The organism is Ktedonobacter robiniae (assembly GCF_016587375.1).
Lineage (GTDB): Bacteria > Chloroflexota > Ktedonobacteria > Ktedonobacterales > Ktedonobacteraceae > Ktedonobacter > Ktedonobacter robiniae.
The window spans coordinates 1-57,671 of sequence record NZ_BNJG01000005.1 but is presented as its reverse complement, the minus strand read 5'-3'; the positions used below and the strand labels follow the sequence as shown (position 1 = coordinate 57,671).

Annotated in this window: 46 protein-coding genes and 9 pseudogenes (1 of these 55 running past the window's edge); 31 read left to right on the top strand and 24 right to left on the bottom strand. The window is 53.6% G+C overall.

Features of this window, described 5'->3' with window-relative positions:
• Both JMJ04_RS42735 and JMJ04_RS42730 read right to left on the bottom strand, forming a co-directional pair.
• Positions 1 to 393 carry the start of an ISAs1 family transposase gene (locus tag JMJ04_RS42735; protein WP_201376496.1) on the bottom strand. Its footprint begins 735 nt before the window's first position, so 393 of the gene's 1,128 nt are visible here — the first part of the coding sequence; the start codon lies at positions 391 to 393; the stop codon falls past the left edge of the window.
• 769 nt (positions 394 to 1,162) lie between these two features.
• Positions 1,163 to 2,332, bottom strand: coding sequence for a potassium channel family protein (locus JMJ04_RS42730; protein WP_201376495.1), 1,170 nt, complete (start codon positions 2,330 to 2,332; stop codon positions 1,163 to 1,165).
• Between the two features lie 537 nt (positions 2,333 to 2,869).
• On the opposite strand from JMJ04_RS42730, the gene JMJ04_RS42725 reads away from it, so the two are divergent.
• The 3 genes from JMJ04_RS42725 to JMJ04_RS42715 all read left to right on the top strand — a co-directional run bounded on the left by JMJ04_RS42725 (position 2,870) and on the right by JMJ04_RS42715 (position 6,054).
• Positions 2,870 to 3,877: a LacI family DNA-binding transcriptional regulator gene (locus JMJ04_RS42725; RefSeq protein WP_201376494.1), complete on the top strand. Its 1,008-nt coding sequence runs from the start codon at positions 2,870 to 2,872 to the stop codon at positions 3,875 to 3,877.
• 238 nt (positions 3,878 to 4,115) lie between these two features.
• The gene (locus tag JMJ04_RS42720; RefSeq protein WP_201376493.1) at positions 4,116 to 5,159 is read left to right on the top strand and encodes an aldo/keto reductase; all 1,044 of its coding nucleotides are present in this window, start codon (positions 4,116 to 4,118) and stop codon (positions 5,157 to 5,159) included.
• A gap of 160 nt (positions 5,160 to 5,319) precedes the next feature.
• On the top strand, positions 5,320 to 6,054 hold the full coding sequence (locus JMJ04_RS42715; protein WP_201376492.1) for an SDR family oxidoreductase: 735 nt from the start codon (positions 5,320 to 5,322) through the stop codon (positions 6,052 to 6,054).
• Between the two features lie 314 nt (positions 6,055 to 6,368).
• On the opposite strand, the gene JMJ04_RS42710 is transcribed toward JMJ04_RS42715, so the two are convergent.
• Entirely contained in the window at positions 6,369 to 6,722 is a 354-nt protein-coding gene (locus JMJ04_RS42710) for a winged helix-turn-helix transcriptional regulator (protein WP_201376491.1), read from the bottom strand.
• A 580-nt stretch (positions 6,723 to 7,302) separates the two neighbouring features.
• Here JMJ04_RS42710 and JMJ04_RS42705 point away from each other — a divergent pair.
• Together JMJ04_RS42705 and JMJ04_RS42700 are read left to right on the top strand one after the other, a co-directional pair.
• Complete coding sequence (locus tag JMJ04_RS42705) at positions 7,303 to 8,277, top strand: aldo/keto reductase (protein ID WP_201376490.1); 975 nt, start codon at positions 7,303 to 7,305, stop codon at positions 8,275 to 8,277.
• A gap of 29 nt (positions 8,278 to 8,306) precedes the next feature.
• A pseudogene (locus JMJ04_RS42700) lies at positions 8,307 to 9,131 on the top strand (aldo/keto reductase); the annotation flags it as partial.
• 557 nt (positions 9,132 to 9,688) lie between these two features.
• Here the strand turns inward: JMJ04_RS42700 and JMJ04_RS42690 are convergent.
• The 3 genes and pseudogenes from JMJ04_RS42690 to JMJ04_RS42680 all read right to left on the bottom strand — a co-directional run bounded on the left by JMJ04_RS42690 (position 9,689) and on the right by JMJ04_RS42680 (position 12,616).
• Complete coding sequence (locus JMJ04_RS42690; protein WP_201376489.1) at positions 9,689 to 10,108, bottom strand: cupin domain-containing protein; 420 nt, start codon at positions 10,106 to 10,108, stop codon at positions 9,689 to 9,691.
• A 47-nt stretch (positions 10,109 to 10,155) separates the two neighbouring features.
• Positions 10,156 to 11,462: pseudogene (locus JMJ04_RS42685) on the bottom strand (RNA-guided endonuclease InsQ/TnpB family protein).
• 248 nt (positions 11,463 to 11,710) lie between these two features.
• Positions 11,711 to 12,616, bottom strand: coding sequence for an NAD(P)-dependent oxidoreductase (locus tag JMJ04_RS42680; RefSeq protein WP_201376488.1), 906 nt, complete (start codon positions 12,614 to 12,616; stop codon positions 11,711 to 11,713).
• A gap of 415 nt (positions 12,617 to 13,031) precedes the next feature.
• Between JMJ04_RS42680 and JMJ04_RS49545 the strand changes: the two genes are divergently transcribed.
• The 3 genes from JMJ04_RS49545 (at position 13,032) to JMJ04_RS42670 (ending at position 14,610) form a co-directional block, all read left to right on the top strand.
• Entirely contained in the window at positions 13,032 to 13,220 is a 189-nt protein-coding gene (locus JMJ04_RS49545) for a hypothetical protein (RefSeq protein WP_236039112.1), read from the top strand.
• Between the two features lie 256 nt (positions 13,221 to 13,476).
• Positions 13,477 to 13,863: a hypothetical protein gene (locus JMJ04_RS47620; RefSeq protein ID WP_236039111.1), complete on the top strand. Its 387-nt coding sequence runs from the start codon at positions 13,477 to 13,479 to the stop codon at positions 13,861 to 13,863.
• 6 nt (positions 13,864 to 13,869) lie between these two features.
• Positions 13,870 to 14,610, top strand: coding sequence for a transposase (locus tag JMJ04_RS42670; RefSeq protein WP_236039110.1), 741 nt, complete (start codon positions 13,870 to 13,872; stop codon positions 14,608 to 14,610).
• 603 nt (positions 14,611 to 15,213) lie between these two features.
• Here the strand turns inward: JMJ04_RS42670 and JMJ04_RS49290 are convergent.
• The 3 genes and pseudogenes from JMJ04_RS49290 to JMJ04_RS42660 all read right to left on the bottom strand — a co-directional run bounded on the left by JMJ04_RS49290 (position 15,214) and on the right by JMJ04_RS42660 (position 17,512).
• Positions 15,214 to 16,050 carry a sulfite exporter TauE/SafE family protein gene (locus tag JMJ04_RS49290; RefSeq protein ID WP_374226815.1) on the bottom strand — a complete coding sequence of 279 codons (837 nt, stop codon included), beginning with the start codon at positions 16,048 to 16,050 and terminating at the stop codon, positions 15,214 to 15,216.
• A 75-nt stretch (positions 16,051 to 16,125) separates the two neighbouring features.
• A pseudogene (locus JMJ04_RS49285) lies at positions 16,126 to 16,551 on the bottom strand (DUF1634 domain-containing protein); the annotation flags it as partial.
• 535 nt (positions 16,552 to 17,086) lie between these two features.
• Positions 17,087 to 17,512, bottom strand: coding sequence for a hypothetical protein (locus JMJ04_RS42660; RefSeq protein ID WP_201376486.1), 426 nt, complete (start codon positions 17,510 to 17,512; stop codon positions 17,087 to 17,089).
• A 635-nt stretch (positions 17,513 to 18,147) separates the two neighbouring features.
• On the opposite strand from JMJ04_RS42660, the gene JMJ04_RS42655 reads away from it, so the two are divergent.
• From JMJ04_RS42655 to JMJ04_RS42640, 4 genes are all read left to right on the top strand, one after another.
• On the top strand, positions 18,148 to 18,786 hold the full coding sequence (locus JMJ04_RS42655; protein WP_201376485.1) for a DUF305 domain-containing protein: 639 nt from the start codon (positions 18,148 to 18,150) through the stop codon (positions 18,784 to 18,786).
• Between the two features lie 107 nt (positions 18,787 to 18,893).
• Positions 18,894 to 20,402, top strand: a complete 1,509-nt coding sequence (locus JMJ04_RS42650) for a YncE family protein (protein WP_201376484.1) — start codon at positions 18,894 to 18,896, stop codon at positions 20,400 to 20,402.
• Positions 20,403 to 20,780: 378 nt separating this feature from the next.
• Entirely contained in the window at positions 20,781 to 21,365 is a 585-nt protein-coding gene (locus JMJ04_RS42645; protein ID WP_201376483.1) for a TetR/AcrR family transcriptional regulator, read from the top strand.
• A 100-nt stretch (positions 21,366 to 21,465) separates the two neighbouring features.
• On the top strand, positions 21,466 to 22,134 hold the full coding sequence (locus JMJ04_RS42640) for a peroxiredoxin-like family protein (protein ID WP_201376482.1): 669 nt from the start codon (positions 21,466 to 21,468) through the stop codon (positions 22,132 to 22,134).
• A 373-nt stretch (positions 22,135 to 22,507) separates the two neighbouring features.
• Here JMJ04_RS42640 and JMJ04_RS42635 read toward each other — a convergent pair whose 3' ends face one another.
• Complete coding sequence (locus JMJ04_RS42635; RefSeq protein ID WP_201376481.1) at positions 22,508 to 23,749, bottom strand: IS110 family RNA-guided transposase; 1,242 nt, start codon at positions 23,747 to 23,749, stop codon at positions 22,508 to 22,510.
• A 435-nt stretch (positions 23,750 to 24,184) separates the two neighbouring features.
• The gene (locus tag JMJ04_RS42630; RefSeq protein ID WP_201376480.1) at positions 24,185 to 27,058 is read right to left on the bottom strand and encodes a tetratricopeptide repeat protein; all 2,874 of its coding nucleotides are present in this window, start codon (positions 27,056 to 27,058) and stop codon (positions 24,185 to 24,187) included.
• Positions 27,059 to 27,544: 486 nt separating this feature from the next.
• On the opposite strand from JMJ04_RS42630, the pseudogene JMJ04_RS49280 reads away from it, so the two are divergent.
• Positions 27,545 to 28,260, top strand: a pseudogene (locus JMJ04_RS49280) (alpha/beta hydrolase).
• A gap of 121 nt (positions 28,261 to 28,381) precedes the next feature.
• Here the strand turns inward: JMJ04_RS49280 and JMJ04_RS42615 are convergent.
• From JMJ04_RS42615 to JMJ04_RS47605, 3 genes and pseudogenes are all read right to left on the bottom strand, one after another.
• Positions 28,382 to 28,978, bottom strand: a pseudogene (locus JMJ04_RS42615) (zinc ribbon domain-containing protein); the annotation flags it as partial.
• 48 nt (positions 28,979 to 29,026) lie between these two features.
• On the bottom strand, positions 29,027 to 29,692 hold the full coding sequence (locus tag JMJ04_RS47610) for a LuxR C-terminal-related transcriptional regulator (RefSeq protein ID WP_236039109.1): 666 nt from the start codon (positions 29,690 to 29,692) through the stop codon (positions 29,027 to 29,029).
• Positions 29,693 to 29,709: 17 nt separating this feature from the next.
• Entirely contained in the window at positions 29,710 to 31,098 is a 1,389-nt protein-coding gene (locus JMJ04_RS47605; RefSeq protein ID WP_236039108.1) for a winged helix-turn-helix domain-containing protein, read from the bottom strand.
• 158 nt (positions 31,099 to 31,256) lie between these two features.
• Here JMJ04_RS47605 and JMJ04_RS42605 point away from each other — a divergent pair.
• The 4 genes and pseudogenes from JMJ04_RS42605 to JMJ04_RS42595 all read left to right on the top strand — a co-directional run bounded on the left by JMJ04_RS42605 (position 31,257) and on the right by JMJ04_RS42595 (position 36,861).
• Positions 31,257 to 32,851 (top strand): annotated as a pseudogene (locus tag JMJ04_RS42605) (ATP-binding protein).
• 9 nt (positions 32,852 to 32,860) lie between these two features.
• Positions 32,861 to 33,259, top strand: coding sequence for a response regulator (locus tag JMJ04_RS42600; protein ID WP_201376477.1), 399 nt, complete (start codon positions 32,861 to 32,863; stop codon positions 33,257 to 33,259).
• A 256-nt stretch (positions 33,260 to 33,515) separates the two neighbouring features.
• Positions 33,516 to 34,298, top strand: a complete 783-nt coding sequence (locus tag JMJ04_RS49275; protein WP_420799591.1) for a PAS domain-containing protein — start codon at positions 33,516 to 33,518, stop codon at positions 34,296 to 34,298.
• Positions 34,192 to 36,861, top strand: coding sequence for a PAS domain-containing protein (locus JMJ04_RS42595; RefSeq protein ID WP_420799596.1), 2,670 nt, complete (start codon positions 34,192 to 34,194; stop codon positions 36,859 to 36,861). The genes JMJ04_RS49275 and JMJ04_RS42595 overlap by 107 nt, the downstream gene beginning before the upstream one ends.
• Positions 36,862 to 36,980: 119 nt before the next feature.
• Here JMJ04_RS42595 and JMJ04_RS42590 read toward each other — a convergent pair whose 3' ends face one another.
• Positions 36,981 to 37,358, bottom strand: coding sequence for a transposase (locus JMJ04_RS42590; protein WP_268887439.1), 378 nt, complete (start codon positions 37,356 to 37,358; stop codon positions 36,981 to 36,983).
• An 81-nt stretch (positions 37,359 to 37,439) separates the two neighbouring features.
• On the opposite strand from JMJ04_RS42590, the gene JMJ04_RS42585 reads away from it, so the two are divergent.
• Together JMJ04_RS42585 and JMJ04_RS42580 are read left to right on the top strand one after the other, a co-directional pair.
• The gene (locus tag JMJ04_RS42585; protein WP_201376475.1) at positions 37,440 to 37,877 is read left to right on the top strand and encodes a MerR family transcriptional regulator; all 438 of its coding nucleotides are present in this window, start codon (positions 37,440 to 37,442) and stop codon (positions 37,875 to 37,877) included.
• Positions 37,878 to 37,895: 18 nt separating this feature from the next.
• Complete coding sequence (locus tag JMJ04_RS42580; protein WP_201376474.1) at positions 37,896 to 38,807, top strand: SDR family NAD(P)-dependent oxidoreductase; 912 nt, start codon at positions 37,896 to 37,898, stop codon at positions 38,805 to 38,807.
• Between the two features lie 225 nt (positions 38,808 to 39,032).
• On the opposite strand, the pseudogene JMJ04_RS42575 reads toward JMJ04_RS42580, so the two are convergent.
• A pseudogene (locus JMJ04_RS42575) lies at positions 39,033 to 39,404 on the bottom strand (MmyB family transcriptional regulator); the annotation flags it as partial.
• 192 nt (positions 39,405 to 39,596) lie between these two features.
• Here JMJ04_RS42575 and JMJ04_RS42570 point away from each other — a divergent pair.
• From JMJ04_RS42570 to JMJ04_RS42545, 6 genes and pseudogenes are all read left to right on the top strand, one after another.
• A complete protein-coding gene (locus JMJ04_RS42570; protein ID WP_236039104.1) occupies positions 39,597 to 39,917 on the top strand; it encodes a hypothetical protein in 321 nt (106 codons plus the stop codon).
• 339 nt (positions 39,918 to 40,256) lie between these two features.
• Positions 40,257 to 40,649 (top strand): hypothetical protein, encoded by a 393-nt coding sequence (locus tag JMJ04_RS42565; protein WP_201376472.1) that lies wholly within the window; start codon positions 40,257 to 40,259, stop codon positions 40,647 to 40,649.
• A 14-nt stretch (positions 40,650 to 40,663) separates the two neighbouring features.
• Positions 40,664 to 41,482: an NACHT domain-containing protein gene (locus JMJ04_RS42560; protein ID WP_201376471.1), complete on the top strand. Its 819-nt coding sequence runs from the start codon at positions 40,664 to 40,666 to the stop codon at positions 41,480 to 41,482.
• 69 nt (positions 41,483 to 41,551) lie between these two features.
• On the top strand, positions 41,552 to 42,604 hold the full coding sequence (locus tag JMJ04_RS42555; protein ID WP_201376470.1) for a pentapeptide repeat-containing protein: 1,053 nt from the start codon (positions 41,552 to 41,554) through the stop codon (positions 42,602 to 42,604).
• An 822-nt stretch (positions 42,605 to 43,426) separates the two neighbouring features.
• On the top strand, positions 43,427 to 44,107 hold the full coding sequence (locus JMJ04_RS42550; RefSeq protein ID WP_201376469.1) for a dienelactone hydrolase family protein: 681 nt from the start codon (positions 43,427 to 43,429) through the stop codon (positions 44,105 to 44,107).
• A gap of 62 nt (positions 44,108 to 44,169) precedes the next feature.
• Positions 44,170 to 44,325 (top strand): annotated as a pseudogene (locus tag JMJ04_RS42545) (transposase); the annotation flags it as partial.
• Positions 44,326 to 44,474: 149 nt separating this feature from the next.
• On the opposite strand, the pseudogene JMJ04_RS42540 reads toward JMJ04_RS42545, so the two are convergent.
• Positions 44,475 to 44,951: pseudogene (locus tag JMJ04_RS42540) on the bottom strand (ester cyclase); the annotation flags it as partial.
• 175 nt (positions 44,952 to 45,126) lie between these two features.
• Here JMJ04_RS42540 and JMJ04_RS42535 point away from each other — a divergent pair.
• Positions 45,127 to 45,720, top strand: coding sequence for a TetR/AcrR family transcriptional regulator (locus JMJ04_RS42535; RefSeq protein WP_201376467.1), 594 nt, complete (start codon positions 45,127 to 45,129; stop codon positions 45,718 to 45,720).
• On the opposite strand, the gene JMJ04_RS42530 is transcribed toward JMJ04_RS42535, so the two are convergent.
• Positions 45,714 to 46,028, bottom strand: coding sequence for a hypothetical protein (locus JMJ04_RS42530; RefSeq protein WP_201376466.1), 315 nt, complete (start codon positions 46,026 to 46,028; stop codon positions 45,714 to 45,716). The genes JMJ04_RS42535 and JMJ04_RS42530 overlap by 7 nt on opposite strands.
• On the opposite strand from JMJ04_RS42530, the gene JMJ04_RS42525 reads away from it, so the two are divergent.
• From JMJ04_RS42525 to JMJ04_RS42515, 3 genes are all read left to right on the top strand, one after another.
• On the top strand, positions 46,022 to 46,762 hold the full coding sequence (locus tag JMJ04_RS42525; RefSeq protein WP_201376465.1) for an NADP-dependent oxidoreductase: 741 nt from the start codon (positions 46,022 to 46,024) through the stop codon (positions 46,760 to 46,762). The genes JMJ04_RS42530 and JMJ04_RS42525 overlap by 7 nt on opposite strands.
• Before the next feature lie 860 nt (positions 46,763 to 47,622).
• Complete coding sequence (locus JMJ04_RS42520) at positions 47,623 to 48,261, top strand: HD domain-containing protein (RefSeq protein WP_201376464.1); 639 nt, start codon at positions 47,623 to 47,625, stop codon at positions 48,259 to 48,261.
• Between the two features lie 212 nt (positions 48,262 to 48,473).
• The gene (locus JMJ04_RS42515; RefSeq protein ID WP_201370539.1) at positions 48,474 to 50,375 is read left to right on the top strand and encodes a hypothetical protein; all 1,902 of its coding nucleotides are present in this window, start codon (positions 48,474 to 48,476) and stop codon (positions 50,373 to 50,375) included.
• A gap of 103 nt (positions 50,376 to 50,478) precedes the next feature.
• On the opposite strand, the gene JMJ04_RS42510 is transcribed toward JMJ04_RS42515, so the two are convergent.
• Both JMJ04_RS42510 and JMJ04_RS42505 read right to left on the bottom strand, forming a co-directional pair.
• Positions 50,479 to 50,922 (bottom strand): hypothetical protein, encoded by a 444-nt coding sequence (locus tag JMJ04_RS42510; protein WP_201370538.1) that lies wholly within the window; start codon positions 50,920 to 50,922, stop codon positions 50,479 to 50,481.
• Between the two features lie 305 nt (positions 50,923 to 51,227).
• Complete coding sequence (locus JMJ04_RS42505; protein WP_201376463.1) at positions 51,228 to 51,923, bottom strand: HAD family hydrolase; 696 nt, start codon at positions 51,921 to 51,923, stop codon at positions 51,228 to 51,230.
• A 153-nt stretch (positions 51,924 to 52,076) separates the two neighbouring features.
• Between JMJ04_RS42505 and JMJ04_RS42500 the strand changes: the two genes are divergently transcribed.
• Positions 52,077 to 52,838 (top strand): DeoR/GlpR family DNA-binding transcription regulator, encoded by a 762-nt coding sequence (locus JMJ04_RS42500; protein ID WP_201376462.1) that lies wholly within the window; start codon positions 52,077 to 52,079, stop codon positions 52,836 to 52,838.
• 51 nt (positions 52,839 to 52,889) lie between these two features.
• Positions 52,890 to 53,048 carry a hypothetical protein gene (locus JMJ04_RS42495; protein ID WP_201376461.1) on the top strand — a complete coding sequence of 53 codons (159 nt, stop codon included), beginning with the start codon at positions 52,890 to 52,892 and terminating at the stop codon, positions 53,046 to 53,048.
• A gap of 776 nt (positions 53,049 to 53,824) precedes the next feature.
• Here JMJ04_RS42495 and JMJ04_RS42490 read toward each other — a convergent pair.
• The 4 genes from JMJ04_RS42490 to JMJ04_RS48455 all read right to left on the bottom strand — a co-directional run.
• The gene (locus JMJ04_RS42490) at positions 53,825 to 54,454 is read right to left on the bottom strand and encodes an LUD domain-containing protein (RefSeq protein ID WP_201376460.1); all 630 of its coding nucleotides are present in this window, start codon (positions 54,452 to 54,454) and stop codon (positions 53,825 to 53,827) included.
• Positions 54,455 to 54,662: 208 nt separating this feature from the next.
• The gene (locus JMJ04_RS42485; protein WP_201376459.1) at positions 54,663 to 55,151 is read right to left on the bottom strand and encodes a nuclear transport factor 2 family protein; all 489 of its coding nucleotides are present in this window, start codon (positions 55,149 to 55,151) and stop codon (positions 54,663 to 54,665) included.
• A 120-nt stretch (positions 55,152 to 55,271) separates the two neighbouring features.
• Positions 55,272 to 55,718: a YybH family protein gene (locus tag JMJ04_RS42480; RefSeq protein ID WP_201376458.1), complete on the bottom strand. Its 447-nt coding sequence runs from the start codon at positions 55,716 to 55,718 to the stop codon at positions 55,272 to 55,274.
• Between the two features lie 544 nt (positions 55,719 to 56,262).
• Positions 56,263 to 57,671: LuxR C-terminal-related transcriptional regulator (locus JMJ04_RS48455; RefSeq protein WP_307811817.1), on the bottom strand; the 1,409-nt coding region annotated here is incomplete at its 5' end.

The window sequence follows — 57,671 nt, the reverse complement described above, 5'->3', positions numbered from 1 at the left end:
CACCAGGTGCAGTGCTTTTTTGCCTGCTGCTTGATCGTGCGAGCGGCGCAGCGTTTTGCCATCAATCGCGATCACTCCTTTGACTGTTTGGCTGATCCCTTGCGCCCATCGGATGAAACTTGCTTCAAACTGTTTGGGATCAATGAGGGCAAACACTCGCCCGAACGTATCGTGGGACGGAATTCCATTGGGCAAGTCCAGCCAATCCGTAAAAAAGGCCTTTTTGGCGTTCCCAAATTCCTCGATCTCACCCCAACCTTCTGCTCCACATAAGACTCCACAGATCACCAGAATGATGATATCTCGTAATCGATGCAGCTTGGTTCGCTCCATCCGAGGGTCTTCTACTTGCGCAAACAGGCTTTCCAGATCTCGTCGATCGTTCTCCTCCATCTCGTGGTCTCCCGCTTTTTTTGCTTATTTTATCACCTCCGCTTCTTTTCTTTTCTTGTCGTTGAGCTTATTTAGATGCGATTGCCCTGTATTATTCATCAACTTCGCGGGAGAGCCAGTATCATATGGTGAGGTGTCGAGTGGCCCCCTTCTCATATTTCTTGTCGCGTGAACACTCCGCCATGACACCTCCTCTCACCAGAGATGCACGTCAATCTCCTCTGACATCAAAAACAGGAAAAAAGAAGGTCCCCTGGTAGGACAAGGAAACAACAATTTGTGCGATTTCTGGAGGCTAGCGCACGCACTTCGTGAGGAAGCAACAACGCCTCTTCTTCGATCCTACAAAGCACAGATTGCTGTGAAGGATTTTCAAGAGTGGGACTCTCTCCACGCTGATGGTATCGTTGGAAGATAGACCTGGTACGCCCTCTACTTCTGCTAGCGCACTCAAAGGGAGGAGCATACCATATGGGCTTAGACTCATGTCCGGTCGTAACCTCACTCACGCGCATAAAAGCGCGTGCCTCGACAGCAACAACCTGGAGGCCTGCGTGGGACACACCCAGGTCACTGCCTCCTCCCCTTCTACCGCCCCTCACCCCAACAGCTCTAACTCGTCGCCTAGACATCGCCTCACGCTCACGCCAAGGGCATTGAGGATGTTCGTCATAGAGTGACGGTATTCAATATTGGGCAACCTGTCTTCGGTCGGACCAACAATGGAGCCTGCAACAGTGGAAAATACGAGGCAAATCGATTCCCTTCGCTAGCGTTGGTAGGGCAACTTGCGTTTATGTTCGATGACAAGATGGGTTATTTCCTCTAATTTTGCCTGTGACCAGACCGCGAAATGGTCCCAGGGGCTTGTTTGCCAGTCATCAACTGGGTGGGAGCCTGGCAACCAAGAGGGAATATCGATGAGCAGGTAGTCTGCCAGACCTAATACAAATGGTTCATAGAGCTTGCGCATCTCCGAGAGTTGTTGTTCCGCATCCTCCCGGCGAAACGTGAGGTTGAGTGCTCCCAGAGCATCTCCTAGGCGCAGGAAGTCTTCTGAGGAGAGGCGATTGTATGCAGACCGTCTTGGCGATGTGTGGTAAATTTGTGCCAGATCGACTGCTGTATGGCGAGCAATAGCGAAAAGGAAGCGAGCTGTGGGAATAGTGATCCCATCAAGGCCAACGAGGAGGAGCGCACAAATATCGAGCATAGTGGTGAGAGCTGCCAGCCAGGACTGCCGTTCATGCTGGGAGCGATAGTGGAGCAGAGCCGGGTAAGAGAGGTGGCTCTCCAGGATATCGGCACACCAGAGTTCCCATGTGTGGAGCACGTCGCCCATCTCTTCCTCGTTTGCCTGCATGTTGTGCTGGCGGTGGAGCCACTCTATGGCGTGAGGGGGTGAGCCAGCATGGGCATCCAGCAGGGTGATCTGGGCTTCGCGCCGTGAAAATGCCTGGTAGACGACGGGAACATAGCCAATGATGAGTGCCAGGAAACCGAAGCCTATTCCAGCCTCGGTCACCGCGAGAAAGCGGGTGAATACTGTAGCCGGCTTGACATCACCCAGGCCGAGGGTAAAAAAGGTGGACCCACTCATGTAAAGGTAGGTTTCGAACGTGGCAATTTTCTCTGGTGCGATAATAGGTGATGAGAAACCCCATTGAATCAGCGCAAATGACACGATTAATCCTACCGCCCAGGAAGCAAGCATAAACAGCAGTAACAGCGGACCAAAATAGCTGAGGTAGACCTCGCGCATGCCGGGAGAGCGCAGCAAGCGTGCAACCGGGACCCATCCTCTCCAGAGACCATTGTGGATGAAGAGCGAGAGCTTGAGTCTACGTTTGATTCTGCGTGGCAGAACCATCGTTTCAAAACTATCGAACAAAATACTCAACAGCAAGAACAGCCCAAGAAGAACTGCCAAGATACGCATTGCCTGTTCCTTTCTCGCCTGCGACTTTTGCTTCCGAGCGCCTGGAAACTTGCTTGTCTTCTCTCTCTAGTCTAGCAAATGGGCAGTTTTTTGGGGTATTCCACTATTTTCATTTGAACTTTGAGTCAAATTCCCTGAACCGTGCCCAACCGTTACTCAGTGATGAAGGACTTGACAACCGACCTATGAACTAGGTATAGTTGTGGTAGCGCTTCCACATCGTGATCATAGAATGCGAGATAACGTCCAGGTGGTTGCGTGAAAATAAAAACATGCGTCGGGCTCTGGAATGTGTCCAGCGCATAGTGAGAGGTGAGAGAAAAAGAAGATATTTCGTGGATGACGCTCATAGGGTTCCTTTTCTCTGACAAAAGTGGGTGCAATTCATTTTTGTGGGAATCGTAGGCTAGAGAATGAGAGGGAATATGGGAATATTTGGAGCAATTGAACAGAGGCTCTTTTTCACACGGGGTATCCTCTTTTTTTGCATGGTGTGGTAGCGCTTCCATCTACTTCGGAGAATTGCAGGTGAAATATATGGCCACGATCAAAGATGTGGCACAACGGGCTGGTCTGGGTGTGGGAACGGTCTCGCGTGTCCTAAATGGCTCAGGGTATGTGAGTGATGAGGCGCGGCAAAGGGTACTGGATGCGGTTCGCGACCTGAATTATGTGCCGAATGCTCAGGCGCGCGCGTTGATGACCAGGCGCACAATGACCCTGGGAGTGGCGTTACCAGATTTAACCAATCCCTACTTTCCTCGCCTGGTTCGCGGGATCGAGGATGAGGCCCAGCGCCATGGCTACACGGTGATTTTGCTGGAGACCGACTGGCAACCTGCCAATGAGCGGCGGGCGATAGATATTCTTCGGCGGCAATCGGTGGACGGTGCCATTCTTGTAGATGTCACACTTAGCGATCTCCTGACCAATATATTGATAGCAGCAAATACTCCTGTGGTGCTTATCGGTAGGGGGGCCGAGCGGCAGGATGTACCGCAAATTACCGTCAATAACTATAAAGGTGCGACGGAAGCGATGCAGTGGATGTTTAGCAAGGGGCATCGCCGAATTGGCTTTCTTGCTGGGCCGGAGCATGCGGTGTCCGCGAAGCAACGCTTGCGTGCATACCTGGATTTTATGGGATGGGAAGCTGTTTTAGTAGATGATTGGGAGAAGCATCCCGAATTACCCATTGCTCAAGCTGATTACTCTTTTGAAAGGGGCCGCGAGGCAACAGAACAGCTTTTACAAAAGTATCCCGATCTCACCTGTATCTTTGGCGTCAATGATATGGCTGCGCTCGGTGCTTTGGCTTATCTCGCAGCTCAGAGCATCAGTGTTCCTGATACGTTAGCAGTGATCGGCTTCGATGATGTTTTAATGGCTTCCCTGGTACATCCACCGCTCACCACGATGCACCAGCCAGTCTACGACATGGGCGTCGCGGGGGCACGCCTACTCATCGAACGTATCAAAAATGCTGAGTGTGAAGGTCAACGACTCGTGTTTGACCCTGTTCTTGTCGTGCGTCAGTCCTGTTAGCCTGTTTTCTCTTTGGGAAAGGTTTTGCTTATGCAACCACATATAAAACCAGTGTTCAGTCAGAGATTGTCCTGAATGGGTCAGAGGGAGGCATTGCCATACAGATATATGTAGATAACAAACATGATCTGGTCACAGGCAAGAAGCTTTTATCTCTCGCAAAGAGCAACAACGATGGATCTGCCCATCCTCTGCTCAACTATCATGTTTGCATTTAAAAGAAAAAAGGATCAACTTGATGGAATATAGACAACTTGGCGGTTCCGGTCTGAAGGTTTCTGCACTGAGCTTTGGGACGGCTACCTTTGGTGGCGGAAACGCTTTCTTTAGCGCCTGGGGGAATACCGATGTGGCTGAGGCAAGCCGTATGGTTGACATCTGCCTGGAGGCGGGTGTTAACCTGTTTGATACGGCAGATGTTTACTCTGGAGGACTCTCAGAAGAAACTCTCGGCAAAGCGATTGCAGGACGACGAGATCAGCTCCTTCTCTCAACGAAGGCAACATTCCGCATGGGCAATGGGCCAAACGAGCTTGGTTCCTCACGCTATCATCTGATCCAGGCCTGTGAGGAGAGTCTGCGCAGACTGAATACCGATCATATCGATATCTACACGCTGCATGGCTTCGATGCGCTCACCCCTGTTGAGGAGACGCTGCGGACCCTCGATACCCTGGTCCAGAGCGGCAAGGTACGCTACGTCGCCTGTTCCAACTTCTCCGGCTGGCACCTGATGAAGTCCCTTGCCACTGCGCAGACCTACGGCTGGACGCGTTATGTCGCCCACCAGGCTTTTTACTCCCTGGTCGGACGTGAGTACGAATGGGAACTTATGCCGCTCGCCCTTGACCAGAAGGTTGGGACCATTGTCTGGAGTCCTCTGGCCGCAGGGGTGCTCTCGGGAAAGATCCGCCGCAACCAGCCAGCCCCTGAGGGCAGTCGAGTGCAGCAGATTGGCTCAGAGGGATCGCGTCTCTCTGATGAGAAGGTGTACGAGATCGTGGACGCACTCGACGCCATAGCCGAAGAGACGGGCAAATCAGTAGCTCAGATCGCCCTGAACTGGTTGTTGCAGCGTCCCACTGTAGCAAGCGTCATCGTTGGTGCTCGCAACGAGGAGCAGCTCACACACAATCTTGGCGCCGTTGGCTGGAATCTCACTGCTGAGCAGGTTGAGAAGCTCGATAAGGCCAGCGAGATCCCTACCATCTATCCTTACTGGCATCAACGGCCTTTCGCTGAACGCAATCCTTTAGCTGTCCCCGCTTATAAAGAGCGATAAGAAAAGAGTGCCGGGAGATTGCGTTCTTTTTCCAGTTGTGTTGCAAAATGTTGAAAACACATCAAAGTCAAAACACTGAATTACAGCGTAAAGAAGCGTCTTGTAAGAAAATGCGCGGCTTTTGAGCGTTTTCCTTTCATAAGATTGAGGAACGAAATATATGAGTCAGAGATTAAACGGATCTGTTTGCTTGATTACAGGAGCCAGCGCAGGTATTGGCAAAGCATGTGCCCTGGCCCTGGCCAAAGAAGGAGCCAGTCTTGTGCTGATTGCACGTCGCAAGCAGCGACTCGACGAGCTTGTGGAGATGATCCAATCCTCAGGGGGGCAAGCCGTAGCGGTGGTCGGGGATGTTCGAGAAGAGGAAACGGCTCGGCGTGCCATTCTGGCGGCAAAAGAGCACTTCGGGGCGGCCCATATCCTGATCAACAATGCCGGGATGGGAAACTACAAACAACTGATCGACACCAGCGCTGAAGAATACGACGAGATGATGGATGTCAATGTGCGTTCTACATTTCTCTTTACCCGCCACATCGTCCCTCTGATGATCGAACAACGGTCAGGCACCATTCTGATGATCTCGTCGATGGCTGGCATTTATGGCTTCGCGGGTGAAGCGGTGTACTGTGCAACAAAATTTGCGCAGGTTGGGTTCGCACAGGCTCTGGACAAAGAATTACGTCCTCATGGCATCAAGGTAGGGGTGATTTGCCCTGGTGGAGTCAAGACGGAATTTGCACTGGGGAAGGGACGTACACCAGAAGGGGTCGCACAATCAGGCATGCTTGACCCGGAGGATGTTGCTTCGGCAGTTCTCCTGGCCTGCACGCAGCCTGCTCACTCACGCGTCATCGAAATTCAGATGCGCACCATGGCTGAACCCCTTACCTGAAATGAGAATCAGTCGCTATTCGCTAGATCAAACTGAACAAGCTCTCCTGGCGGCGAAAAACGACCCGTGCACCATCAAGCCATTAGTCATACCAGACTACATTGACGATAAATAAGCCTGGAGCACTTCTTGCGGATTCTTTTGGGTATTGTCAACTTAAAAAATTTTGTTGATGAGCTTTCACCACTTCAATGCCACATCAGCCAGACTTCTCTAGCAATCAAGGCAAGAAAAAGGGTGCAATCCTCACTTTGAAGTCTGTTTCTCTTCTATAGGCTCTACAATTTCAATTAAGTTGACAGTACCCTTTTTTCTCAGTTACTTTTGCTTTCCCAATGTTGACCCCAGGCTTTCATCGCATAAATAGCTGGGCGGAGTTCATTTCCTTTTTCAGTCAAGGCATATTCAACCATTGGAGGGGTTGTAGGGTAAACGGTGCGCTGAATAATACCATTGTCTTCAAGATGGCGAAGCGTTGCCGCTAACGACTTCGGACTAATTCGTTGAATCGAACGTTTGAGTTCGCCATATCTTTTTGCTTCATGGAACAGTTCTCGTATTACCAGAAAAGACCATTTACCACCAATAGCGTCCAGTGCCTTTTCAATCGAACAGACTTCACATTCGTTTTCCTGAATGACCCACGTGCTCTTTTCTTTTAAGACCATCTGCTTTCCTCTCCCTATCTAGTAACCATGAGATACTACATTTCCAGAAGTAACTCGCTCTATTTTACAGGGTATGGCATGAACGAGCAAGATATCTTATTTCCATTGATGGGAATGCGCACCTCTCTCCAACATCTGCTCGTGGACGACTACTTCAGCTGTCAGATTGCCGCCTACAGTGGCAAGTGGGGAAGCGAGTGGGATGCAGCACTAGAACCGGGTCAAGGAGCCTTGCCCTTTCGTCCCCGCTTGATGGTGACATCCCTCACTTCTGCACATACAAGAGAGAAAATTTCCTTACGATCGCACCTATGGTGCCGTCTGTGGCAGGGGGAGAAATGGGGGAGCATCGTCTCTCCCCTGCCACAGGCGGCAGCGTTTCAGATGAAGTGTGTCAATTCACTGGTAACCTTGAGGTAAGTATGTGCAACGAAAGTGCGTACTGTTCAATTACTCAATAGTCGTTTATCATTTCCTCACTGCTTACAGGAAGACAAGAGCACCTCAGGTCCATCATAGCCGATGAACCTCTCATGTATCATCGTGTCACGACAAGAAATAGTGTGAAGAAGGTACACTCATGCAAAAAAAACGCTTCGGAAAAACTGATATACAGATTACGCCTATTGGCCTGGGAGCTTGGGCAATTGGTGGCCCATGGAAAGCTGGCTGGGGCCCACAAGATGACCATGAATCAGAGGATACCATCAAGCGTGCACTGGATCTGGGCATCAACTGGATTGACACCGCTGCCGCTTATGGTCTAGGCCATTCCGAAGAGGTTGTAGGGAGAGCGATTAAGGGACGTTCACGTCCCTATATCTTCACCAAGTGCTCTCTGGTTTGGGGAGAAAACAATGAAGAGAGAGGAGTGACCAATAGCCTCAAAGCAGCGTCGATCAAACGTGAGGTTGAGGACAGCTTGCGACGACTCGACATTGATGTGATCGACCTTTACCAGATTCACTGGCCTATTCCTGATCCCGACATTGAAGAGGGCTGGAGCACACTCGCCGAACTAAAAAAAGAAGGCAAAGTACGCCATATTGGTGTTTCCAACTTCTCCGTCGAGCAGATGCAACGCGCTGAGAAAATCGCACCTGTCGAAACGCTTCAGCCACGTTACTCTCTAGTCCACCCTGATGTGGAGAAAGAAATTTTACCTTATTGTGGACAACATGATATTGGAGTCATCGTCTATTCACCAATGGCTTCTGGTTTGCTGACGGGGGCAATGAGCAAGAAGCGCATGAATCAGCTGGCAGAGGATGACTGGCGCAAAACACATCCTGACTTCACGGGCACAAATCTTGAGCATAATCTCCAGATAGCTGCGTTACTGGACCTCATTGGTAAAGAGCACAATGTCACAGCCGGTACCGTTGCTATAGCCTGGACGCTAAGCAATCCCACCGTTACCGCCGCCATTGTTGGTGCACGCCGCCCTCAGCAGATTGCAGAACTGGCTGCAGCCGCCGGCTTCCATTTGAGCGAGAATGAGCTTCAGCTGATCACCAGTTTTGTTACTGCACATCCTAAGGATGTAAACGCCTAATAATACTCGCCTCTAGCTGTTAGCGGCCTGCGATTGCAGGACGACGAGATCAGCTCCTTCTCTCAACGAAGGCAACATTCCGCATGGGCAATGGGCCAAACGAGCTTGGTTCCTCACGCTATCATCTGATCCGGGCCTGTGAGGAGAGTCTGCGCAGACTGAATACCGATCATATCGATATCTACACGCTGCATGGCTTCGATGCGCTCACCCCTGTTGAGGAGACGCTGCGGACCCTCGATACCCTGGTCCAGAGCGGCAAGGTACGCTACGTCGCCTGTTCCAATTTCTCCGGCTGGCACCTGATGAAGTCTCTTGCCACTGCGCAGACCTACGGCTGGACGCGTTATGTCGCTCACCAGGCTTTTTACTCCCTGGTCGGACGTGAGTACGAATGGGAACTTATGCCGCTCGCCCTTGACCAGAAGGTTGGGACCATTGTCTGGAGTCCTCTGGCCGCAGGGGTGCTCTCGGGAAAGATCCGCCGCAACCAGCCAGCCCCTGAGAGCAGTCGAGTGCAGCAGATTGGCTCAGAGGGGTCGCGTCTCTCTAATGAGAAGGTGTACGAGATCGTGGACGCACTCGACGCCATAGCCGAAGAGACGGGCAAATCAGTAGCTCAGATCGCCCTGAACTGGTTGTTGCAGCGTCCCACTGTAGCAAGCGTCATCGTTGGTGCTCGCAACGAGGAGCAGCTCACACACAATCTTGGCGCGGTCGGCTGGAATCTCACTGCTGAGCAGGTTGAGAAGCTCGACAAGGCCAGCGAGATCCCTACAATCTATCCTTACTGGCATCAACGGCCTTTCGCTGAGCGCAATCCTTTAGCTGTCCCCGCTTATCAAGAGCGATAAGAAAAGAGCGCCGGAGATTGCGTTCTTTTTCCAGTTGTGTTGCAAAATGTTGAAAACACATCAAAGCCAAGCGCTGAATTGCAGCGTAAAGAAACGCCTTGGAGGAATGCCATAGGAACTATGCTCGCGCTCGTTCCAGCCCACGCCAATACCAAAGTCCAGGCGTCCATTAGAGATGATATCCATAGTAGGGATAGTACAAGGATTCGTACAAAAATGGGCCATTTCGCTGGAGCATTTGGTGAAGGTCTATGAAGCCCGCTGGTAATTGCGCTGAATGATCGACGCGATGGTCCTCAGCTCGTAAGTAGGGATCACAACATTTTTCCGCACCATTTTCCTCAGCAATTCATGGTGCGGAAATCCCTCATTTCATGATCTTCTTTACAGATTGGCATCGGTTGTTTCCAGATGAGCGACCATTGGTTCCTGGCCAGTGCGCACAATAACCCGTTGTGAAGGAATGCCTCTAGCGTTCACTTCTTTGTGCGGCACAAAGGGGTGGCACATAGATGAAATCGCCCGGTGGGAAGAGCACGGGCACTTTTCGTCCTCCTTTATTTTATGCCATGTAGGTTATCATTGATAGCCTGCTGCGCGCTATCCGCCGGTTCTAGGTTGACGACAATCGGCTCCTGGCCGGTACGTGCAATAACCCACTGCGAGGGGATGTCTCCAACATTCATCTCTTTGTGCGGCACAAAGGGCGGCACGTAAATGAAATCGCCCGCTTCGGCATCGGCCTGGAACTCCAGATTATCGCCCCAGACCATCTGAATGCCCCCAGTGGCGACATAAATGACGGTCTCCTGCTCACCATGATGGTGTTTGCCAGTTCCGACGTGGGCCTGTACATTTGTGACGCCTGCCCATATTCCCTTGGTATCAGCTAACTGCTTGGAAACCGCTGAGATGCGCCGCATTCCGGCTGTCTGTGGTGTATCGCTATCAAACTGGTCGGGCTTGATTACACGCACTGCCTTTTCCCAGGATGGTTGTTCGGTATACTGTCAGTACCCTACGGCTAAAGCCGAGGGCTTGGAGTTGTGTCTGAACTCCACCTCAATCCAGCATACCGTTTCAGGCGTGCTGCTTTGGCTTCAACGTCCGACACATCAGGGCGTACTGACAAGAGGCCCGTTCCTATCCAGTCTTGCCGGAGAAGAAGCGTTCGCATCGCAATGTTTCTTGCACCAACCAGATCGGCATGGAGCGTGTACTGACAATTCTGACAGACGAAGAGCAATCCTTTGTTGGGTCTATTCTCTTTGCAGGTGTGCCCACATTTGGGGCACGCTTGCGAGGTGTAGTTGGCATCGACCTTGATTGCCATACTTCGATGTAAGAGCGCTTTATAGGCAATCATGCTATGCAACTCAGCGAAGGACCATTTGGAGAAGGCACGATTGGCTTTTCGCTGTTTTGCATTTTTGCCTTTGCGTCGTTTGGTCCGTTCTCGAATGTCTGTCAGATGCTCCAGTCCAATCAAGCTTTGAGGGTGCTGTAGGACAATCCGTTTACTCACGACATGATTGGTATTCTGCTTCAACCGTCTCTCTCGTCCACTGATGGCAACGAGCCTTCTTGTCGCTGAACGAGTGCCTTTCTTTTGCAGACGTTTTCTCAGTCGTGCGTAGTGGTTTGCCTTGGGACAATCTGTTTGCCTGAATGGAAGGTGCAATCGCCTTGCATCGTCGCCGTGACGGCAAGGTATCGCATCCCCACATCCACGCCAACGACTTGCTTGTGCGTTTCAGGTGTAGGATCAGCCGTCTCAATTTCAAGAGAGACAAGGAGGTAAAATTGTTTCTTGGGCTTGTCATACCAGAGTTTCGATGCACCAATCTCCGCTCCACGCTGGATTAATGCCACATGCTTATTGTAGCCAGTATAGGGCACGATAACACGCCCCTCAAGGGTCAGGATGCTCACCTGCTGCTCTTTCTTGAAGGTGTAGTCTTTCTTGTACTGATAGGTCAACGTGGGGGAGATGAACTTGGGAGCCTTATCAAGCCCTTTGTAGCGTTTCTTGGTCTTACCTTCCTTACGATGAACAGCATTGTGCTTCACCTTTGTCCAGAGGGTTTTATACGAGGCTGCAACTTGGCGAGGAACAGAACAGGCCATTTGCGAAGGCAGATGAAAACGGAGGCGGATCTCTTCGTAGGTGGCATCTTGCAAACGAACAGCATTGCTCATCTTGCCATGCGCAAAGGCGTACTGGCTCACATAGTTGAGAGCATCACGATACGCCAGTTGCGTTGTACGTAATGCCTTGAATTGCTCGGGCGTTGTATTCAATTTGAGTTTCGCTGTTAATACCGTTTTCATACGCTAAATTATACCATAGTTTTCATCTGCCTGTCAACAATACATGAGCAGATGAGAGAATGTCTACGGCGTATTCCACCCAAGCCACCGACAAAGGAACGCCGCATTCCTCCCCATGCCTGAAAGGGCAGGGGCATCCTGCGGCGTTTTGGGTGAACTCATATCTCAACTTCTTCTCCTTTGCTGATTTCACACGCCGTCTGATATGAAACGATTACTGCCTGCTCGATGGGTATGGGGGCGTATTCTCAGGGTGCGTAAGAGATATCAGCGAAGGCTTCCATAAACTGGATGATGGCTGAAGCATCTTCTTCACCATAGCCTGGCATCGCAGCCGCGGCTATTTGCTGTGCGACTGCCGTCATTGGCAGCGGCGCGGATACCTCAAAGGCCTCATTGAGCATGAGCTGAAGGTCCTTGGACATCAAGGCCAGGGCAAAATCGGCTCCATACTCCCGCTGCCGTGCGTGCTCCAGGTCGGCTTGTTGACGAGGAGAGACCACCGCTGTCTGCTTGAGAACATCGATGAGTTGTTCTCTTTCAAGTCCGGCCTTTTCTCCGAGCACGAGCGCTTCCGCCAGCGCCTGCCTGCCCAGGCCCAGCAGCAGATTGACCACCAGCTTCATGGTTGTCCCTTTTCCGCTTGAGCCCAGATAGATGCTCTGCTTTCCCAGCACATCAAGGATGGGTTTGCAGCGCTCATACGTCTGCCGCTCGCCACCCACAAAGATGACCAGGCTTCCTTGCTCGACTTGAGGCACGCTACCAGAGACAGCCGCGTCGATCATCGGCACACCCACAACTTTCGCGGCCTGGAAAAGATGGCGCGAAGTCTGCGGGGCAACGGTGCTCATATCGATGATCGCTGACAAGGCATGCGCTCCCGCCAGCGCTCCATCTGGCGCCAGCATGACGGCTTCCAGAGCGCAGTCATTCGTGACACAGGAGATGATGACGTCGCAACTGGCAGCCAGCTCTCTGGGTGTCTGGGCCACCAGCGCCCCGAGTTGGCCCATGGCTTGTGCCCGCTCCGCTGTACGATCATAGACCGTCAGGTGATAGCCCGCATGTAGCAGCCTGGGCACCATATGACTGCCCATATGCCCTATGCCGATAAAGCCGATGTTCTGCCTGGAATGCTTCGTTCCCGCCATTGTTCAGTTCCTCCATTTCTTCTGTTTGCACGAGAAAACCTATTCATATCCTCTGGTCTACACTACTTTACCCTAAAAGTGTACCTGACCTATGGAACAGAGCCTTCTAACCACGGCCTGACAAGAGCGGGGTTCTAACATTTTTCTCAGCATTTTTCTTGAAGGTCCTTTTTTATTTTCAAGGTTCAACTATATCCTAGATGGAGAGCGGTTTTGCAGGCAGTCAATGGTTGTGCTGCTCAGGCCATTTACCACAATAGCTCCTAATGGAGGGTCATTCCATGGTTTCGTGCAAGGATTCTTGCACGAAACCATGGAATGACCCTAAGATATGCCTCAGACGAGAGACACAATTGCGCCTGATGCCAGGCGTTATTGGCGTAGCCCTTGAAGTTCCAGAGGGGGCGTGCGTCCTGTGACTGGTTCGGTCTGCGGCATCTCAGGCGCGGACAAGAAGCTGGTACTTTCCAGAAGGCAGAGAAAGGCGGGCTGCCCAGAAACACCAGATCCAGCGATCCGTCTTTTCCCGGATCGTCGCAGGTATCCAGGTGGCTCCTCGATCAATAGAAAGCTCGACGCGCTCGACTGGCGCCTCTTACACTGAAGCGGTCTTCATTTTGCATCTTTTTCTCCTTTCACGACGCGGTACACTAGGGAGCAACCCCTGATCTCTCCTTCTCTCCCTGACACTTTTTTTGAAAGGGGAAGAGAGGTAACAAGATAACCAAGAGGGGAAAGAGGCAACAATAGAGGCATCATCAGATCAGATCGCAGCGATCGTAGAGAAAGAAGGATGACGAATGTCTCACGAGATCGTTCTCACAAGCAGAACAAAAATGATGCGAAGGAGAACGATCTCAATGAGGGCATTTACTCCATTATGTCGAGCCTGGTATGAGCAAGTCAAGGCATTTTTTATAAGGTTGCATGGACATCAAAGTAAGACCTTAGCGCTTTTTGTGTTAGGAGCCATCAGGGCAGAAAGCATCGTGATCCAGCGCGTGGCAGAAGCATTATTGGCGGAAAGTCATGCCAAAGCAAGCAGCATTGAGCGAAGATTGGAGCGGTTTTTGAGTAATGACCGTATCAAAACAGAAGAAACGTGGAATGACCTTTTAGAGGAAGTGATGCCCTTTTTTCGGGAGAAGCCGATCCATTTGGTGATTGATCTGACCTCGTATGAAGAGCATGCGCAGGTCATTTATATCGGCCTGTTGCAGCAATCACGTGTTTTGCCGCTTGTCTGAAAAGTCATGCCAGGCCAACAGCAATGGGAGCAAAGACTCTGGGATGGTGTTGAGGAACTCTTCAAACGACTGGCTCCTCACATTGGCCACGCCGACTGTACCATCATCGGAGATAGTGCCTTTGGCTGCTTTCCAATGGTGAGCTTGTGTCAGAAATATGGCTGGCATTATCTCTTTCGGATCTGTGCCGATCATACCTGTGAGCATTGGTCAGCGCAAGGGCGACTCTTACCCACCTGCCCGGTGGCAGATCTCGTGGATCGGCCCGGAAAGCGGTTTTATGGGCCTGCTCGTTTATGGCAAGAGGATCACATTGAGACGAATCTGAGCGCGTGTTGGGCCCAAGGAGAAGAAGAAGCACTCCTGATCATTTCTGATCTGCCCGCATGTCGCAAGCGGATTACGCACTATCGATGGCGCTGGAGAGTCGAGTCAACGTTTCAAGATCTCAAAAGCCGCGGATGGGATTGGGAAGAGAGCCATGTCCGTCGTCTGGATCGGCTAGATCGCATGCTATTCGTGCTCTTTTTGCTGGTCTGGTGGTTGGCGCATCTCGCGGCCTCGTGTCTTCATCATGGGAGGCGAGATCGGTATGATCGTCATGGGAGGCGTGACAAAGGCATGTTTCGTCTTGGAAGACTCTACCTCTTAGATATTGAGCGCAGAAACCCTTCTGGTGGAAATCTTAGACAGTGTTTACTCTTTCGGAAATGCGATGATGAATGGCTGTTTTCTCTTCGATTTTAACCTATGCATCTCAAGGTGTCTCTGCTCTTGAATGTATTATATGCTCATCAAAAGGTGTCAGGGAGAGAAGTGGCTGGCCCTATAGGTATCCATTCACCTCCCCGATACCGAAAATGATGACACACAGGCCCTCTAGCTGGTGAGCCTACAGGGCCTTTCTTTTATTCATTGAACACCTCTGAACATAGCATCAGTTGTGTATATTGGTTGCATCCTCTTCGTGTTTTTTCTCATCATTTCCCTAGCGATTGTGGATTTCTTTACAGCGAGACATCACTTCCGTCAAGGAGTTCGCCTGCGTGTGCTCATAGTGCTGGTATCCTTTGGCTTTCTAGCAGTCCTTTACTTTCTCACTGCGCCTCCCCCAGGCTTTATCTGCCTTTAAGAGGCCATTGAAGAAATTGAGGAGCGAAAGAGCGCCTTCATCAACTCTAGATACTCGTTTTTCATTTTCATATTACTTCATGCACGACAGGAAAAGCGTCAGTGAGAGAACTGATCTCTCCCTGCAAGGGCAGGGCTGGCCTGAGAAGAGGGTTTCACCATGCTTCTCGCTTGGGAGGATCAGCTGGTTTTGTGAGACACGTTTGTCCCGTTTTTTCGCTAAAATGCTCCCCACCCGACTCCATGCAAGATCATCTCGATGGCGCTGACGAGCAACACCAACAAGAAGATCAGCCGAAGCAGTTTGTTGCTGATGCTCGCGAGCAGGCGTGCTCCGACCAGCGCGCCAACGAGAATGCCCAGCGCGACCGGAGCCGCGATCAGCGGGGGAATGTCCCCACGCGAGAAATAGATGCCCGCACTGGCCGCCGCCGTGACCCCAATCATAAAATTGGAGGTCGTCGTACTGACCTTGATCGGCAACCGCATCAAGGAGTCCAGCGCGATGACCTTAAAGGTTCCGCTGCCAATGCCCAGGAGCCCTGAGATCAGGCCAGCAACGTACATCATAGCCAGTCCCCAGGGAGTGCGGGTTACCTGATACGCCATATCCTTCCCCAGTTTGTGGTCAGGGTAGATACTGGAAAGATGCAACCAGGTTGCCAGGTGATCGTTTTTCACCCCCTGAGGAGTGTCTTCGCCGATTTCGACCACCAACGGCGCGGCAGAAAGCAAGAGAATGACTCCAAAGATGATGTTCAGCAAATTGGGAGCTAGCACACCGGCGAGAAACGCCCCACTGATCGCTCCGATCGTGGTGGCAATCTCCAGAAACATCCCAATGCGCAGATTGGTGAGGCGATCGCGTACATAGGCTGCTGCCGCGCCGCTGGAGGTCGCGATGACCGAGATGATGCTCGCGCCAATGGCAAACGTGACGGGCAGTTTAAAGATCAGGATGAGCAGCGGCACGATTAGCACGCCACCGCCGAGACCCACCAGCGAGCCGAGTAAACCTGCGGCGATCGACGCCAGGAAAATCAGCACGGGAGCCAGCGCGGAAAACTGTATCCCTCCAGTCAGCGCGGCGTGTTGCCCGGAACTCCAGGTGCCCACACCAAAGATACTGAACAGCAAAATAGCCAGCACTAGACAGGTAATGACCACATAGGTGCGATCACGTTCTACCGCAAACATCACGATCGAGACCGCTACGCGTAAAACAGGTGTGGCAATCAACAACAGTAAGCCCAGCGTGATAATCCCCTGGGGATGCCATTGAGCCAGGCTGGCTACCAGCGCGGAACCGGTGAACGGAAAGACCAGTAAACGCTCTGGAGAAAGCCCCCCTGGTCGAGTGGGAAGCAGAATAATCCCAACCAGCATCACCGCAGCGCTGATCAACACACCGCCTTGCAGAACCCAGCCAATTAGAGCAGTCGCCCAGGCATATGGGTAAGGTATTGGCTCCTGCTGGTGTTCAGATGGGTCTGAGCCCTGCTGATTCCCACCAGAAATCTGGTGCGCCGAGAAAAAGGAACGCAGGTGTTGTATCACTCGAACCTCCCCAAAAACCTTCCGATTCTTCCATTTTTGACCAGGGGATCTTCTTGAGACACGTTTGTGTATGACTCGGATGATCCTGTTCTTCTTCAAGAGAGATTATTACCGCACATAATGACAATTTATGATTTGCATTGAATCATAGCCTGTTGGAATAATACAAGAGCAAGCTGTAAATTTTTGCACATATGGCTGCCTCCTTCTCTTTTCAGTGTGAGCGTGTAGACAACCTGTACATTGCAGATAAAGCGCGAGATGTGTGACCTCCTGACCACCAGAATTACCAATGAAGGCGTACAATCATTCGCTTCTAGAGCCATATTTCCACACTGCAATGGTTGAGCTTCTCAACATTTGGCTCTGCCCATGGGATGTGAAACGAGCTTACAGTAAGCAGGCGATATTGTTTGAGTCGGCTTTACAAGCCACTTCGGTCTTATCGCTTGCTTGTTGGAGAGGTGCGTGGAAATTACGCTTCATCGCCGAAGCGCGATGGCGACGAAGGGCGGTCCAAGCCACTTTATTTTGTTTAAACGTACATCTCGTTGCACATCCCGTGGGCAGAACCACATGGTAGATCATTTACCATTTCTGCCTGTCGTTTCGCCTGGCGCTCGCGTTCATAAACCTCCAGGCGCTCTTGCCGCTCACGTTCCTCCTGTAATTGTGCCTCGCGTTCGCGGCGTCGACGTTCCCATTCCTCATGTTCGCGTCGTTGGCGTTCCTCTTTATTCTCCTTGAAACATTGGATGCACATTTTCATCCGCCCATCAGCCCCGTTTTTTGTGCGATAAAATTCAATGAGGTTTTTCTCTTTGCTGCACTGCGCACATGCCTTCTTGCCTTGTAGCTCCTCAACTTGCTCCATGCCCTTCTCCCGTGTTTTCACCGTCCAGGTCGAAATGAGAGGAGGGGGCTGCTGACGGGGAGACGTTACCAGTTTGCTGGCTCCCATTCTCTCTCAATCCATAAGATACACAAACAGATCGTAGGATTTGGCTGCAGGATTATGGTAAATCTCGTGACCAGAGAAGCGAAAAACCTGAAAACCATTTCACTGTAATATTCTATCCCTCGCTCTATCGTTCGAGAATAAAGCTCTACATGAGTAAGGCGGAAACCCTTGAATGACAAAGCCAGGAAGAGAAAAAGGACATGGAAGCAAAATCGTTACCTCCCACCAGCAGAATGGTTTATGCGTTTCATGGCTCGATTGGTCTGGCAGATGATTCGCGTAAATCGGGTGGCACGTCTCTTGCTCTCATCAACTATTCTTCTTGTTGGAACACTCGCAGATTAGCAGGGATGGCCATAGAGAGGAAAATCAAGGCCATGCGAAGAGCCTTCTAGCGTTTTGTCGTATTCCTGCGCCGATGGGGAGAGTTCAAGGATGAGGACGCTCCTGCTTACAGACAATGTCGAGGATCTGTACGTTCCCGAAGGAGACAAGAGGAGGATGTGATGGGAAGAAGGCGATCAATAGACGTCCTTGGAACTCGCGGGCAGCGACGAGCGGAAGCGCGTCTACATGCAGCCGAGCAGCGTGATGAACCTTCACGAGCAACGACTATGGACAGGCTGAGAGGCAGTATGCCTCTCTTTCACTGTATGCTGTTCGGTTTAGGGGTGTTACTCCTTGCCACCGCTCTCATCATTGGCATCGCCCTTAGCAACACGACACCCTCTTCGAATGCTGAGGAAATGTCGTTCTTCGCCAAGAATAATGCGGCAATGGCCAAAATGATGGTAGAGATGAAGATCAAACCATCTGGTGACGTGGATAGAGACTTCGTCGCCATGATGGTGCCGCATCATCAGGGCGCCATCGATATGGCAAAAGCCGAACTGAGCTATGGGCATAACGAGAAACTCCGCGCCATTGCTCAGGAAATCATCGTCACTCAGCAAGAGGATATTGCTACGATGCGGCTCGCGCTCGTTGATATTCCTACATCTTCCTCCCAGTTCACCAGCCAGGATGAGGGGCCGTTCTTCGCCAAGAATAATGCGGCAATGGCCAAAATGATGGTAGGGATGAAGATCAAACCATCCGGTGACGTGGATAGAGATTTCGTCGCCATGATGGTGCCGCATCATCAGGGCGCCATCGATATGGCAAAAGCCGAACTGAGCTATGGGCATGATGAGCCTCTTCGCGGCCTTGCTCAGGAAATCATCGCCACCCAGCAGCAGGAGATCGTCGCGATGCAACTCGGCGAGCGTGGGTGACCTCCTTCGTCTGAGTCGTTGTCCCATGAGCTATCTTTGATCAGCATATAACGGCTATCTTCGTATTGTACATTTATGCGGTATCTGTAACAAATAGGAGTATCCGCATGAAACGCAGCTTTTTTAGTATTGTGCTGATTACCATGACCCTGGTTATGGCATCGCTTATTCCCACGGCCTCCGTCTCTCCCCCAATCGCCTGGGCGGGGCAGGTTCCGTTTGGGACACCAACCTCTCCAGATATAGCCCTCAGCCACCGAGACCGCGTCTATACTGCGGACCAATGGTCAAACACCGTCACCGTCACCGATCCGGTCGACAACAAGCTCCTGGGTGCCATTAATCTGGGAGCCCCAACCCCAGCCAATCTCAACCCACTGTATACAGGGCAGTTGCTCGTGCATGGCATGGGCTTCTCACCCGATCATCGCACCCTCCTGGTCGTTTCGATCGCCTCGAATTCCGTTGCCTTCATCGACACGGCAACCAATACCGTGAAACACGTCACCTATGTCGGACGCTCGCCTCATGAAGCGTTCTACACGCCAGATGGGAAGGAGGCCTGGGTGACCGTCCGTGGCGAGAACTACGTCTCCGTTCTTGATGGCGCCACGTATCAGGAGAAGACCCGCATCACCGTGGCGAATGGACCGGGCATGACGATTTTTTCCCCCGATGACAAATACGGCTATGTCTGCTCCTCCTTCACTCCTGAGACCGACGTGATCACGGTCACCGATCACAAGGTTATCAAGCGGATCCCCCAGGCAAGCCCGTTCTGCCCAAATATTGCGGCGACGCCGGACGGTAAACAGGTCTGGTACACATTGAAGGACACGGGTAGGGTGCAGGTGTTCGATGGCCAGCCACCTTTCTCGATGTTGAAAACACTTGACACGGGACCGATTACCAACCATGTCAATATCGTCCACAATGCCCACGGCACGTTTGCCTATATCACCATCGGTGGGCTCAACGAGGTCAAGGTATTCCGCACCGACAACTTCGCTCAAGTCGCGACCATTCCGGTCGGCGCGTTGCCGCATGGGGTCTGGCCGTCCGGCGATGGAACACGGGTCTATGTCGGGCTTGAAAACGGAGATAACCTGGTTGCCATTAATACGCTGACCAACCAGGTGGTAGGGAAAAGCCCGATTGGGCAAGGGTGTCAGGCGATCACGTACGTGCCCAATGCCGTGCCGAGCGGCACTGGTACGCAGGGCCTCACTTCGCTTGGCATCGCTAAACAAGCCACGCATCTCTCGCTCGTGCCACTGAAGAATGGCAAGCCGGCAAAACTGGCAGCCGGGCAGCAAGCCCCTACCAGTGCCTCGCTGTTTGATCAAGGGCAGGTGCAGGTACTGCAAGCAGCCGTGACCGGGCTCGCCCCTAAGCAATCCTATGTGCTTGCGCTCTCCTCAGATCCGAATGGCAACGGCACGCTGGAGCCGCTGGAGGTCTTCACGACGAACGCGGCAGGCGCCGCTATTGTCAACACCGTCGGTCCGATCCGACAAGTCGTGCTGGGGCAGAACAACATGCCACGCCGCTACCTTGTGATCTATCCTGGGACCGCTACGCAGCACGCAACGCCCGTGCAGGTCCAGGCGCAATGAGGAAGAAATGGTGCCATGATAGGGTCACAAGATTACGGCGGGCTTAGCGTATGTTTTGCCCGCCGTAATCTTGTGACCCCTCAAAGGGGTGTAGATCTCGTTGTTATTTACGCTCTTCTCTGCTGATACCCCAGATGTGAAGCGGTTGGCTCAAGTAGTTTTGTACCAGTGCTCACATTGGGGTAGTGACTCCCTTATATATCACTTCTCAATAGAGTCACTACCAATTTTCCGTATGTCGGGGCAAGTGTGCCTGTTTCAAGGCAAAAATGGTCCGGGTTCCGAGGCATTTACCACTATCCTTGACAATCTGATTTCCGCTCATGTACACTCTATTTGTAAGTTAACTAACTCATTTTTGCAGAGGAGATCAAGGGTATGCCAGGAGAGGAGAAACGCCAGCGCCTGATCGAGGCCGCCACGCAGGTGATGTACCAGCAAGGCACCCATCGCACGACGCTGGCGGATGTAGCCCAGGCGTCAGGGGTTCCCCTTGGCAACGTCTACTACTACTTTAAGACCAAGGATGCCCTGGTCGAGGCTGTCATCAAAGCGCATTTACAGGAGATCCGCGCTAATCTGCATGCTCTTGAGGCCCTGCCAGACCCCTGGCAACGGCTCAAAGCTCTGGCGTGTATCGGACGCTCCTCCCGTGACCAATTGATGAGCTATGGTTGTCCTTACGCTACGCTCTGCCTGGAACTGGAGAAAGAGGAGACGCCCCTGGCTCAGTCCTCCTCTGAACTCTTTGCTCTCCAGGTGGACTGGGCCGAGAAGCAGTTCCGCCAGCTTGACTTCGGCGACGAGGCGCGCGATCTGGCCGTAGACCTGCTCGCGAACATGCAGGGGATCTATCTCCTGCTCCAGAGCCTGCGTTCGCCAGAAATGTTCGAGCGCAAACTCACCCGCCTCGAAAAGTGGCTTGACGATCTCGCCGCCTCTCACCAGGCAGCACTTCCATAAGCACCCATTGGGAGCACACAGAGTGATCCTCTTCCACGCACAAATTAAGTTAGTTAACTAACAAAAATTGTTCGTTGGTAAAAAGAAAGGGAAGAAAGCGATGTCTATAGACCAGAACGCAACGCTTAAGCAGCAAATTAATGAGTTCAATGCCCAGCTCGCGACTCAGGCTCCTCCCCAGGTCGTTGACCAGTTTAACCAGCATATCAACACGCTCATTGAGTCTGGCGTAGAAAAGAACGCGTTGCAGGTGGGTGAGAAAGCTCCTTCTTTCACGCTGCCCGATGCTCTGGGGCGCCAGGTCTCGCTCGCGGGGCTTCTCCAGCAGGGGCCGGTCGTCGTAACGTTCTACCGTGGTGAGTGGTGCCCCTACTGCAATCTGCAGCTCCATGCCTATCAGCAGGTTCTGCCCCAGATCAAGGAGCTGGGCGCGAGTCTCATCGCTATCTCGCCTCAGACACCTGATCACTCACTCTCTATGAGCGAGAAGCATGAGCTGGCTTTTCCGGTCCTGAGCGACCAGGGCAACAAGGTCGCTCGTCAGTTTGGCCTGGTCTTCTCGATTGAGGAGCAAACACGCACCCTCCTCAAGAGCCTTGGCTCCGACATACCCGCCTTCAACGGTGACGAGTCCTGGGAGCTACCTGTACCCGGCACCTTCATCATCTCCCAGGATGGCACCATCCGCCTGACCTACGCCGATGCGGACTACACCCACCGCCTGGAGCCATCCGCGCTCCTCGAGAGCCTGCGCACCATGAGCAAGTAAAGGCCTCTCGGGTGTAAATTACAAAATTCGGTGTCGCATTTTCTCACTCGTTCTCTGTCGTAAATGGCCCGTTTCCAAATGGAAGGATGAGAACATACGACATGGAGTGGTATCACAAATACGACACCGAATTTTGTAATTTACACTCGGGTCACAATGAAGCGGGAAACAACGAGAAGTCACTCAAGACTCTCGCAAGAGCGATTTTTTCTCAAACGCTGGCTGGAGGCGCAGGCAGAAGCATAGTGGTAATTGCGCTGAATGATCCTTCGAAAATGGAATACTGGTTCCCCGCCGACAGACAGAGTCACCCCCTACTCACAGCTCTGCCGTGAGCAATCGATGTGGTCACGTTTGGGATGCAAGAGAAGATTTAGGAAGTCACCTCCTCTTGTGGGGCAAGCTCGACATGATAACCCAAGGTTTCTAACTGGTGGACAAAGCGTCGGGCTTGCTGTTCCTTGTTTTGCCCACGAAAGTAATCTGGCCCAAGATCTTGATAGGGCTCTCCTTTGGTTAACACATGATAGACGATGACCAGCACACTGTGAGCAACTGCCACCACAGCTTTCTTCGCACCTAGTCGGGGCTTAAGATGATGGAACTGAGCTGAAAGGTAATTGTCACTCATGCGTGTGAGCACCCAAGCAACTTGGACCAGCACAGAACGGAGGTAGCTGTTGCCTTTGGTCGGCTTCCCATTGCGACGTTTGCCTGCACTCAGCTGACTGCCAGGACAGAGCCCCACCCATGACGCTAAATGAGCTGCACTCGGAAATGCAGCCAGATCTGTCCCCAGCTCCGAAATGAGAATGGTAGCAGAGCGTCGAGAAAGGCCAGGGATGGTTGTGAGAAGCACAATGCTCGCCTCAAAAGGGGAAAGGCGCTCCGCTACTTCCTGCTCCAGTTGCTCGGTGCGCTGCTGGAGAAAATCGAGATGGGCAAGGGTCTCTCTGAGCAGAAAGCGATGATGGGGTTCTAAGTGCCCCTGCAAGGCCTGTTGGAGCTGAGCTACCTTCGGACGCATCCGGCCACGGGCCAGCTTGGCTAGCTGAGCTGGGTCGCTTTCTCCTGCAATGAGGGCTTCCAGCATTTGCCTGGCACTTTTCCCGACGATATCAGTGACGACCGAACTCAACTTGATATTGGCCGTTTCCAGGATCTTGTGGATGCGGTTAATATGCCGATTCCGCTCCTGCATCAAGTGAGTCTGGGTACGCACCAGGTCACGTAGTTCTCGAATAGGCTTGGGGGGAATGAAGCTGGCTTTGAGTAACCCGTGGCGCAAGAGATCAGCGATCCACTCGCTATCCTTAATATCTGTTTTATGTCCAGGAATGGCGTGCATATGCTGGGCATTGACCAATATGATCTCATAACGTCCTTCCAGCAACTGGAAAATGGGACGCCAATAGATGCCAGTGCTTTCGAGTGCCACTTGCTCCACCTGTCCCTCTGCGAGCCAACTGTCAAGCTCCATGAGCCCACTGATCGTCGTCGCAAAAGTCCGAATTGATTTCTCGATGTTCCCTTTTGGCTGGCTCAGCAGTCGACATCCTACGACGGTTTTCTGGTGGATATCCAAACCACAACAGCGTTCATATACGATCTGCATTCGCTCTCTCCTTTCAGGAACAGCTTCTGCTTGTGAGATAGAGTCATCAAGTGGAGCGGAGAGAGGTGCGGGAGTAAAACAAACAAGTTCCTTCACGTGCTCACCTGGATCACAGGGGCGACACTTATCTCTTCGGAACGCACCAGGATCAGCTTCGAACTCGGGTTCTTTGACACCATCATTCAACGATCTCGTCTCACCGCTCTGCTGAATTCTACCCCATTTTCATCCTTATCTCTGACGGAGACATCATAGTGCTTCGACACAATTTCCAATATCCAGCTTCTTTTCATGACAACAGGGCATTTTCCAGGATAAAAGAAGCAGGAGCACACGTCGGAAGGCAAAAAGATGAGGATGAGTCAGAGACGTTCGATCATGGAAAATGGTACTAGTGAGTACCATTTTCCATGACGGAATGCGCGCCCGGACAACTCAACAGATCTCTTCTTCCAGCTGTTGGCTCTGTACAGGAGTTGCTCTTTTCTGTTGTTGTGTTTCCATTCGTTTCGTCTCCTCAACTTGGTCCGTCACTGCGAAGAGCCCCTGTAAACATTCGCGTGTTTTGACTGTTAGCGGGTGTTCAGATCCAAGGACGCGTTCTCGGATGGAGAGCGCCCGCTGGTAAAGGGCTACCGCTTCTTTTGTCTGGCCTTGCATTTGCTGCAAGCGGGCAAAATCGTGCAGAATGTGAGTGGTCTCAACACGCTCCGGGTGCTGTTCACTGATGCGTAGCGCCCGCATGTAGAGTGACTCGGCTTGCATGTAATGCTCTTGTTCTCGATAAATATTTGCTAATCCAAGCAGCACATCGATAATGACGCTATTTTCTGATCCAAGCTGTTGCTCTCGGATGGAGAGCGCTCGCTGATAGAGCGACTCAGCCTCAGTATACTTCTTTTCTTTGTAGTAGAGGTTTGCCAATCCGCTCAGCGTATCGGATACATCGAGATTCTCTGGCCCAAGTTGTTGCTCGCGAATATGCAGCGCACGTTGGTAGAGTGGCTTGGCCTCAGCGTATTTCCCCTGCCCCGTATACAGCCTCGCCAGTGCATGCAAGGCCATGGCTACCAGAGGATGTTCTGGTCCAGAATGCTGCTCGTAGATACGCAGCGCCCGCAGATTGAAATGCTCAACTGGAGCATCCTCGTCCTTCAAGGTCATAATCTGAGCCAATCCAAGCAGTGCAGAGGCTACATGGGGATGTTCTGGTCCCAGGTGCTGTTCACGGAGGCACAGCAACCGCTGAGAGAGGATGGTTGCTTCTGTATATTTCCCCTGTTGAGCCTTGACAAAGGCCAGGCTCGCCAGGATACCGCCTCGCCTGACCTGTTTCGCTTCTGCGAGCTGCTCCCAGATGGGTAGCGCTCGCTGGTAGAGCGCTTCCGCCTGAGCATACTTTCCTTGATCGCCATAGACATGCGCCAATCCACGCAACACCTTAATCAGGAGAAGCGGCTCTGCTCCAGCATGCTGTTCTGCGATGGGTAATGCTCGCTGATAGAGCGCTTCCGCCGCCACAAACGCTCCCTGATTGAAATAGATGTGTGCCAACTGGAGCATATCTGAGATGCTCGTCGTGTGGGTCTCACCCACCAGTTGTTCTCGCATGGAAAGAGCGTGCTGGTAGAGCAGTGCAGCGGGCGTGTACAGCCCACGTTCATACAGGTACGCTCCAGCCCGCTCAAGGAGTTCGGACGCTTCGGGGAGCAGAACATGCTGCTCCCAGATCAAGGTAGCACAGTCTTGCACCTGATCCAAATAGCGCAAACAGAGGTGCCAGGAAGTGGATTCTTGCGGATTCTGCGGAAAAACCGCATTGAGTACCCGCACTACCCGCTCCGTCCATTGGCGTTGCTCTTCCGGTGAGAGACGCTCCCGCTGTACCACCTGCACCAGCCGGTGAATACTGAGGAAACGATCCTCCGCAAACCGTTTGATCAGAGAAAAAGCGAGCAGAGCTTCCAGCATCTGGTTGAAGCTGAGACGATCCGCGACAGCCGCTTGCAGTGCAGGAGGCCAATGGAAAGCACCTTCGGTAAGCACTTCTTCGGGAATCGCATCCGGTGAGAGGAAAGCACATGACCGCAGCAATTCAGCGGCGGCTGGGTGAGTCGCCTCAAGATACTCAAATGAGAGCGACCAGGTGGTAGCAACCGACTCTGGGTAGTGTGTCGCTTGCCTGCCGCGCCGGGAGAGCAGCGTATGCCGGTGAGCCTGATAGAGTTGGAAGTAGTCAGCCAAGCTGCAACTCGTCTCTTCGATGTAAGCACCTGCCTGATCGAGCGCAAGAGGAAACAGTGCCAGTTCCGCGGCCAAGGTAGCCGCCTCATTCATGTGCTCATCTGATGCCTGGGCGAAGCGTCCTGCCCGGCGTAACAGCAATTCAGCTCCCTCAATGACTCCCATGGCGCTGACTTCTAGAGAGGGGGCAAGCCAGCCAACGGCGCTTGAGCGCGTTGTAAACAGCAGACTGCCCTGCCCCTGGACCGGAAGGTACGGTTGGACCATGGAGAGATCATCAGCGTTATCCAGAATCAACAGCCAGGGTTCCTGACACTGCTCCAACCAGCGAATGACGGCCCTGACCAGTTTGCGTTGATCTATCTCCTCCTTAAAGGAAATAGATGGCAGCTGTTCTGCGAGCGCAGCAAAGCTCATCAAGAGAGTCTCTTCGCTGGCAGCAGCGATCCAGAGCGTATGGATATACTGACCCATTTCACGAGCGCGGTAGGCATACTCAACAGCGATCTGGGTCTTCCCAATCCCGCCCAGTCCCTTAATGACCTGGGCTTGTGTCAGGGCTGCACTGCGGAGAGTGGTCGGTTGGCTTGAGGCGAGGGGGGTGAGTCGCACGGTAAGCTGGTCGAGCAGTTCGTGACGTCCGGTAAAGTGGGTATTGCGGGGAAATGGAACCGTCCAGAGCGCAGTCCCATTGGTCGTTGTCCGGTTCCTCTGCGGAGCGCCAACGGCACCCTGCTCAGATGAGGAGGCAGAGGCGCGATGGAGCAGGTCCCGGAGCCAGTGTTCATCCAAGAGCACCTTCTGGCGTGCGGCCCGCCAGAGCGTCTGAATTGCTTCTTCTTCGTGTCGAGCAGGAAAGGCGAAAGCTCGTACTCCTAATTCAATCACGTGTTGAAGATGTTCGGCTTTGGGATAACTACTGCCTCCCTCCCATTGCGCGACCGCATTGCGAGAAACACCAAGCTGGCGAGCAAGCCCTGTTTGCGTCAGCCCAATTGTTGTCCGTAGGGTCAGCATCATCTGGCCAAAGGGATAGTCACGCTCTCCATAAGAGGATCGCTGCATTGGTGGTCTCCTTTTCATTCCATGGAATGGCACAGAAGAAGCGCTGTAAAGCAATGTAAAGCGGCATGCCATCTGCTACACAGTGACTCCTCCGAGGAGCGTGGCTATACTTGGAGAGTCAGGTGTCCTTACCAAGCGAGCCAAGCCTGTTCAAGTCGGAATTGTGCAGTGTCACAGCCCACAGAAGTCAGGACTCCTGCAAGCTCTGCCTCTATGGTAGCACATGCTCAGGCCAAGCAGAAGTTCTCTCTGGCTAGGGGCCTAGCACTGCAGGAGCGGTGCAGTTCTTGGCGAGAGAGAACCGAAAAGAGCAGAGAGAAAGAAGGAGTCATTTTCTTTGTCGTGGGACACATGTCAGAGAGCCACAAAGGGAGCAAAAGGTGAAAAGTGGCTTTCAAGGTGACGCTCTCACCATGTGGGTATTTCGCCCAAGAGAGACCATGTCCTAAGGCAGGCAACTACTTTGTTCGAGAAAGGAAAAGCATCATGGCTGAAGTATCGCACTCGGCAGAAACAACGATTGTTCTGGTCCACGGAGGGTTCGTGGATGGTTCCGGTTGGGAGGATGTCTATACCATTTTGACGAAAGATGGCTACCGTGTAGCCATTGTTCAGAATCCGACCCTCTCGCTGGCCGATGACGTCGCCGCAACCAAACGGATCATTCACGCGCAGAACGGCCCAGTGCTGCTCGTTGGTCACTCCTACGGAGGGGTGGTGGTCACCGAAGCAGGCAACGATCCCCAGGTTGCCGGGCTGGTGTATATCGCGGCCTTTGCCCCTGACAGGGAGAGTCGGTCTCCAGCTTGATCCAGGATCCCCCTCCTGGAGCACCGGTGCCCCCGATCCTGCCGCCCCAGGATGGCTATTTGTTCCTGGACACAGCGAAATTCGCCGCCTCCTTTGCGGCAGATGTGGACGCAGCAAAGGCCGCATTCATGGCTGATTCCCAGGTCCCGTGGGGAGTGGAAGCCCTTCAAGGTAGGGTTAGCGAGCCAGCGTGGAAGACCAAGCCAAGCTGGTATCTGGTCGCCACCGACGACAAGATGATTCCCCCTCCCGCTCAGCGGTTCATGTCCACGCGCGCAGGTTCGACCGTCGTCGAAGTAGCGGGCAGTCACGCCATCTATGTCTCGCAGCCCGCTGCGGTGGCGGCGCTCATCGAACAAGCGGTCAAAGGTGTTGAGGTGAGGGCGAACTAACCTGGGCGAAAGCCGCCATCTGGCAGCCCGGCGCGCTGGCGGCACTACGCAGACTAACGCGTGGCAACACGAGAAAAAGCCAACACTGAGCAATTGGCGCTGATCGGGAAATCGCTGGATATCAAATTAGTTGACCATCTCCTGAGAGCTCCCCGCCCGAAAGCATCGGGGGTTCCAGGGGTTCGGCCCACGCTTCCAGCTCTTCACCCCGAAGGAGAAGCGCTGGCTCTTGTGGTGGTTCCCCTGACCTTTTGGGCAGACGCGCTCCGGCTCTGGTCAGACCAAAGCTTCGGGGCATGCTCTGCCCCTCTCTCGCACGTTGGATGAGACGCTCGTGTGCTGCCCGCAGGCGCGCTTCCGCACCTTCCCAATACCCCTGGTATCGGGCACACGAAGGAATGGGTTCTGCTGGATCAAGGTAGGTGGCAAGAAAGGCCGAGTACAGATCGCGTTGCACAGGACCTACCCCACAAGAGCACTGATGCCACCGCTCTGAGAGCGGCTTCTTCACCCGCTTGCCACAGCCATGGCACCATTGGCTCAATGCGGTTGTGCGTGTTGGGACTTCGACCAGGGTGCCGCCCGTGCTTGCAACGGTGCGCTTCAGGAGTTCCACAAACATCCCTGGGGTTCGCAGTCCCACACTCTTGCCAAACGTTTTTTGCCATGCTTGGTAGGAAATCTTCTCAATGATGATGGTGGTGCCCAGCGCGATTACCTAGTGATCGGCTGGCGATTTCTCCGAAGGACCGAGGTCTCCAAACCCTCAGTCCTTCTCCGTGGAAAGGAGACCAAGAGCCCGTGCTCGCGCGACCGCCTGTGTGCGATTGGTGGCTTCAAGTTTGCTGAGGATATGAGTGATATGATGCTTCACAGTGCCAGGCGCAACCACTAACGCTTCTGCAATGTCCTGGTTCGAGGCACCGCGTGAGAGCAGGTGTAACACGTCCTGTTCACGTGCACTCAAGGGGTCCAGGAGTGGTCGCAGGCTCAAGGATGGCTCTTTTTCCAGCTGAGTCGGCTGGGGTATCGGTTGCTGGTCAAACGCACGCAAAAGCGTCTCCAGATACGGGAGATCTTTCGCTTGGGGTTTCTGTTTTCTGAGCTGGGAGAGTAATGCAGTCAGAGAGGGCCCCTCGTCCACAAAGGAACGGATGTAGCCTTCTGGTGCGGCTAGATGCACGGCCTGTGAAAGCTGTGCCAACGCATCTTGCTGTCGCTGGAGCATCTGATACGCCTGCGTTTGCAAGAGCCACATTTCCAGCACATGGTCCCATCGCTGCGTGGCCACTGCTCGTTTGACCAGGGGGGTGAGCAGCTTCAACGCATAGTCCGGTTCGGATTCTGCCAGCAGCAGGCGAACGTATGCAATGTACTGTCGTTCCCGCGCCAGCGGAGAAACCAGCGGATCTCCCTGTTCCAGATCGCTCACCCAGCGTCGTGCCTGTTTCAGCTCGCCACATGCCAGCCACTCGCAATCAAGCCTTGCAAGGCTGCGATTTCCCCCAGGAGGTGGAGTGGCGCCTCTGGTTCGTGTGCATCTTGCGCCATGGGTCGCTGTTCTTCCCGCTGATGGGTACGTATCCAGGCACGTCTGGCATCACGCACCCAGCTTTCGGTGACTTCTGGCGGAGCGATAAAGAACAGGCTCTGAGCCATGCCTAGACACAAACGAGGTCGCTCGCGCACGACTTCGCGGGGAAGTTGCTCCACCCAGAGAGAAAGCAACGCGTTCTCGCTCCAGCTCCAAATGTGCTGACAGGGAATCTGTTCCATCAGCCACGCGGCCCAGGGCCACGCATGTGCCTGCAGCGCATGCTGGATCGCTTCGCCGCGCGCCTGATGGGCAGCATACCACCGACTGGCCCGCAGATGTAGGCCGGGCACCTCGGTGGAAGCGGTCTGCTCCAACCGAGCACGCAGCGCCTCGGCAAACAGGGGGTGATAGACATACCACTGCTGCTGCTCATCCAGGGGACTGAGAAAGAGATTGGCCCGTTCGACTTCCTCGAGGAAGAGCTGGCTGTCCTGCTGCTCCAGGACCGCATTACACAGGGAGGTGCACAGGCGAGATAAAATGGACGTTCGCAGCAGGAAGGTCTGCACCTGCGCTGGCTGGCGGTTCAGCACCTCCTGCACCAGGTACTCGAACAGAGCGGGCCTGGTTCCCTGGAGTGCTGGCAGCAGATCGTCGAGCAGCGCCTTCCCCCTCAAGGAAAGCGCTGCCAGTTGCATACCCGCCCACCAACCTTGCAGGTGGGTGTCCACGTCCTGGATGTTCTGCACGGAAAGCCGGAGATCCATGACATCACGCAGAAAGGCGGTCATCTCCTCTCTGGTCGCGCGCAATTGCTCGGTGCGTAATTCCAAGATGTGCCCCCGAGCGCGCAGTCGGGCAAGGGAAAAGGGAGGATCCGTCCGTGTCGCTAAGACCACACACAGGGTAGGTGGCAGGTGCTCAATCAGTGAGGAAAGCAGGGCCTGGATGGCTGGCTCCGTAACCTCTTCATAATTATCCAGCACCAACACCAGGTGATCATTTTGCCGGGACAAGCCATTAATCAGAGCTGCGAGCATCGTTTGCCAGGAGGGGCGTGGCGTCTCGTGGAGTGCCGCAAAAGGGAGACGCGAGAGTCCGGGATGGCATTGCTCCAGAGCGGTCAGCACATAGGTCCAAAACTGAACGGGAGCGTTGTCGCCCGCGTCAAGCGACACCCAGGCCACTGGTGGGTGACCAAGAGCAAACGAACGAACCCAGTTGGCGAGCAGCGTGGTCTTTCCAAAGCCTGCGGCGGCAGAGACGAGGATGACGCGTTGGTGGAGGCCAGCATTGAGCAAGGCCAGGAGACGAGGGCGAGCAATGATCTCATGGGAGGAGGCCGGGGAAGGAACTTGGTCGCAAGCAGCAAATCAGGAGATAAGTGTGGGGTGGGCTCGGGTTCGGGTGCGTTGCTCTGAAGTTTCTGGTTCGTATGGTCCATAATCGTTTCTCCTGTATGGAGGAACTCTCGTTAGCCCTTGTGCGGCGAGGAAGGAGGTCAACACGTTCCCCCAAAGAAGAGTGCTATACATTCATGGATGCCCTGCCCCAATTTGTCTGGCTCATGCAGCCTGATGGCTCCCTCATCTACACGAATCAACGCTGGCGCGACTATAGCCATCGACTGTCTCAACACGCTGGAGAACAGGAAGGGTCTGCGCATCGACAGCATGATGACTGCCTCTCCAGTCAGGAGAGGCAGCGAATGCGGCCCCACGCAGACGCCCTCTCTGAGAAAGATATCTGGCTTCAAAACCTCCATCCTGAGGATAAAGAGCGTGTCCTGGAACTGCAGCGCCAGGCATTTATAAAGGGTGAGCCCTACAAGTTTGAGTATCGCCTCAGGGATGGACATACGGGAACGTATCGCTGGTTCTTCTCACAGCATGTGCCACTTCGCAATGAAGCAGGGCAAATAGTCCAGTGGTTGGGAAACTGCACAGATATCGATGACCAGAAACGGACGGGCGAAGCCTTACGAGAGAGCCAGGAGCGCGCGAGCGCCCTGATGAACTCCAGTATCATTGGAATCATCATCTTCGAGGGCGACCAGATTGTGGACGCGAACGACACCTTTCTACGCATGACCGGCTATACTCGCGAAGACCTGCGTGCCGGTCGCATGAACTGGATGCACATGACGGCTCCAGATAATCTGGCTCGTACCTTAGAGGCCCATCAAGAACATACCACTCAGATGTCTATAACGCCCTATGAGAAAGAGTACGTGTGTAAAGATGGCAGTCGTCTTCCGGTCGTCGTAGGTGTGATCATCTTACAGCATCACCCGTATCAGGGGATCACCTTTGTCCTGGATAATTCCGCCCGCCGGGAGTTGGAGCAGCGCAAAGATGCCTTTTTGGGCATGGTCAGCCATGAACTGAAGACGCCCCTTGCCTCCTTGAAGCTGCAAACGCAACTCTTGCGCAAGAAGCTCGGGAAACAAGACCTTCCCAACATGGAGGAGGTGTGTGCGCGCATGGACGCACAGCTGAATGCTATCACCCACCTGGTCGACGAGTTACTCGATATCTCGCATATCCAGGCTGGGACGCTGGAATATGCGCAAGACACGGTCGATCTGGACGAGATACTTGAGGAAGTGGTGGACGTGATTCAGGGGATGGACACAACCCATACCATTGTGGTCCAACATGCTGCATCTCCCGCTATCATGGTCGGAGATCGAGATCGGCTCGCACAAGTCTTCCAGAATGTGCTCAGCAATGCAATCAAATATGCCCCGATGCTCCGCTGATCGACGTGGTGCTCACCACCGAGGCCTCGGCGGCCACGATCAGTGTACGCGATCATGGTATTGGCATCCCACGAGAGCTACACGGGAGGGTTTTTGAACGGTTCTACCGAGCAGTCTCGCTCCAGCAGCGTGCCTTTCCAGGGCTCGGGATGGGTTTGTATATTGTCGCGGAGATTGTCAAGCATCATGGGGGGACGATTCGGGTCGAAAGCGAGAAGGGAAAAGGCACAACCTTTCATCTCACGTTCCCCCTTGCCACCTCGCGGGACGAGATCTCCCGAGGTAGAGAGTGAGGAAGAGCGATGGACAAGAGCCAGCAGGCAGGATGTGAACAGATATACTGCATACATATTCTCATCGTCAAGGATGATCCTCTCCTGGGTGATCTCCTGCTGGATGCCCTCCGACAGGAAGCCTATGAGGCGCTGCATGTCCTGAGTGGGGAGCTAGCACTGACCACCCTGCAAACGATTATTCCCGCGTTAATGCTGTTGGATTATCATCTCCCTGGGATGAACGGTCTGGAACTGGTGGGCTGGCTGAGGAGCCAGGAAAAGTGGGCGCGCATCCCTGTCCTCCTGATGAGTGCGGATGTACCACGAGAAGCCCGCGGCAAAGAGCATCTCAGAACGCTGCGGAAACCCTTTGAACTGGAAACACTGTTGCAATCGGTCGCTGAATTGCTGGTGCCAGGGGCATAGGGTGGTCCTGGCGATACATTGGGGTCGTTTTGCGGTAAGCGAGCCTCATGTGGACCCACGTCTGCTGATGCGTGTGCGAAGGCGCGGGATGTCCATGTGATCGCCAGGTGGACGAGCGATTTCACCAGCATCAAATTGTACAGTTTACTTCTTTCTCGAAGCTATCACATCATCTCAAGAGACTGCTTGAGGTCAGAGCAGGTACGCATCTTCGCTCCCAGGGATGGGGACATGTGAAAGGGACATCTATCGCACTATGTCGGATACAAAGCATATCAGGCGCCTCACCCCTTCCTCGAGTGAGACGCTCCTCACGCTTCTTGAGACACTTCCTGGTGCCTTGTTTGTCGTCGATGACGCCGCGACAATTGTCTATGCTAATGCGAGCGCGCAGACGCTCACCGGAGCCACACGAGAGGACGTATGTGGCAAGCCCTTGTGGAGTGGCGCTCCCCACCTGATGAGCACCGCGCTCTATCAGGCTGTGCTCAAGGCTGGACAAACGCGGAAATGGACCGAAGTGGACTATCGTTCCCCGGTGACCCAGACCTGGTTCCATGCACAGCTATTACCCACCGGCGTGGGCCTCGCGGTCTTGTTCCAGGAAAACACGGAACCGAAGCGGTTCCAGGATGCCCTTCGTCAGAGTGAACAGAAATATCTGAACCTGCTGGAGAGCGTCTCTGACCGGATGGCGGTCTTAACCCCTGAGGGGCTGGTCCTGGAAATCAATCAGCGTCCCTTAGCAGACGCACACTGCCGACGAGAAGAGGTGGTCGGCAAACCATTCATCGACCCCCCCTGGTGGTCGTATGATCCGGCGGTCCAGCAGCAATTACACACTGCGATTGAACAAGCCAGCCGGGGAAAAGCGTGCACTTTGAGGCCAGGATACACCCTCAAGAGGGTGGTATCTGGACCTTGCAGTGACGATGACCCCGCATCTGGATGCAGACGGACACGTCGAGTACCTCATCTACGCAGGCCGGGATATCACCGCGCGCAAACGCGCCGAAGCGGAACTCCATGCCCTGGTTGATGCCATCCCCCAGCAGGTCTGGACCATGCGACCAGACGGCTCTCTCGACTATTCTAATCAACGCTGCCTCAACTATACCGGCTTGAGCGTCGAACAAGGACAGGGTGATGGGTGGATCCAGTGCCTCCATCCCGATGACCAGCAACGCATCCGGGACGCATGGCAGATATCCAGGAAAACAGGCACTCCCATTGAGACAGAACAGCGCCTGCGCCATGGCACGACCGGAGCCTATCAGTGGTTTTTAGCCCGAGCTATGCCGATGCGCGATGAAGCAGGCCAGATCGTCAAATGGTTTGGCACATGCACTGATATTCATGAGAAAAAGCAGGCCGAAGAAGAACTGCGTGTCCTGGTTGATGCCATCCCCCAACACGTCTGGATTATGCGCTCCGATGGTTCTGCTGAATACGGGAACAAACGTTGGGCTGACTACACCACCATGACCCCTCAACAATACCAAGTGTGCGGCTGGCTCCAGGCCATCCACCCCGATGACCGGCAACGCGTCCTGGAGGGGTGGCAGAGCGCCGTCCAGGCAGGCAAGCCCTATGAAGGGGAACAGCGCCTGCGCGATGGTACTACAGGGGAGTATCGTTGGTTCTTAGCCCGCGCCATGCCCGTGCGTGATGAAACAGGCCAGATCATCAAGTGGTTTGGCACCAGCACCGACATTGAGGAGAAAAAACAGGCGGAGCAGCAGCTCAAAGAAAGCCGGGAGAGCTTGCACGTGCTGGCCGAGACGGTGCCGCAGCTCGTGTGGGTGAGACGACCCGACGGCTTGCACGAGTATGTGAACCAGCGCTGGGGCGACTACACCGGGTTGACGCTTGAGCACATGCAAAGCGACCACTGGGCTCACCTCCAGTTCATCCATCCTGATGATCATGAAAGCAACCGAGCGCACTGGCATCATGCCCTGGACACGGGAATCATGTATGAGCACGAAGAGCGTCTCAGAAATGGCCAGACGGGGGAGTATCGCTGGTTCTTAACGCGCGGGGTGCCAATGCGCGATGAAGCAGGCCAGATCGTCAAGTGGTTTGGCACCTGCACCGATATCGAGGACCAGAAGCGCATCGAAGAACGGATCAAAGAGAGTGAAGAACGATTTCGTGTGCTGGCCGAAACGGTGCCGCAGCTCGTGTGGACCATTCAACCAGATGGCACTGCGATGTACTTTAATCAGCGCTATTATAACTACACGGGTGCTTCTCCTGAGCAAGCATTGGGCCATGGGTGGAGCCAGTTTTTGCACCCTGATGATTCTGAGCAGGTACTGGCTCTTCGACGTCACTTGCTCGCAACGGGTGAACCCTATGAGATCGAATATCGTCTCAGGGATGGCAAAACAGGGAACTATCGCTGGTTCTTAGCCCGCGCCATGCCAATGCACGATGAAGCAGGCCAGATCGTCAAATGGTTTGGCACTAGCACCGACATCGAGGACCAGAAGCGCATCGAGGAGATCTTACGCCAGAGCCAGGAGCGCGTGAATGCCTTGATGAAATCCAAGCTTATCGGCATTACTATCACTGAAGGCGAACAGATCGTGGACGCCAACGATACCTTTCTGCGCATGACCGGCTATACCTGCGAAGACCTGCGTGCCGGGCGCATGAACCTGATGCACATGACAGCTCCAGAGGATCTGGCTCGCACCCGGCAGGCCCATCAGGAACTGGCCGTCCAGCAGTCGATGACGCCCTATGAGAAAGAGTACGTGTGTCAAGATGGCAGTCGCCTTCCGGTGCTCGTGTGCGGGGTCATCTTCCAGCATTCCCCACTCCAGGCGATCAACTTTGTGCTGGATAATTCGGCGCGCAAGGAGCTCGAACAACGCAAGGATGACTTTATCAACATGGCTAGCCATGAGCTCAAGACGCCGCTTACCACCTTAAAGATGCAGACCCAACTGGTGCGAAAGCGCCTGGAAAAGCAAACCCATCACGAGGCTGCCGCCCTCCTTTCCCGGGTGGAGGGACCGGTCAAGCAATTGGAACGCCTGGTCGGAGAGTTACTCGATGTCTCCAAGATCCAGGCAGGCAGGTTGGAGTACATCCGGGAGACGGTCGATCTGGATGCGTTGCTCCATGAGGTGGCCGACACCATGCAGCAGCTCTCTCCGACGCATACCATTGTGGTACGTGGCGCAACTTCTTGCACACTCGTTGGAGACAAAGACCGGCTCAGACAGGTCTTCACCAATCTGCTCAGCAATGCCATCAAGTATTCTCCAGGCGCAGAGACGCTCGAGATGGATCTCTCCGCCTCCCCTGAGACGGTCACGATCCGTGTCCGCGATCATGGTCTGGGCATCCCGCGCGAGCAATGCGACAAGATTTTTGACCGCTTCTATCGGGTCACGGATCTGAGCCGGCGAGCGATCCCCGGCCTGGGCATGGGATTATACATTGTCGCGGAGATTGTCAAGGCTCATGGGGGAACCATCACGGTGGACAGCGTCGTTGGGAAAGGCTCGACCTTTACGGTCACCCTTCCCACGAGAACTTCTCTGTCAAGTCCCTGGATAGATAGAGAGAAACAGAGAAGCGAGCCATGAAGCCACAGAACGCCAGGATCAGACATGAGGAAACCTCCCGCACTGTTCTCAATAGGCGGGTAGCATGCTGGTTTGCCTGCCTGCTGCTCGTTTGCCCCGCTCAGAACTGGAAAAGAGGATTAGGCAACTCGTCGAGCATGCTGGCGCTGAGCAGTTTCAAAGGTATCGCACTGATAGGCTTCGCGCTTGTGCCACATGGCAAAAATCACGCGCACCCAGACGTTTGCCAGGGCCTGAACGGCCATGCTGCGGCTTTTCCCCTCCCTGCGTTTGCGCTCGTAATAGGTCTTGACCCATGGCTCCTGATTCGTCGATTGCCAGGCGAATTGGTGCAAGGCATTGCGCAGGGGTTTCACGCAGGCGAAGCGGTGATGAACAGTGGCATAGTTGCCGCTTTCGAAAGGCACCGGCGAGGTTCCCGCCAGGGCGGCGATGCAGCTGGGCATAGCATAGCGTTGGCGGTTGTCTCCCCATTCCGCCAACAACCGGGGCGCCAGGCATTTGCCGGCTCGGGTTTGATCTCTTGACTTAAAGCGCTTTAAGTTCTCTATACTAGAGCTATGAGAAATGCACCAACCATGTCAAAGTCGGAATCATTCACGATTCAAGAATTGTCTCAACAGAGTGGTCTGCCTGAGCCGACGCTTCGATACTACGAGAAGATTGGCCTCATACAACCTGTTCCGAGGGATCCAAGTAGCGGTCACAGACGGTACCCTGCCGATACCGTGAGTGTGGTCAATGCACTTGCTTGCCTTCGCGCCAGTGGTCTCTCAATAGAAGATATGCGAACGTATCTGCAATTGCTCGAGAAAGGAACGCAGGGCGCTACACAACAAAAGGAACTCTTTCATGCTCATGCCAAAGAACTCGAATACCAGATCGAGCGCTTACAAATCAGAAAACAGTATCTTGAGGGAAAAGTTGCCTATTGGGATGCTTTGGAACGGGGAGATACCGAGGCGGCCCAGCGCATAACTGAAGAAAATCATCGTATTGCCGCAAAGCTTACATAGTGAATGAAAGGAACGATTATGGAACGTATTACGACGCCTTTTGGATTTCTCTCTACTGCTGATGAAGTGGCAGAAGGCATTGATTTGTCGGGCAAACAGGTGGTGATTACCGGAGGGGCATCGGGGATCGGCTTGGAAACGGCACGAACGCTGGCCCACATTGGAGCCGAGGTGACGCTCGCTGTGCGAAATACCGACACAGGGAAGCAGGCTGCAGCAGACATCATCGCCACCACGGGAAACCAGAATGTTCATGCCGCCTGGCTCGACATAGCTGATCGAGCATCCATCGCCGAGTTTGTTGCTGGATGGACCAGACCGTTGAATGTCCTTATCAATAACGCTGGTGTCATGGCCATGCCAGAACAGCGTACACCTGAGGGCTGGGAAATGCAGTTCGCCACCAATTACCTGGGACACTTTGCCCTGGCCCTCGGTCTTCACAACGCGCTGGCCGCTACGGGGAACGCACGCATTGTCATGGTCAGTTCCTCTGGACATCTAATTTCGCCAGTGATTTTCGACGATCTTCACTTTGCCTTCCGCCCCTATGATCCACTCCTTGCGTATGGACAGTCCAAAACTGCGACCATCCTCTTCGCAGTCGGAGCCACTGCTCGCTGGGCAAACGATGGCATTACGACCAATGCCTTGATGCCAGGGGCGATTGCCACCAACCTCCAGCGTCACGTCGGCGGGCTTCGGACCCCACCGGAGCGACGGAAAACGCCACAGCAGGGCGCTGCCACTTCTGTCTTATTGGCCGCATCGCCGCTCCTTCAGGGCGTAAGTGGACGATACTTCGAGGACTGCAACGAGGCTCTCGTGGTGACGAATGGCAATGGCTACGCGAGTGGCGTGGCCCCCTATGCTCTCAATGCCGAGAATGCTGATCGCCTCTGGGAAGCATCACTGCGCTTCCTTGCCTGATACTTCTGTTCCTCTCTCCCACGCGATGCGCAACGAGTTGCTGTGGTACATGAGCCCAAGGCCAGGACGACTTTGAACGAGAAGCGATGAGACATGACGCTCAAAGGTTGGGCATCTGGCTTCTTCTATCGGCGCCTTGTAAGTAAATTGGCACCTTTTCCTTTGATCAGGTAAGCGCGAGCGTCCTTGGCTGTAAATGGCTTTTGAGACGGTATGCTTCCTCTCCTACTCAAAGGCCAGAAGCCGCTCGATTTTGTCGGTAGTCCCAGAGTTGGGACGCGGAGTGTGAATCAGAAGCCGAAGATCGCAGGAATCAACCGTCTGGAACAAGAGAAACTCAAAGGCCAATTCTCCTACGCACGGGTGATGCATCGATTTCCGCCCTTCTGGAACATTGAGCATCTCGTGACGTGCCCATAATTCCCGAAACTTCGAGCTGAAATGGGAGAGTTCTGCGATGTGTTGTGCCCACCAGGGATCTTCGATGAAACGATCATATCCAGCACGAAATTGCGCCAGATACACTCGCGCATGCTCCTCCCACTCTTCGTTGAAAGAAGGTGACATGAATAATCTCCAGATCAAGTTTCGCTCTCGCTCGGACTTCGTTTCATAGTTGCCAAAAACGGCACAAAAAGCTGTATTCCACGCAACGAAGTGGGCAAACGTATCGTACGGGAGCCATTACGAAACAAGGGAGACGGGAACTGCGTATGGCCATGGTCGCGCGCAGCCTGGACAGCCGTCGAGCATCATCCCCATTGGAAAACACAATTTGAACGGCTCTCAATGCGGCTTGGGAAAAACAAAGCGATTGTGGCTATTGCCCGCAAACTCCTGGTTGTGGTCTGGCACGTCCTCACCAATCATGAGGCTGATCGGTATGCCGAGCCAGAGAAGGTGGCGTTGAAGTTTGTCGTGTGGTCCCGCAAAATCGGAGCACAGAATCGAGCCGGACTGAAGACACGTGAATTTGTGAGACGTGAACTTATGCGCCTGAAGATGGGAGAAGACCTGGAAACTATTGGATGGAAAAGTACGAAGCTGATCCGGCTCCCCTCACTAGAGGAGGGAAAAGCATTTCTACAAGCAGGGACTGCAGGTATCTGACGCGTAAAGAGCGTGCTTGCACCTTCTCCTCGAAAACGAATCATCTCCCCGACAGGCGTTTGATCTGGGGAAGGAGAGAAGTGCGCCTTTTTCATGCAATGAAACACATCGGCGCGTTCCTCCCTCTTGACAAAGAAAAACATCGGTAAGGTTTAGATGCGCTGACCCATTATACAGAACAAAATATTGAGGAGAAATCAACCTCAGTGGGCTCACAAGGACAAAAGAGACGCATCTCGTTTCTAATTCATGCAATGCTCTTTAACTTGTCTTCGCTTCTACGTTCTATACTATAAGATGTAGATATTGTTAAGAGCGTCCTACCGAAAGGAACGTCCTATGAGGGTAAGGCTGGGGAAAATCGTTGGAGTATGGAAACACCTTCATCACTGCTGGAATGTCGTTGTTCTGATTTGGGTCTCAGGGATCATAGGATGGCTCATCAGTGTCCTTGCCACTTGGTCAATTACCAAAAACAAAGGCTGGGACGTGAGTGATACTCCCCTTAGCTGGGCTTTTGACCATCTTGCCATTACTTTACCAGTGGTCGGCGTTTTTCTTGCTTTCACCATTCTGGTTCGCCTCGCATCGATCCAAGTAGCAAAGGAAAGTAAGGCGACAGCAATACAGCCTGCCCATCACTCACCTGAATTGAACTCGCAGGATCGCACCCGTCTACATCAGTACTTGACGCAATGGTATAAGGAATTTCTCGGGAATCGCTCCAGCTAGCCGATACGCTCAGCGTGCACCTGGTTTCTCAGCCAGGTGCGGTTTTTAATCCCCTGTCCCTGGCTGTTAGGGAGCCCCATCTCCCTGAGCAACCACGTGAGGACGGAACGTCAATCATTGATGTCTATTTTAAGGCGCACCAGGAACTGTGCATTTTGGGCGAACCTGGTGTTGGAAAATCGACACAGCTCTATATCCTAGACAAACATCTTCTCCAGCGCGCTGAAACCGACCAGCAAGCTCCCATCCCTATTATTTTCTGGCTTTCTGAGTGGACAATCAACCAGCATTCCCTGGTGCTCTGGATGATTGAACAACTCATCAAAAGATATGGTATTTCGAGATCTTTCGCCCAACAGTTAGTGATGGAACACCAGATTATTCCCCTGCTTGATGGTTTGAATGAAATGCTAGAGGAAGCACGATCCCAATGCATCGCCGCTATCAATACCTACCTGGAGCATCCATACCCCCTCGTCATCTGTAGCACAAGTAACGAATATGCAGCTGTATCACAAACCTCCCCTCTACATCTTAAACTGGCGGTGGTGCTCAAACCGCTGACAGACTCGGACATTACCTCTATCTTGGCAAGGGGCTCTTCTCTCACATTGCTCAACTCAGGCATCAACTTGACAATACGAGAACTTCAGAGTGCTGGTTTCTCTCCTTACGCCTCTTGCCACGTTTCTTTCAGCTGGCATACAATAGAAGAGCATGCCAGTCAGCCAGGTACGAGAAAGCGTGAGAGAAGCCAACCTGGTCAGGTGAGACCAGGCAAAAAAACGGACCAGGGAAACGTGCCCTCCCAGGCTCTCTCGCTCATTTCCTAAAAGCCTGGAGAACCTTGAAACAAGCCAGGGAGAAATCCGATAGCAGATCAGGAATGTATTGATCAACTCATGCAGGGGATCGGAGCGTGGAACCAGTGGAGAGAGCAACAGAATGTGCTACGGCCTGACTTCAGCGGAGTCGACCTGCGCGGGACCGACCTGCGCGGAGTCTGTCTGCGCAGGGCTGATCTGCGCTTCGCACAGCTAAACGGCGCCAATCTGAGTGAGGCCGATCTGTCCGCAGCCAGCCTGCACAAGGCGGACCTCAGAGAAGCCAACCTGGTCAAAGGGAATCTGAATGTTTCCCGGCTCTATGATGTCGATTTGAGAGGAGCCAATCTCTCCGAGGCTCAATTGAAAGGAGCTGGCTTGAAGCATGCAGATCTCACCAATGCTACCCTGCGCAGAGCCAATCTGACGAATGCCGTTCTCGATGATACCAACCTGACCAATGCCGATCTACGCGAAGCCAACCTGTGCCAGGCTCAACTGATCCGCATCAACCTGCACGAGGCAAATTTGAGTGAAGCCAATCTCTACGAAGCCGAGCTGATCTCAGTCAATCTGTCTGCGGCGAAGTTAAACAAGAGTGATCTGCGCAAAGCCGATCTCAGAACTTGTACGCTCAGCAAAGCTGATCTGCGCGGGAGTGATTTGCGTGGAGCCCGTCTGGAAAATGCACGGCTAGATAGCGCCAACCTGAGCGAAACCGATCTGCGTGGAGTTAATCTGTCTAGAGTCAACCTGCAAGGTGCCAACCTGTGCGGAGTCAATCTGCATACAATGAGCCAGCATGGAGCCAATCTGCAAGAAGCCAATTTGAGCTATGCGGATCTCAGCTATGCGGACCTCAGCGGGGCGCGGCTCATGAACGCCATCTTGCAGGGAGCAAAGCTGAACAAGGCAAGGTTGGAAGGAGCAAGGCTGAGTAATGCTGACCTCAGAAATGCTCGCTTACGGCAAGCTGAGTTAACAGACGCCATAGTGAATGGGGCGAATTTCCAGGGGACCGACCTGCGAGGTATTCCTTGGCTGATTCTCATGAACCTCGTGCTCCAACCAGGGGTGAATTTCACTGACATCCAATGGGATCGTTCCACTGACGAAGAAACCGGGTTTTAAGCCCCAGTGGCAAACGTGTCTCAGGGTTTCGCAAAAGGGTTGTGTTGCAGAAGTAAAGAGGAATGCAAAGGGTGGAAGCCCTCCTTGCTCCTGTTCTGTTGAGATGACGACTCCACACCATCTCACGAGGAACGCCGCCTGCCCTGGGCTGTCTCCTCGGCTTCCTCTTTGGACTGATCCTTTTCGAAGGGGTTCTGTCAGAACTCAGAACAAGGTCAAATGAGAGTCGAAAGGTTTCCCCACTTGCGTCTCAAAAAAGCGCCTATGGACCCTCATTGTCCCCACCCTGTAAATCCCAGAATTGAGTGAGGCAATTTCTTCGCAAGTATCTGAGGAGACGATCATACTCAGCCAGGTAACTTGTCTCCCTTACCTCAGATAATCATGCAGAAATTACCTTACTCAATTCTGGGATTTACACTAACATTCTAACATTTCAGGTATTTTGTTCCTGCGAATTTACAAAAACGGCGCGCAACAACTTGCCTCTAGAGCGGCATTGCCGGTAGTCAATGGCTGTGCTGTCGAACATTCGCGCCGATTTCCCAGGTTTCAGCTTAAAAATCGTCGAACATTCGCGCTTTTTACCAGCACAGCTATTAGTCACCTGGAAAACTGCCCCTGGAGCGGGTCACAGAACGTGATGGTTGTAAATTCATGGCAGAAAGGTTCTCTGTGGATCAGGCAAGGGACAAGTTGGGCAATGCGTTCGTGATGACCACAAATCGGGCAAGCACGAGCAATACGGACGGATTTTAACCGCTTTTCCTGGTAAACTCAGAACCATAAAACGAAATCTTGAGATGAGAAAAGAAGAGCAGTATGAGAGAATTTCAAGTTGAGGGGAGAACGATCAGCGCCTATCTGGCCGAGCCTTTACAAGGCAGCGGACCAGGGGTGTTGGTCCTGCATGCCTGGTGGGGGCTGACACAGCCGTTCCGGCAGATCTGCGACCGGCTTGCGGAGGCGGGCTTTGTGGCACTCGCCCCCGACCTCTATCATGGCAAGACGACCGCTGCGGTCGAGGAAGCGGAAGCGTTGGTCGCGGCGTTGAATCAGGATAAGGAGGGGGTGCGCGGCGACATCGCGGGAGCGGTGCAGGTCCTGCGCGAACACGTTGCGACGCCTCCGGCGGGTGGGCACGGCAAGCTCGCTGTCGCCGGCTTCTCGCTGGGAGGTGCCTACGCGCTCGACCTGTCTGTCAATCTGACCGAGGAGATCGCCGCAGTCGTGACCTTTTATTGCGCCTACTCCGGACTGGAATATAGCCGTGCCAGGGCTACGTACCTCTGCCACTTCGCGGAAAATGACCCTTTCGATCCGCCTGAGGCGTTTGCGGAGATGGAGCAGGAGATCCAGGCCGCGGGCAGGCCGATCACCAGTTATACGTATCCTGGAACGACACATTGGTTCTTCGAGGAGAATCGCCCAGAGTATGACGCCCAGGCTGCTCGCGTGGCTTGGGAGCGGACCATTGAATTCTTGCACGAGCGGCTTGATTAAGAGCTTATCCGAAAACCGGTTGGTACAATGAAAAGAAAAACCAAGCGAGGTGAAGCAAACATATGGCTCGAACGCACCCCTGGAAAGTCAGCGATGAATTGTGGGAACATGTTCGTCCTCTGATTCCTGTTCGCCCTCCTCATCCCAAGGGAGGACGACCAGCCGCCGATGATCGAGCCATGTTTGAAGCTATCGTGTATGTCCTGCGAACGGGCATCCAATGAAAGAAATGGAAGAAAAATTCTCATATCACGCGGGTGGTCGATCTTTATTCCTTCGTTGTAGGCGAAGTATGCATCGACTGCATTCCAAAAATTGCTGTTTCATCCAAACCGGGACAACTACAAATCCTGGAAACGGTCTTTCATCATCTTCTCTCTTTCTCTTGCTCTGCTCCACCTCCCTTGCTACAGCGTACCTTCCAGTTCAATCCGCTCCCTGGAAACGGCTTAGGCAGGTGGCTGTGCGGGCAGCGCAATGGCCCAAGTTGGGTCAGGAGAGCCAGGGTGTTCATGAGAATCTGGCTCTCCACCAGTTGGCCCTCCACCACGCGATCAAAGACCATGCCCGTCACTGTGATCCGCTTGCCCGTCGCAGGCACACCCAAAAAGGCTTCGCGATGGGTGCCACGCCAGGTAAAATGGCTGGCGACCGCCTCCCCTTCGGCGACCATTTCATCCACGACCCACTCCAGATCGGGAAAGGCGGCACGAATCATGAGAATGGCCGCTTTGAGACCCTCACGGCCGGTTTGTTGACCAAGGAAGGGATCACGTTCGAGGAAGTCAAGGGCTACCACCTCGTCGGCGATGGCCGTCTGGCCGGTATTAATGAAATCGACAAACCGAGTGAGGACGGCATTGTTCTGTTAGAGGGATATGGGGTGCTCCTTTCCTTTCGGCAAACAAGAGTATATCATGATTTTGAACCAAGCATAACCAATGTATTCGGGTTTGTCAATATCATTGAACACTACTGTTTAGCGAAATGTGGAAAGGCAAGCAAAAGGAAACGAATCTATGGCGCGCAAATACATGTTACAGCAACGTGCGAAACGTCAGGAGGAGACACGACAGCGCATTATCGAAGCAGCGGTCTTCCTCCATCAGACGGTCGGAGGAGCCAATGCCTCCATCAGTGCCATCGCGGAGTTGGCAGGCGTCGAACGGTTGACAGTTTACCGCCACTTCCCAGATGAGCGTGCGCTTGCCATCGCCTGCACCAGCCATTATCAGGCGCTCAACCCTCCTCCCGATCCCAAACCCTGGCAAAGCATCGAGGATGCCGAGCAGCGGCTGCGCACAGGACTGCGTGAGATTTATGCGTTTCATCGTCGCACCGAGCCGATGTCTCTGCATGCCCTGCATGATATGGAAGAAAAGCCAATGCTGCGCGAAGTGTTGGCTCCCTCCTTCGCGTATTGGGAGCAAGTCCGAGACCTCCTGGCTTCGGCATGGGAAACCCAGGATGCAACGTGTTCGGCACGGATTCATGCCGCGATTGGGCATGCCATCAGCTTTCAAACCTGGCGCTCGCTCGTACGCGAGCAAGGGCTAGAGGATGCAGAAGCGATTGAACTGATGGCAAGGATGCTTCGATGCCTCTGCTATTGAAGCGCGAGTCCCTGAAAATGAGCGGAGCTCAAGGCAAGATTGCCATTCAGCAAAAAAGCTGAGCGGAAAACTCCACTTGACAGCAGGTGTACGCTCAAGGGGAAAAGCTGGCCTGTGTTGAGACAAGGAGGAAGACGATGGCCCGGCGGACCCCCAAACCCGAAGCGCAGTTCACAGCGAGCTTGAGGCCGCTTCAACGGACCTGTTCCCAGTGTGGCAATCCCTTGTGGATTGCGTACAACACTCGGCGGAAAGTGGTCACGTTGGAAGGGATCTTCCAGCTCAGGATAGCCATCAGTCAATGCCACACCCCCACGTGTCCTCGCTATCATGTCCGCTCTCATCCCGAAGAGGAGGGACGCTGGGCGCTACCGCTCCTCGCTTTGATCGCGATGGTGTCTGGGCTGAATATGCCATTGTCACTCCCGATCGGATTGCCCTACGACCCCGATCAGTCATTCATGAAGAGAGCGCGGCTCTTTCCCTCTCGGCACTCACTGCCTGGCAGGCACTCTTCAAGAAGGGAAACCTGCAAGCGGGGCAGCGTATCCTCATCCACGGGGCCGCTGGGGGTGTTGGTAACTATGCCGTCCAGCTCGCTCATCGGAAAGGCGCATACGTGATCGCCGTGGCTTCTGGACAGCATCGCGAGACTCTACTCGGCTTTGGTGCTGATGAAGTGATCGATTATATCACGACCAACGTTGCTGAAGCAGTGAGTGATATCGACTTTATCTTCGATGTGGTGGGAGCCTCGGTGATTGAAGCGAGCTTCACATTGCTCAAACCAGAGGGGACCTATGTAGGGATTGCCAGCAACGCCTATAATCTGGTGAGTAAATATGCCGAGCAGTACCAAAAGAAAGGAATCTGGTTCATCGTTGAAGCCGACACCGATGATCTTATACAGCTTGCTCACCTCACCGATGAAGGGCATCTTAAACCACGGATCGAGAAAGTGTACCCTCTGGAACAAGCTCGTCAAGCCTACGAGCGCCTCTTAGAAGGTCATCTGCGCGGGAAAATAGTTCTGAGTGTCTAGAACAGACGCAAGCATTGTTTCGTCATCTGGGTGAAAGTTGCGTCTTACACAATCTTAGGAATAATTTCTTCAATACGAACCTGGTTATATGGATATCGTGCTCAAAGAAAGAGATGCCTCGTTCAGATAAGCCCATCCTTCACCAAGATTGTATAAGAACCGCCTGCTTCATCATGTAGAGGTGATTGCGGCCGGCGGGAAGTCTTTCAGGATAAAAGATCGTACCGTGAAAAGCGAAAGCAGCAGCAGCAAAACCCTGAGTAGAAGGGGGGTCAATCTGAAAACGCTACAAATGGGTCAAATGTTCGGCGCTATTGACAATAGTCCCGACTTGGAAGGGAGAAGCGGCATTGCTGATCCCAGTGAAGGCGAGCAGGCCACAACCTTTCGCGAGTGAGTGTGCAAGCACACTCACTGGAGCGAAGAGGCTGTCCGGTACGAGAATCAGATCTTGCCGGCGGTAGTGGTGCTTTTTCCCGAGTTTGCCCAGGTATTTGCAGATCCGTGCTGACAGACGGCCCTTATAGAGCTGAAAACAGTTCCCTGAGTCCTGGCGAGATTCATCCTCATATACACATAATTTGCCCCTGGCAAGGATAGAAGAAGATGATTATACTATATCCATGTTTCCCTTGAAGGAGTTACAACAAGGGGGCAGGACTACATGTCGTTCTGATGTACTAGCAAACGAAAGTCGGCGACGTGATCTACCGTTACAATGAAATGGTGTTGGCATCTTTGCAAGGGGTTCTGTTGTCATTACTCTTTATCTGCATTGCCCCTGACCAGATGTCCAATAGCTGAAATAAGGAGCTCCTGTATTGCAGAGTGTTTCCGAATTACATAAGGAGTCTAATACGATGCCGAAAACCATTGCTGGTATTGCCATTCCTGATAGTTCCCTGGCCAACGAAGCCGCAGAACTCCTGCGCGAACATGGGACCCCACTGCTTTGGAACCATTCACATCGCGTCTACCTCTTCGGAGCCCTACAGGGGCACCAGACAGGGATGCGCTATGATCCTGAATTGCTCTACATTAGCGCGCTCTTCCATGATCTCGGGCTAACAGAGAAGTACCGCAGCCAGGACAAACGCTTCGAGGTAGATGGGGCCAATGCCGCCCGTGATTTTCTTGCCAGTCATGGCATTCCTCACGCCTCAATTCAACTGGTTTGGGATGCTATTGCACTCCATACAACGATTGGCGTTGCGCAATATAAAGAACCTGTTGTGGCTCTGGTCAATGCTGGCGTTGGCCTCGATGTCATAGGAGAAGGCTATGAGGATCTTGCCGAAGAGGTTCGTGGGCAGGTCGTAGCAGCTTTCCCACGCGATGGCTTTAAACACAAGATCCTGCATGCATTCCTTGAGGGCTTCGCACATAAACCAGAGACGACCTTTGGCAACATCAAGTCGGATGTATGCGAACGCTTCCTTCCAGGCTACAAGCGACCAAACTTCTGTGACTACGTCCTCCAGTCACCATGGAATGAATAGGACCAGAGAGAGAAGACTTCTGAAGCAGAACGCGTGGCTTCCGCCTCTACAAGATAGAGGCGGAAGCTCAGGTTGCCTCGAATCCAATGTATGTCAACTGACTCATAAATCCCACGGATTGCGCAACGAGTTGTAACTGGTAGCCCATCGGCGTAGAAATGTGGCTCCTTGAAGAGAACGATCACAACTGTTCTCAACAAGGAGGTCCAGGTATGACCAGTATCGCCGATGGTTCAGTGAAAATCCAGACCACTCCGGAGTCGAACCTCTCAACCCCATCGTGGTTTGGAGAAGTCGTGGTGATCAGCACGTATCTTCGCACGCAGGGTGTGTTCAAGAAGATCAACGAGCAGGTCCGCTTTGCGCGGAAGCGTTTTGGCCAGTATGAGGTGATTGACTTCCTCGCGGTGCTTTTCGGCTACGCGATCAGCGGAGAGCGCACGCTCGAGGAGTTCTACCAGCGACTCCAGCCGTTTGCCGTCCCGTTCATGGCCCTGTTTGATCGCGACCGGCTCCCCTCACGCTCAGCGCTCTCGCGTTTTTTAGCAGCGCTCACCCAGGCTCCGGTCGAAGCGCTGCGGACCCTCTTTCTCGATGATTTGCTCGCGCGTCCTCTGACCCCCGACAAGCAAACTGGAGGACTGGTGGATCGAAAGGGTGCCCCCTGGACCGTGTTCGATATCGACGGCACACGGGAAGCCGCCCGCCAACGTGCTTTACCCCAAACCGATGAGCTGCCCCCGCCCTTTCGCCGGTTGGATGAGGTCTGCGCACCTGGTTACCGGGGCCGCAAACGGGGGGAAACGGCCAGGACGAGGACCACGGTGTCGCAGGCGCACAGCTATCAGTGGGTAGGCACGTTTGGCAATCGCGGGAACGGACACTATCGCGAGGAACTGCGCAAGGGGCTTGCGGCCATTGGCCGGTATCTGGCGCCCCATCAACTCTCCCCAGAACGTACGCTGCTCAGGCTCGATGGGCTATATGGCAATGGGGCCGTGCTCGCCGAGGTGGCGGGGTTCGCGTTTGTGACCCGTGGGAAAGACTATCACCTGCTCGATCATCCGAGCGTCTCGGCCCGGTTGCATCTCCCACCTGATCAGATCCAGCAGCGTCCCGAAAGTCAGATGGAGCGCAGCCTCTACGATTGCCCAGAGATCCCGGTGGGATCTGATGGCGTCTCCTGCCGCGTGCTCGTCGCGACCCATCCGGCAGGCAAAAAGAAGAGTCCCATTGGGGTCACACGCGCAGGAGTGGTCTACGAACTCTTCTTCACCAACCTGCCCCAACAGGCGTTTACCGCCCGCGATGTGGTTGAGTTGTACCTGCATCGCGGCGCTTTTGAGCCCGTCCTCTCAGATGAAGACCAGGAGATCGATCCCGACCGGTGGTGCAGCCATTCGGCTTGGGGACAGGAATGCTGGCAACTGGTCTCCCAATGGGTGTGGAACCTGAGACTCGAACTGGGCCATCAGCTCACACCAGAGCCACTGCGTATGACCGAGTTTGCTCCTCCTCTCCCACCACCTCCACCACACGCAGCGCCTGCCTCTGGCTATGCTCCTCCAGAAGTGGGTTCGGCATGGAAGGCTGGTCGCTTTTCAGGCCAGGACTTTGCGCTCCAGCCCGATGGAACGGTGCGTTGCCCTGCTGGGAGCGCGCTCCTGCCGCATGAACAGCGCCGAGAAGCCGATGGGAGCCTGCGCGTGGTCTATGGGGCCAGCATTCGGAGTTGTCGTCCCTGTCCCTTGCGCGAGCAGTGCCAATGGAACGGCAGTACAACGGCCAAACCGCGCCAGGTCAGCGTTCTGCTTCATCCCCTGGTGGTGGGATCGGATCCGCTGCTTTGGCGGGACTGGAGCCGGCGACATCAACGGCAGGCGTGCTTGCACTTGCACCGCCAACGCCTGGACATCCAGATGGGGCCAGTTCTTCCTCCCACCCCAATCGTCTCCCCTCCGACGATCTCTCGGGCCCAGCGTGCTCATTACCGCTTGTCGTGGGATGAGCGGCTTGCACGCAATGCCCGCGAGGCTCAGGCTGGCCAGCTCACGTTCAAGCTGTTCGGTATCCCAGAGAGCTTTGCTATCTGGCTCGGTCTGATCGCGGTGTAGAGGGAACGCCAGCGGAGAAAGGTGGCTGATAGGCCCGGTTTCCACCTATCGATCCGGCCTTCTTTCTTTCCAGAACAGAGGCACGGAGCGCCTCCACATGCTTTCAGCTTGAAAAGGGTGCCCCGCCCCTTTCTGCTCTCTGATCCCAGAGCAATACATCCTTGAAGAATTCAGGAGTCGCCACCACAAAGTGAGCTTCGTATCCATCGTCTCCCATGTCCTCCGAGCAGTCAAGGATGTCGATCCAAGTGGTTTCCACTGGGAGATCATCAAGAGTGGTAATAGAGAGACGCTGCGTAAGCACATCTCGCTGTTGGTAGTACTGCTGCCAGGCACCTTCGTTCCGTCTCCCGCTCTCAAGCTCAGCAGCGATAAGCTGCCCAGAGATCTGAAACACAGCGCGAACGCTTTCATAAGCTGGAAACGGGACAAACGGGCCAATGACGATGCCCTGCCCAACATCCGCTTCTGGATGGGTGATTTTTGCGATTGCTTGGCCTTGATAGATGATCAGATACTCCATAACTCCCTCTGATGTCAGATGCAAGCGGGAAATCCTACTCGTTGAGCCAAATGAAGAGGATAGCTCTTCAACAGTATATCAGTAGTATATCATTTGGCTCAGTTGTGAGCGTACAGAGGACGTTGCTTCCTTCATATCCGACCGATTGATTTCCGCCTCAATGGGCTCGTCACACTCATTGCGCAATCCGTGGGTAAATCGAAGATAAAAAACATCCAAGGTAATGTCAGCGTCCTTGAGTCTTCACGCTTGTCAATCCCTACATATTCTCAACAGTGATTCCACATACTCTTTCATCCAGTGGAACAACCACCTTCAATGACTGAGCATTAGAGAGCGTGAAGCTGATCATATATTGTTCTCGTTATCGTAATTGTCAAAGATGGTTTGACCTGATCCAATCCCTTCTGATGGTTCACGTGAAGAGCCGCCAATGATGGCACACACACTCGAGCGGCTTGCAATTCCGAGGGTTGGTGCGTGGACGCGACCGCAATAGCAGTCATATGAGCCTTGTGTGCGGCTTGAATCCCTGCTGGCGCATCCTCAATGACAACACAACGCTGAGGTATTACTCCTAACAGGTTCGCAGCCATCACATACCCTTCGGGATAAGGTTTGCCTTGAGCTACATCTTCGGCAGTAATAAAGATCAATGGCAAAGGCAAGCCAACCGCACGTAAACGAGTGGTAGCAAGCGCGCGTGAGCCAGAGGTGACCACTGCCCATTGGAAAGGTGCCAGGGCAGTCAAGAGGTCAGCGGCTCCAGTGATGCTCACAAGCCCTTGCGTATCTTCTATCTCCGCTTGTTCCATACGTCGAGCCTCTCCCTCAATGGCAAGGGTGGGAGCGACAGCACGCATAGTATCAACAGTACTCCTGCCATGGGCGCACGCAATAACTTCCTGCGCATCGAATCCATGTCGAACGGCCCATTGATACCACAACCGTTCTACACAAGCCGTTGAGTCCACAAGCACACCATCGAGATCGAATAAAATGGCGTCGCAGTGAAAGCGTTGCATGGTTGCCAGACCTTCTTTCCATGTATGCTATACTATACATATTCAAGATGATATGTACAATTTCGTGCAATGTCAAGGAATTTCATGTACCTATCTCCCCCCAATTCGGCAACAATAGAAAAAAACATGGAAAAACGAGCAAAGGTGAGAGGGATGCTTACAGCGGAACGAAGACAATATATTTTGCGGGTGCTCTCACAAGAGGGAAAAGTAGTCGCTAAACGTGTGAGCGAAGAACTCGGCATTTCGGAAGATACCATTCGACGTGATTTGCGTGAATTGGCAGCCGAGGGGGCACTTCAGCGTGTTCATGGTGGAGCTTTACCACGTCCACCGGCTTTTGGGAACTTCACTTCGCGTCAAACACAAGCGCCCGCGAGAAAAGCAACTATCGCACGGGCCGCCATCCCATTCGTGCGTAACGGGCAAGTGATTCTTCTAGATGGAGGCACGACCAATGTCCAGGTAGCCCAGCATCTCCCCCAAGACCTACACGCGACAGTAGTGACCAACAATCCTCACGTTGCAGTAGCACTAGAAGCGCATCATCCACATATTGAAATCGTACTCTTGGGAGGCAACATCCTCAAAGAAGCCATGATCACACTTGGAACCGCCACACTCGAAACCATACGTATGATGCACGCGGATATCTATTTTCTTGGGGTATGCGGCTTACATCCCTCTGTGGGTATTAGCACCAATCACCTTGAAGAGGCGTACCTCAAGCGTGCCATGATCGCCAGCGCCTCAGAGGTCATCGCCCTAACAGCACCAGAGAAGTTGAATACGGCCTCTCCCTACATTGTAGGTCAGTTGAGTGAGCTTACAGCAATCATTACTGAACAAAGCGTTCCAGATGAAGTGCTGGAGCCATATCGAGCCTTAGATATTCCCGTGGTCAAAGCATCATAAGACGAGAGAACATCCGTGAGAGACCATCCCACACTCTATGGGAATACTCTCGTGGCTCCGCGACAACATCACGAGCAGGCGACAAGAGATTTCAGCCTGGAAGAATATCTCGCGCTGCAACATGTAATCTACCACGTCTCCGAAGCCCTGAGGCAAGTTGCCCCCACTGAACGGCTCTCTATTCTCTCTCTCGGTAGTCAGCTATGTTAGAAATCCTTTCTATGTTGGGCCTGAGATGCCTGTGTAGAAAAGGAGAGGAGACGGCAATCCTTGTGCTTGTCGGTCAGGATCACGATACAGACGCAGATCGCGATCTCGTGCCAACAGATCTGCAGTCGCCTGCCGCTGAGGTAGGATGAGTCACAGACTGAAAAATATCCTCATCAAAGAGTGCCTGGCTATCGGATGCAGAATTGGGAGTATGTGGTGAGCTATCGCTGAAGCCTCAAGAGGCGCAGCAAAGCGTACGCCAGCAGAAATCCCAGAAACACAAAATTGTTGAAAAACGATATATATGGTTTTCTGCTTTCATAAAAACAAGTGAGCACTTCCCGCAATTGTAGGAAGTGCTCACTTTCAGGCGAAACGAAAAAGGAATACTGGGTTGCCCTGCCAAACTCTTTGAGGCATAAAAGCTGCTGCTATATGCCATCAAAGAGTGCTTGCACATGCGCTCGCCATTGGGAAATCTCACTTCGAGAAGAAATCGCCCGCTCAAGCACCCTCACTCTCCTTCTAATACACATAGGCAATATAGCGTCTCATCATGCACTCAAGCAAGCGTGTTGCATGAAGCCATCCCCAATCATTCCATTTGTGCATGGCTTGATGAGAAACATGGTACGTTTTTAGCTTCCTGAAACTGACACATGCACCAGGCTGAAAACGGGGCCAGCGAGATGATAGCAAAGCTAATGGTGTGTTTACGAACCGCAGTATGGATGACTCTATTCCATGAGAAAGTCCCTTTCGCTTTCCCACATTTCCTAGAAGCCGAGCTGCTGCTTGACCAGGACAATCGTGATACGACCAGCCTCGTGCTCCGCATTGACGATCAGCAGTTTATTGATGGCGCTGGGCTGGCCATATATCTGCTGGGCTCGCGCACTCTCTAAGGGAAGGCAATGTTCGCGGATACGACGAAGTCCATCTTCCAGCGTGGGCACGAGCTTTTGTGTACTAACCACCCAGATCGCCCTGCTTGCACCATATGCAGCGGAACCTAACTGGCTTCCAGTGCCTGATGCAATGAGCACCTCGCCCTGTTCGGTGATTGCATGGATGCTACCCACCAGGATATCGGGGGTCACGACCAATTTGCGCCTCTCGTCGCGCTGGGCTACGTAATCAAGCATAGATAACCGAGCGCGCACCGCTTGAAAGCGGTTTGAGTGTTCGATCTGCTCTGTCAGGCCAATCGCCTCAAAGGTACGTGAGGGCGAATCATAAACCTCTGCACCATCGGGGATCAGGTCGAGCACATACTTGCTTGCTTCTTCGCCAGTCTCAAAGACGACAGTTTGTATGCCGTGCGCTTGTAGCGCCTGGACAGTCTTCTCGATCTGCGATTCTGATGCCAGTTGCGTGAATTCGGAATGTGATAAATTGGTAGCCATTGAGATTGTTCTCACTTTCTTGTCTTTTGTACATCTTGAGATGAATTTGGTGGAAGGTTACGGATGGCCGGTCCTCTTGTTGCTGCAAAAAACGTTCAGCAACAGAAGAAAGTCTAGCATCTGTCCAGATTCACCTCCAAATGTCTATTCACCAGGTGCGAGTTTTCACGTGAACTGCGGGAACTCTAGTTCATCCTGTGATGTCCCTTCATTTCGGCGAAGACGTGGGATCGTTCTGCGCTTGAGCTTTCGCGTCCGCTGCCTGGGGCGCAGAGCCGGCAAGCGGCGTGGTGTCGAGGTATCTGACCTCGAAGACGCGCTCGGCGAACTTCCAGCCGCCCTCGGTACGTTGGTAGCGGTCGTGAAACACGGCGTAGTTCAGATACGAGCTGCCGTCGCGCAGGCGGATGAGTTCTGAGACATAGGCCCGGCCGACTGCGGTATCGCCCTGAAGTTGGATCGTACCGGGGTGTGTGGTTTGCACGAAGTAGTCCCACTGTCCCTTCAGCCGCTCGCTCCCGGCGCGGATCTGTTCTCGGCCCACTTGTTCGATGTTGACATCGGGAATTCGATACACGCCATCCTCAGTGAACAGCGACGCGAGGCGATCGTAGTCGTACATCATACCTGCGTCGGTGAACTCACTGCGTAGCGCCTCGATCTCGAAGCGATCAACAATGCTCTCTAAATTGCTCATTGCTTTCCTTACTTGTCTAGGTAGTTCAAGCGTTATGACACCGCGGCATCATGCGCCGACCATTCTGGACACGCTCTTTCATGTTCTTGCAGGCTTTTGCCGAAAAATCCCAGGGAATGGCTATGGTTTGAGGTCGAGCACCGCTTTGCCCGTTGCCATATCGACAGGTACCGAAGCCTGCATATGTACGATCAGCCATTTGCCATCGATCTTTTGGAAGCAAGCAGTCCAACGCAACCAGTTACCAATCTTCTGCCCATTGGGCATGGTTGCGGTTAGCCGGTTGAAGCTATGGGCGAATGCCACGTCATCGCCCACTGTGATAGACAGGTCAACAATTTCATAGTTGATTGGGCCTGGAATCGACGAGATCCCATCTCCCCAATGTTTCCTGTATGCATCTGCTCCCACGTATTGCAACGGGGGGACGATATCGAACGAGACCAGTTCGGGGGCGTATATGGCCATCACCCCATCGAGATCCTTCGCCCGAAGCGCCTCGACATAGTGCTCAATGGCCCTCTTGATTTCGGCTTCGTCGTTTTTTTTGTTGTCTTTAACTGCCATGGTTTCCTCCAAAAACGTCACATGTAAAGAAGTGCATCTTTTGATCAATAGAATACCTGCCAGGAAACTGCTTGTTTGCGACCCAAATGCGCACCCATCCCTTATGTTGAAATTTGGTGCGGCGCGCAGAACATGTGCTCCTGGTTTCTGGCGGAAGGCGCATTACCCTTCAAGAGGGTTGTGCGGCCTCCTCGTCACCCTCCGCCTGGTTCGCTTCGAGTGAGAGCAGTACCAAACTCATCCGGATGAGCCGTAAGAGCACTCCATAGAGCGCGGCCTGATCCGGCAGCGTCCCTACAAGCAGTGTGGTGCCTCCCTCCTACTGCTCGATGCGTAATCCTGCAAAGCGGTCTTGCCACCCAGAAGCAAGGTGCCCCTGGATGTGAATGCGGTAGTGCATCGGTCTTCTCCTTCAATTGCAGTAGAGTGCTCTGATCATGAGGAAAGTATAGATCGGGTATGCCCTCCAACACAGTCCTCAAAAGTGGAAGAAAAGGAGTAATTTTGCAAGGCAGGAAGGCGACCTGCTGGGAAGAAAGAGGCACTAGAGAAGCGAGTAGGCTCGCGCCAGGGCTACCGTCTGCGTACGGCTGCTCGCTCCCAGCTTGCTAAGCAGATTACTGACATGCTTCTTGACAGTATCCAGAGAAATCACCAGGGCCTGAGCGATGTCCTGATTGGAAGCTCCGGTTGCCAACAAGCGCAGGACTTCCTGTTCGCGCCGGGTTAATGAAATCTCTGGCATAGAGGAAGTAACCGATAGCTGTCGAGCCAAGGAAAGCGCAGGCTCGGATGGGTTCGCCCCCTCGAGCGATCTGCTCGCACCTGATGGCTCCTGCTCGAAGGCAACGAGCAGCTTGGCGATGGAGACTCTGGTCGCAGTAGTCACCTCGTCCTGCCCGACATATGTGGAGAGCAGTGCCTGAAGCGCCTCCCTCATGAGCTCGCCCTCAGCCAGGTACACGCGCAGGTAGCCCTCTGGCTCTGTGAGAGCAAAGAGGCGCTCAGCGGTCTCGCGGATCTGCTCGTGCTGTCCAGCTTGGTGCAGCGCTACCAGCAACTGAGACAGGTATGCCATAGTGATCCTGACATTGGTCGGTCGATCCAGGTGTCCGCTCCAACGTTCCAGCAAGTCCAACGCCTCCCGAAAGCGCCGCTGAGCGAAATACACGCGGATCACAGTTGGGAAGGCATCATACAGCCTCCGATCCCATGGCCCCTCTGAAAAATGGACTCCACTCACCCAGTCAGATGCCTCCTTGAGTTGTCCTTGCACCAACCACCACTGCGCTCGCGCGATGGGGAACCAGCCGGAGAAGACTGCCGAACGCTCGCGTTGCGTCCACCGCTCCAGTTCATGCAGCGCGAACTCAGCCTCCGACCACACGCCTCTCGCAAGTGCAACGCTGACACTCTCGAAGTAGCCTTCCGCGAGCACATCCAGGTTCAGCAAGCTAGTGGCATCCTGAACAACCGTAGCCAGCAAGCCGCGTGCTTCTTCCAGGCGATTCCATTGATAGTACACCCGTGCCAGTACGACTTCGAAGTAGCCTTTGAGCAGAGCATAGCCTGTGGTTTGCCCAATCAGATCAAGACCCTCCCTGCTCTCCTCGTATGCCAGGTGCAGTTGTCCCGCCTCCAACGCCGCCATTGCCAGCCATTGCCCAACCTTGCAGGTTGCATACGACCAGGTCGCCTGATTTTTTGCAAAGAGCAGCCGCGGCACCAGGCTTGCGCCCTCTTGCCGGACTACGTGGTGAAGGAGGAAGCTACAGGCGAGAGGCACTAGGTGCCAGATCACCTCCTCCTCGCGCTCAAGCGCCACCTCGATCTCCTGCTCCATGCTCCTCAGGTGCTCATCATCCCCGTGGACCACGGCTTCCCAAAAGGTCAGATGGATCTGGAGCAGGCGCAAGCGCCACCACAGGATGTCTTTGTCAAGCCGGGATTCTT

What these genes read in the sequence shown, in the direction of transcription:
- JMJ04_RS42730 (WP_201376495.1), bottom strand. Translation starts at nt 2,332, where the DNA reads ATGCGTATCTTGGCAGTTCTTCTTGGGCTGTTCTTGCTGTTGAGTATT.
- JMJ04_RS42725 (WP_201376494.1), top strand. Translation starts at nt 2,870, where the DNA reads ATGGCCACGATCAAAGATGTGGCACAACGGGCTGGTCTGGGTGTGGGA.
- JMJ04_RS42720 (WP_201376493.1), top strand. Translation starts at nt 4,116, where the DNA reads ATGGAATATAGACAACTTGGCGGTTCCGGTCTGAAGGTTTCTGCACTG.
- JMJ04_RS42715 (WP_201376492.1), top strand. Translation starts at nt 5,320, where the DNA reads ATGAGTCAGAGATTAAACGGATCTGTTTGCTTGATTACAGGAGCCAGC.
- JMJ04_RS42710 (WP_201376491.1), bottom strand. Translation starts at nt 6,722, where the DNA reads ATGGTCTTAAAAGAAAAGAGCACGTGGGTCATTCAGGAAAACGAATGT.
- JMJ04_RS42705 (WP_201376490.1), top strand. Translation starts at nt 7,303, where the DNA reads ATGCAAAAAAAACGCTTCGGAAAAACTGATATACAGATTACGCCTATT.
- JMJ04_RS42680 (WP_201376488.1), bottom strand. Translation starts at nt 12,616, where the DNA reads ATGGCGGGAACGAAGCATTCCAGGCAGAACATCGGCTTTATCGGCATA.
- JMJ04_RS47620 (WP_236039111.1), top strand. Translation starts at nt 13,477, where the DNA reads ATGAGGGCATTTACTCCATTATGTCGAGCCTGGTATGAGCAAGTCAAG.
- JMJ04_RS42670 (WP_236039110.1), top strand. Translation starts at nt 13,870, where the DNA reads ATGCCAGGCCAACAGCAATGGGAGCAAAGACTCTGGGATGGTGTTGAG.
- JMJ04_RS42660 (WP_201376486.1), bottom strand. Translation starts at nt 17,512, where the DNA reads ATGGGAGCCAGCAAACTGGTAACGTCTCCCCGTCAGCAGCCCCCTCCT.
- JMJ04_RS42655 (WP_201376485.1), top strand. Translation starts at nt 18,148, where the DNA reads ATGCCTCTCTTTCACTGTATGCTGTTCGGTTTAGGGGTGTTACTCCTT.
- JMJ04_RS42650 (WP_201376484.1), top strand. Translation starts at nt 18,894, where the DNA reads ATGAAACGCAGCTTTTTTAGTATTGTGCTGATTACCATGACCCTGGTT.
- JMJ04_RS42645 (WP_201376483.1), top strand. Translation starts at nt 20,781, where the DNA reads ATGCCAGGAGAGGAGAAACGCCAGCGCCTGATCGAGGCCGCCACGCAG.
- JMJ04_RS42640 (WP_201376482.1), top strand. Translation starts at nt 21,466, where the DNA reads ATGTCTATAGACCAGAACGCAACGCTTAAGCAGCAAATTAATGAGTTC.
- JMJ04_RS42635 (WP_201376481.1), bottom strand. Translation starts at nt 23,749, where the DNA reads ATGCAGATCGTATATGAACGCTGTTGTGGTTTGGATATCCACCAGAAA.
- JMJ04_RS42630 (WP_201376480.1), bottom strand. Translation starts at nt 27,058, where the DNA reads ATGCAGCGATCCTCTTATGGAGAGCGTGACTATCCCTTTGGCCAGATG.
- JMJ04_RS42600 (WP_201376477.1), top strand. Translation starts at nt 32,861, where the DNA reads ATGGACAAGAGCCAGCAGGCAGGATGTGAACAGATATACTGCATACAT.
- JMJ04_RS49275 (WP_420799591.1), top strand. Translation starts at nt 33,516, where the DNA reads ATGTCGGATACAAAGCATATCAGGCGCCTCACCCCTTCCTCGAGTGAG.
- JMJ04_RS42595 (WP_420799596.1), top strand. Translation starts at nt 34,192, where the DNA reads ATGACCCCGCATCTGGATGCAGACGGACACGTCGAGTACCTCATCTAC.
- JMJ04_RS42585 (WP_201376475.1), top strand. Translation starts at nt 37,440, where the DNA reads ATGTCAAAGTCGGAATCATTCACGATTCAAGAATTGTCTCAACAGAGT.
- JMJ04_RS42580 (WP_201376474.1), top strand. Translation starts at nt 37,896, where the DNA reads ATGGAACGTATTACGACGCCTTTTGGATTTCTCTCTACTGCTGATGAA.
- JMJ04_RS42570 (WP_236039104.1), top strand. Translation starts at nt 39,597, where the DNA reads ATGCGGCTTGGGAAAAACAAAGCGATTGTGGCTATTGCCCGCAAACTC.
- JMJ04_RS42565 (WP_201376472.1), top strand. Translation starts at nt 40,257, where the DNA reads ATGAGGGTAAGGCTGGGGAAAATCGTTGGAGTATGGAAACACCTTCAT.
- JMJ04_RS42555 (WP_201376470.1), top strand. Translation starts at nt 41,552, where the DNA reads ATGCAGGGGATCGGAGCGTGGAACCAGTGGAGAGAGCAACAGAATGTG.
- JMJ04_RS42550 (WP_201376469.1), top strand. Translation starts at nt 43,427, where the DNA reads ATGAGAGAATTTCAAGTTGAGGGGAGAACGATCAGCGCCTATCTGGCC.
- JMJ04_RS42535 (WP_201376467.1), top strand. Translation starts at nt 45,127, where the DNA reads ATGGCGCGCAAATACATGTTACAGCAACGTGCGAAACGTCAGGAGGAG.
- JMJ04_RS42525 (WP_201376465.1), top strand. Translation starts at nt 46,022, where the DNA reads ATGCCACACCCCCACGTGTCCTCGCTATCATGTCCGCTCTCATCCCGA.
- JMJ04_RS42520 (WP_201376464.1), top strand. Translation starts at nt 47,623, where the DNA reads ATGCCGAAAACCATTGCTGGTATTGCCATTCCTGATAGTTCCCTGGCC.
- JMJ04_RS42515 (WP_201370539.1), top strand. Translation starts at nt 48,474, where the DNA reads ATGACCAGTATCGCCGATGGTTCAGTGAAAATCCAGACCACTCCGGAG.
- JMJ04_RS42505 (WP_201376463.1), bottom strand. Translation starts at nt 51,923, where the DNA reads ATGCAACGCTTTCACTGCGACGCCATTTTATTCGATCTCGATGGTGTG.
- JMJ04_RS42500 (WP_201376462.1), top strand. Translation starts at nt 52,077, where the DNA reads ATGCTTACAGCGGAACGAAGACAATATATTTTGCGGGTGCTCTCACAA.
- JMJ04_RS42490 (WP_201376460.1), bottom strand. Translation starts at nt 54,454, where the DNA reads ATGGCTACCAATTTATCACATTCCGAATTCACGCAACTGGCATCAGAA.
- JMJ04_RS42485 (WP_201376459.1), bottom strand. Translation starts at nt 55,151, where the DNA reads ATGAGCAATTTAGAGAGCATTGTTGATCGCTTCGAGATCGAGGCGCTA.
- JMJ04_RS42480 (WP_201376458.1), bottom strand. Translation starts at nt 55,718, where the DNA reads ATGGCAGTTAAAGACAACAAAAAAAACGACGAAGCCGAAATCAAGAGG.